General features: G+C 74.2%; 55 protein-coding genes and 1 riboswitch (1 of these 56 only partly in view). Of the genes, 24 read left to right on the top strand and 31 right to left on the bottom strand.

Going from position 1 to position 56,691, the window contains the following annotated elements; all coding sequences use genetic code 11:
• On the top strand, nt 1–50 hold the final stretch of the coding sequence (locus IN07_RS00935) for a lysophospholipid acyltransferase family protein (RefSeq protein ID WP_036332651.1). Its footprint begins 817 nt before the window's first position; only the last 50 of its 867 coding nucleotides appear in the window; its start codon lies beyond the left edge, outside the window; the stop codon is at nt 48–50.
• Between the two features lie 3 nt (nt 51–53).
• Here IN07_RS00935 and IN07_RS00930 read toward each other — a convergent pair whose 3' ends face one another.
• From IN07_RS00930 to IN07_RS00920, 3 genes are all read right to left on the bottom strand, one after another.
• A complete protein-coding gene (locus IN07_RS00930) occupies nt 54–1,490 on the bottom strand; it encodes a lipase maturation factor family protein (protein ID WP_036332649.1) in 1,437 nt (478 codons plus the stop codon).
• A 12-nt stretch (nt 1,491–1,502) separates the two neighbouring features.
• Nucleotides 1,503–2,015 (bottom strand): GNAT family N-acetyltransferase, encoded by a 513-nt coding sequence (locus tag IN07_RS00925; RefSeq protein WP_036332647.1) that lies wholly within the window; start codon nt 2,013–2,015, stop codon nt 1,503–1,505.
• A gap of 172 nt (nt 2,016–2,187) precedes the next feature.
• Nucleotides 2,188–3,555 (bottom strand): KamA family radical SAM protein, encoded by a 1,368-nt coding sequence (locus IN07_RS00920; protein WP_036332645.1) that lies wholly within the window; start codon nt 3,553–3,555, stop codon nt 2,188–2,190.
• Between the two features lie 130 nt (nt 3,556–3,685).
• On the opposite strand from IN07_RS00920, the gene kdd reads away from it, so the two are divergent.
• The 8 genes from kdd to IN07_RS00880 all read left to right on the top strand — a co-directional run bounded on the left by kdd (nt 3,686) and on the right by IN07_RS00880 (nt 12,607).
• Nucleotides 3,686–4,717 (top strand): L-erythro-3,5-diaminohexanoate dehydrogenase, encoded by a 1,032-nt coding sequence (gene kdd / locus IN07_RS00915; RefSeq protein WP_036332640.1) that lies wholly within the window; start codon nt 3,686–3,688, stop codon nt 4,715–4,717.
• Nucleotides 4,714–6,219, top strand: a complete 1,506-nt coding sequence (locus IN07_RS00910) for an amidohydrolase (RefSeq protein ID WP_036332638.1) — start codon at nt 4,714–4,716, stop codon at nt 6,217–6,219. Before kdd ends, IN07_RS00910 begins: the two co-directional genes overlap by 4 nt.
• A gap of 100 nt (nt 6,220–6,319) precedes the next feature.
• A complete protein-coding gene (kamD, locus tag IN07_RS00905) occupies nt 6,320–7,897 on the top strand; it encodes a lysine 5,6-aminomutase subunit alpha (protein WP_036332635.1) in 1,578 nt (525 codons plus the stop codon).
• Nucleotides 7,890–8,699 carry a lysine 5,6-aminomutase subunit beta gene (gene kamE, locus IN07_RS00900; RefSeq protein ID WP_081975086.1) on the top strand — a complete coding sequence of 270 codons (810 nt, stop codon included), beginning with the start codon at nt 7,890–7,892 and terminating at the stop codon, nt 8,697–8,699. Before kamD ends, kamE begins: the two co-directional genes overlap by 8 nt.
• Complete coding sequence (kal, locus tag IN07_RS00895) at nt 8,696–9,106, top strand: 3-aminobutyryl-CoA ammonia lyase (RefSeq protein WP_231557924.1); 411 nt, start codon at nt 8,696–8,698, stop codon at nt 9,104–9,106. Before kamE ends, kal begins: the two co-directional genes overlap by 4 nt.
• 511 nt (nt 9,107–9,617) lie before the next feature.
• Nucleotides 9,618–11,243 (top strand): apolipoprotein N-acyltransferase, encoded by a 1,626-nt coding sequence (lnt, locus tag IN07_RS00890; RefSeq protein ID WP_036332633.1) that lies wholly within the window; start codon nt 9,618–9,620, stop codon nt 11,241–11,243.
• A complete protein-coding gene (locus IN07_RS00885) occupies nt 11,240–12,043 on the top strand; it encodes a polyprenol monophosphomannose synthase (protein WP_036332632.1) in 804 nt (267 codons plus the stop codon). Before lnt ends, IN07_RS00885 begins: the two co-directional genes overlap by 4 nt.
• A 36-nt stretch (nt 12,044–12,079) precedes the next feature.
• Nucleotides 12,080–12,607 carry an FxsA family protein gene (locus IN07_RS00880; RefSeq protein ID WP_036332630.1) on the top strand — a complete coding sequence of 176 codons (528 nt, stop codon included), beginning with the start codon at nt 12,080–12,082 and terminating at the stop codon, nt 12,605–12,607.
• 90 nt (nt 12,608–12,697) lie between these two features.
• Here the strand turns inward: IN07_RS00880 and IN07_RS00875 are convergent, their stop codons facing one another.
• The 4 genes from IN07_RS00875 to IN07_RS00860 form a co-directional block, all read right to left on the bottom strand.
• The gene (locus IN07_RS00875) at nt 12,698–13,042 is read right to left on the bottom strand and encodes an RNA polymerase-binding protein RbpA (protein ID WP_036332628.1); all 345 of its coding nucleotides are present in this window, start codon (nt 13,040–13,042) and stop codon (nt 12,698–12,700) included.
• A 195-nt stretch (nt 13,043–13,237) separates the two neighbouring features.
• The gene (locus IN07_RS00870; RefSeq protein WP_036332626.1) at nt 13,238–14,005 is read right to left on the bottom strand and encodes a thymidine kinase; all 768 of its coding nucleotides are present in this window, start codon (nt 14,003–14,005) and stop codon (nt 13,238–13,240) included.
• A complete protein-coding gene (locus tag IN07_RS00865) occupies nt 14,002–15,372 on the bottom strand; it encodes an MFS transporter (RefSeq protein WP_036332624.1) in 1,371 nt (456 codons plus the stop codon). Before IN07_RS00865 ends, IN07_RS00870 begins: the two co-directional genes overlap by 4 nt.
• A 103-nt stretch (nt 15,373–15,475) precedes the next feature.
• Entirely contained in the window at nt 15,476–16,252 is a 777-nt protein-coding gene (locus IN07_RS00860) for a glycerophosphodiester phosphodiesterase (protein ID WP_036332622.1), read from the bottom strand.
• 128 nt (nt 16,253–16,380) lie between these two features.
• Between IN07_RS00860 and IN07_RS00855 the strand changes: the two genes are divergently transcribed.
• Nucleotides 16,381–16,779: a hypothetical protein gene (locus IN07_RS00855; RefSeq protein ID WP_231557923.1), complete on the top strand. Its 399-nt coding sequence runs from the start codon at nt 16,381–16,383 to the stop codon at nt 16,777–16,779.
• Between the two features lie 670 nt (nt 16,780–17,449).
• On the opposite strand, the gene IN07_RS00845 is transcribed toward IN07_RS00855, so the two are convergent.
• The 3 genes from IN07_RS00845 to IN07_RS00835 are packed head-to-tail and all read right to left on the bottom strand — an operon-like array spanning nt 17,450 to nt 19,532.
• Complete coding sequence (locus IN07_RS00845) at nt 17,450–18,055, bottom strand: maleylpyruvate isomerase family mycothiol-dependent enzyme (protein ID WP_036332618.1); 606 nt, start codon at nt 18,053–18,055, stop codon at nt 17,450–17,452.
• An 8-nt stretch (nt 18,056–18,063) separates the two neighbouring features.
• Nucleotides 18,064–18,921 carry an ArsR/SmtB family transcription factor gene (locus IN07_RS00840; protein ID WP_231557922.1) on the bottom strand — a complete coding sequence of 286 codons (858 nt, stop codon included), beginning with the start codon at nt 18,919–18,921 and terminating at the stop codon, nt 18,064–18,066.
• Nucleotides 18,922–18,977: 56 nt separating this feature from the next.
• The gene (locus IN07_RS00835) at nt 18,978–19,532 is read right to left on the bottom strand and encodes an isochorismatase family protein (protein ID WP_036332616.1); all 555 of its coding nucleotides are present in this window, start codon (nt 19,530–19,532) and stop codon (nt 18,978–18,980) included.
• A 282-nt stretch (nt 19,533–19,814) separates the two neighbouring features.
• Here IN07_RS00835 and IN07_RS00830 point away from each other — a divergent pair, with 282 nt between their 5' ends.
• Nucleotides 19,815–21,605, top strand: a complete 1,791-nt coding sequence (locus IN07_RS00830) for a glycoside hydrolase family 15 protein (protein WP_036332614.1) — start codon at nt 19,815–19,817, stop codon at nt 21,603–21,605.
• A gap of 41 nt (nt 21,606–21,646) precedes the next feature.
• Here IN07_RS00830 and IN07_RS00825 read toward each other — a convergent pair whose 3' ends face one another.
• Together IN07_RS00825 and IN07_RS00820 are read right to left on the bottom strand one after the other, a co-directional pair.
• A complete protein-coding gene (locus IN07_RS00825; protein ID WP_036332612.1) occupies nt 21,647–22,432 on the bottom strand; it encodes an ABC transporter permease in 786 nt (261 codons plus the stop codon).
• The gene (locus tag IN07_RS00820) at nt 22,429–23,334 is read right to left on the bottom strand and encodes an ABC transporter ATP-binding protein (RefSeq protein WP_036332610.1); all 906 of its coding nucleotides are present in this window, start codon (nt 23,332–23,334) and stop codon (nt 22,429–22,431) included. Before IN07_RS00820 ends, IN07_RS00825 begins: the two co-directional genes overlap by 4 nt.
• Nucleotides 23,335–23,472: 138 nt before the next feature.
• Between IN07_RS00820 and IN07_RS00815 the strand changes: the two genes are divergently transcribed.
• Entirely contained in the window at nt 23,473–24,768 is a 1,296-nt protein-coding gene (locus IN07_RS00815; RefSeq protein WP_081975085.1) for a sensor histidine kinase, read from the top strand.
• Entirely contained in the window at nt 24,765–25,436 is a 672-nt protein-coding gene (locus tag IN07_RS00810; RefSeq protein ID WP_036332608.1) for a response regulator, read from the top strand. Before IN07_RS00815 ends, IN07_RS00810 begins: the two co-directional genes overlap by 4 nt.
• Before the next feature lie 46 nt (nt 25,437–25,482).
• Here IN07_RS00810 and IN07_RS00805 read toward each other — a convergent pair whose 3' ends face one another.
• Nucleotides 25,483–26,139 carry an antibiotic biosynthesis monooxygenase gene (locus tag IN07_RS00805; protein WP_064972340.1) on the bottom strand — a complete coding sequence of 219 codons (657 nt, stop codon included), beginning with the start codon at nt 26,137–26,139 and terminating at the stop codon, nt 25,483–25,485.
• 108 nt (nt 26,140–26,247) lie between these two features.
• On the opposite strand from IN07_RS00805, the gene IN07_RS00800 reads away from it, so the two are divergent.
• Nucleotides 26,248–26,967, top strand: a complete 720-nt coding sequence (locus IN07_RS00800; protein ID WP_036332606.1) for a M50 family metallopeptidase — start codon at nt 26,248–26,250, stop codon at nt 26,965–26,967.
• 50 nt (nt 26,968–27,017) lie between these two features.
• Here IN07_RS00800 and IN07_RS00795 read toward each other — a convergent pair whose 3' ends face one another.
• Together IN07_RS00795 and IN07_RS00790 are read right to left on the bottom strand one after the other, a co-directional pair.
• Nucleotides 27,018–29,390 (bottom strand): glycoside hydrolase family 65 protein, encoded by a 2,373-nt coding sequence (locus IN07_RS00795; protein ID WP_036332604.1) that lies wholly within the window; start codon nt 29,388–29,390, stop codon nt 27,018–27,020.
• A complete protein-coding gene (locus IN07_RS00790) occupies nt 29,387–30,118 on the bottom strand; it encodes an HAD family hydrolase (RefSeq protein WP_036332602.1) in 732 nt (243 codons plus the stop codon). The genes IN07_RS00795 and IN07_RS00790 overlap by 4 nt, the downstream gene beginning before the upstream one ends.
• A 259-nt stretch (nt 30,119–30,377) precedes the next feature.
• On the opposite strand from IN07_RS00790, the gene IN07_RS00785 reads away from it, so the two are divergent.
• Nucleotides 30,378–30,917 carry a YbhB/YbcL family Raf kinase inhibitor-like protein gene (locus IN07_RS00785; RefSeq protein ID WP_036332600.1) on the top strand — a complete coding sequence of 180 codons (540 nt, stop codon included), beginning with the start codon at nt 30,378–30,380 and terminating at the stop codon, nt 30,915–30,917.
• A 61-nt stretch (nt 30,918–30,978) separates the two neighbouring features.
• On the opposite strand, the gene IN07_RS00780 is transcribed toward IN07_RS00785, so the two are convergent.
• Nucleotides 30,979–31,809: a GNAT family N-acetyltransferase gene (locus tag IN07_RS00780; RefSeq protein ID WP_036332598.1), complete on the bottom strand. Its 831-nt coding sequence runs from the start codon at nt 31,807–31,809 to the stop codon at nt 30,979–30,981.
• A gap of 92 nt (nt 31,810–31,901) precedes the next feature.
• Here IN07_RS00780 and coaA point away from each other — a divergent pair, with 92 nt between their 5' ends.
• Nucleotides 31,902–32,864, top strand: coding sequence for a type I pantothenate kinase (coaA, locus tag IN07_RS00775; protein ID WP_036332596.1), 963 nt, complete (start codon nt 31,902–31,904; stop codon nt 32,862–32,864).
• 142 nt (nt 32,865–33,006) lie between these two features.
• Nucleotides 33,007–33,207 carry a DUF5999 family protein gene (locus tag IN07_RS00770; protein WP_036332594.1) on the top strand — a complete coding sequence of 67 codons (201 nt, stop codon included), beginning with the start codon at nt 33,007–33,009 and terminating at the stop codon, nt 33,205–33,207.
• 10 nt (nt 33,208–33,217) lie between these two features.
• Here the strand turns inward: IN07_RS00770 and IN07_RS25565 are convergent, their stop codons facing one another.
• The 11 genes from IN07_RS25565 to IN07_RS00715 form a co-directional block, all read right to left on the bottom strand.
• Entirely contained in the window at nt 33,218–34,093 is an 876-nt protein-coding gene (locus tag IN07_RS25565) for a hypothetical protein (RefSeq protein ID WP_197058297.1), read from the bottom strand.
• A 52-nt stretch (nt 34,094–34,145) separates the two neighbouring features.
• Complete coding sequence (gene gcvP / locus IN07_RS00760) at nt 34,146–37,160, bottom strand: aminomethyl-transferring glycine dehydrogenase (protein WP_036332590.1); 3,015 nt, start codon at nt 37,158–37,160, stop codon at nt 34,146–34,148.
• 184 nt (nt 37,161–37,344) lie between these two features.
• Nucleotides 37,345–37,917, bottom strand: a complete 573-nt coding sequence (locus IN07_RS00755; RefSeq protein WP_063124211.1) for a MerR family transcriptional regulator — start codon at nt 37,915–37,917, stop codon at nt 37,345–37,347.
• A 272-nt stretch (nt 37,918–38,189) separates the two neighbouring features.
• Nucleotides 38,190–38,675, bottom strand: a complete 486-nt coding sequence (locus IN07_RS00750) for a bifunctional nuclease family protein (RefSeq protein WP_036332790.1) — start codon at nt 38,673–38,675, stop codon at nt 38,190–38,192.
• A 118-nt stretch (nt 38,676–38,793) separates the two neighbouring features.
• Nucleotides 38,794–39,570 carry a transcriptional regulator FtsR gene (ftsR, locus tag IN07_RS00745; protein ID WP_081975084.1) on the bottom strand — a complete coding sequence of 259 codons (777 nt, stop codon included), beginning with the start codon at nt 39,568–39,570 and terminating at the stop codon, nt 38,794–38,796.
• A 43-nt stretch (nt 39,571–39,613) separates the two neighbouring features.
• Nucleotides 39,614–40,132 (bottom strand): oxoglutarate dehydrogenase inhibitor Odhl, encoded by a 519-nt coding sequence (gene odhI / locus IN07_RS00740; protein ID WP_036332588.1) that lies wholly within the window; start codon nt 40,130–40,132, stop codon nt 39,614–39,616.
• Between the two features lie 302 nt (nt 40,133–40,434).
• Nucleotides 40,435–40,839 (bottom strand): glycine cleavage system protein GcvH, encoded by a 405-nt coding sequence (gcvH, locus tag IN07_RS00735; protein WP_036332586.1) that lies wholly within the window; start codon nt 40,837–40,839, stop codon nt 40,435–40,437.
• A 114-nt stretch (nt 40,840–40,953) separates the two neighbouring features.
• Entirely contained in the window at nt 40,954–41,847 is an 894-nt protein-coding gene (locus IN07_RS00730; protein WP_231557920.1) for a DUF881 domain-containing protein, read from the bottom strand.
• The gene (locus IN07_RS00725; protein WP_036332584.1) at nt 41,844–42,176 is read right to left on the bottom strand and encodes a small basic family protein; all 333 of its coding nucleotides are present in this window, start codon (nt 42,174–42,176) and stop codon (nt 41,844–41,846) included. Before IN07_RS00725 ends, IN07_RS00730 begins: the two co-directional genes overlap by 4 nt.
• Before the next feature lie 3 nt (nt 42,177–42,179).
• Entirely contained in the window at nt 42,180–43,154 is a 975-nt protein-coding gene (locus IN07_RS00720) for a DUF881 domain-containing protein (protein WP_081975083.1), read from the bottom strand.
• Complete coding sequence (locus tag IN07_RS00715; protein WP_081975082.1) at nt 43,151–43,804, bottom strand: CDP-alcohol phosphatidyltransferase family protein; 654 nt, start codon at nt 43,802–43,804, stop codon at nt 43,151–43,153. The genes IN07_RS00720 and IN07_RS00715 overlap by 4 nt, the downstream gene beginning before the upstream one ends.
• Nucleotides 43,805–43,943: 139 nt before the next feature.
• On the opposite strand from IN07_RS00715, the gene IN07_RS00710 reads away from it, so the two are divergent.
• The 6 genes from IN07_RS00710 to IN07_RS00685 all read left to right on the top strand — a co-directional run bounded on the left by IN07_RS00710 (nt 43,944) and on the right by IN07_RS00685 (nt 50,526).
• Nucleotides 43,944–45,095 (top strand): CaiB/BaiF CoA transferase family protein, encoded by a 1,152-nt coding sequence (locus IN07_RS00710; RefSeq protein ID WP_036332582.1) that lies wholly within the window; start codon nt 43,944–43,946, stop codon nt 45,093–45,095.
• A gap of 101 nt (nt 45,096–45,196) precedes the next feature.
• Nucleotides 45,197–46,162, top strand: a complete 966-nt coding sequence (locus IN07_RS23660; RefSeq protein ID WP_052090453.1) for an AraC-like ligand-binding domain-containing protein — start codon at nt 45,197–45,199, stop codon at nt 46,160–46,162.
• Nucleotides 46,163–46,364: 202 nt separating this feature from the next.
• Complete coding sequence (locus tag IN07_RS00700) at nt 46,365–48,041, top strand: amidohydrolase (protein WP_036332580.1); 1,677 nt, start codon at nt 46,365–46,367, stop codon at nt 48,039–48,041.
• 53 nt (nt 48,042–48,094) lie between these two features.
• Nucleotides 48,095–48,913 carry a MoaF C-terminal domain-containing protein gene (locus tag IN07_RS00695; protein WP_052090449.1) on the top strand — a complete coding sequence of 273 codons (819 nt, stop codon included), beginning with the start codon at nt 48,095–48,097 and terminating at the stop codon, nt 48,911–48,913.
• The gene (locus IN07_RS00690) at nt 48,910–49,728 is read left to right on the top strand and encodes an SDR family NAD(P)-dependent oxidoreductase (RefSeq protein WP_036332579.1); all 819 of its coding nucleotides are present in this window, start codon (nt 48,910–48,912) and stop codon (nt 49,726–49,728) included. Before IN07_RS00695 ends, IN07_RS00690 begins: the two co-directional genes overlap by 4 nt.
• A gap of 18 nt (nt 49,729–49,746) precedes the next feature.
• Nucleotides 49,747–50,526 (top strand): SDR family NAD(P)-dependent oxidoreductase, encoded by a 780-nt coding sequence (locus tag IN07_RS00685; RefSeq protein ID WP_036332577.1) that lies wholly within the window; start codon nt 49,747–49,749, stop codon nt 50,524–50,526.
• Between the two features lie 42 nt (nt 50,527–50,568).
• Here the strand turns inward: IN07_RS00685 and IN07_RS00680 are convergent, their stop codons facing one another.
• From IN07_RS00680 to IN07_RS00665, 4 genes are all read right to left on the bottom strand, one after another.
• Entirely contained in the window at nt 50,569–51,642 is a 1,074-nt protein-coding gene (locus tag IN07_RS00680) for an ABC transporter permease (protein ID WP_081975080.1), read from the bottom strand.
• The gene (locus IN07_RS00675) at nt 51,642–53,141 is read right to left on the bottom strand and encodes a sugar ABC transporter ATP-binding protein (protein WP_036332575.1); all 1,500 of its coding nucleotides are present in this window, start codon (nt 53,139–53,141) and stop codon (nt 51,642–51,644) included. Before IN07_RS00675 ends, IN07_RS00680 begins: the two co-directional genes overlap by 1 nt.
• A 1-nt stretch (nt 53,142) precedes the next feature.
• Entirely contained in the window at nt 53,143–54,144 is a 1,002-nt protein-coding gene (locus IN07_RS00670; RefSeq protein WP_036332573.1) for a sugar ABC transporter substrate-binding protein, read from the bottom strand.
• A 247-nt stretch (nt 54,145–54,391) separates the two neighbouring features.
• Nucleotides 54,392–55,795, bottom strand: a complete 1,404-nt coding sequence (locus tag IN07_RS00665) for a threonine/serine exporter family protein (RefSeq protein ID WP_231557919.1) — start codon at nt 55,793–55,795, stop codon at nt 54,392–54,394.
• Between the two features lie 269 nt (nt 55,796–56,064).
• A riboswitch (cyclic di-AMP (ydaO/yuaA leader) is annotated at nt 56,065–56,223 on the top strand.
• 1 nt (nt 56,224) lies between these two features.
• Here IN07_RS00665 and IN07_RS25015 point away from each other — a divergent pair.
• The coding region (locus IN07_RS25015) for a hypothetical protein (RefSeq protein WP_231557918.1) at nt 56,225–56,691 on the top strand (467 nt) is incomplete at its 3' end.

Below are 56,691 nucleotides of genomic sequence, written 5' to 3'. Positions count from 1 at the left end.
CGCACCCGCTGGCCCGGGCCAAGGCGCTGCTGGGTCGCGTCCGCCGCTGACCCTCAGCGCACCCGCACGCCGACGTCGTCGGCGGTGAGCGGGGCGACCATCTCCCGTTCATAGTTGCGGTGCCACCACGCACCGGTCTCCCGCCGTTCCTGGCGGGTGGTGAACCGGTAGCGGTAGACGAGCACCCGGACCGCGGCGGGGCGGTCGGTGCCGAAGGGCGCCGACCGCAGCAGCCGCAGGGTGGCCGGGTCGGCGTCCAGCAGCTTGCCGAGGAAGGGCAGCAGCCAGGCCCGGCCATAGGCCGGCGAGAGGGCCACGAACCACATCAGCCAGTCCAGCCGCAGATGGTAGGGCGCCCACTGGGGCGGACGGCGGTGGACGTCGCCGGGCTTGCCGCGGAACTCGTACTCCCGCCACACAGCGTCCGGCCCGGTGCCGTCGGTGGCCTCGACCACCAGCTCCCGGCGCACCTTGGTCACCGAGCCGAAGGCGCCGTAGCTGTTCACCAGCCGCAGCGGGTCGAAGCTGGTGTTCATCCGCTGCCCCGGGGACAGCATGTTCCGCACCGGCGCCACGCTGAGGACGGCGACCAGCAGCGCCAGCCCGATCCCCACGCCGACGAACCAGGTGGGGGAGGAGAGCTCGTCGGGGCGGTCGACAGGGAGCGCGGCGGCCAGCCAGCGCCCGTCGACCACCGACAGGGCCAGCACCAGGGTCAGCGCGTTCAGCCAGGCGAAGTTGCCGCTGATCAGCAGGTACCCCTGGGTGACCACGATGACCAGGGCCGCCGCGCCGGCGATCGGCTGTGGCGCCAGCAGACCGAACACGACGACCAGCTGGGTGACGTGGTTGGCCAGCGTCTCCACCCGGTGCAGCCCGGGGCTGAGCCGGTGGAACCACCAGCTCAGCGGGTTGGGCATCGGCTGGGTCTCGTGGTGCCAGTTCAGGCAGGTCAGCTCCCGCCAGCAACGGTCACCGCGCATCTTGATCAACCCGGCGCCGAGCTCCAGCCGGAAGAGCAGCCAGCGCAGCAGCCACATGCCCAGCACGGGTGGTGCGACGTGCGCCGGGCCGAGGAAGACGGCGAGGAACCCGGCCTCCAGCAGCAGCGACTCCCAGCCGAAGCCGTACCAGATCTGCCCGACGTTCACGATCGACAGGTAGAGCGCCCAGAGCACCGCCCACAGCGCCATCCAGCCGGCCAGCGGCAGCCGGTCGGCCAGCCCGCCGAGAGCGGCGGCGGAGAGCGCGATGCCGGTCCAGCAGCAGCCGGCGAAGAACCGGTCGGACCAGTGCAGGTGGAACAGGCTCGGCGCGCGCTTCCAGGAGGCCCGCTCCAGGTACCGGGGGGCCGGCGTCAGGCCGTGGGTGCCGAGCAGTGCCCGTCCCTGCCGCAGCGCGGCGACGAACGCGATCAGGTAGACCAGCGCGAGTCCCCGGGTGAACACCCAGCGGCCCATCCAGGCGCCCGGGTCGGCGAACCAGTCCACGGTGGCCTCCGCTCACTCCGCCGGGGCCTCGAGCCGGAACGCCTCCAGCTCGGTGCCGTACCAGCGGGTGGTGCGGCCCAGCGCCTGCATGCCCAGCTTCTGGCAGACCCGCAGCGAGGCCTCGTTGCCCGGCCGGACGACGGCGTAGACCTCCAGCAGCCCGTCGTCGAACGCCCGGTCGACGACCGCCCGGGCCGCCTCGGTGGCGTAGCCGAGCCGCCAGCTGTCCGGGTGCAGGTGCCAGCCGACCTCGACCTCACCGACGCCGTGGGGGAGGGGCTTGAGCAGCACCGTGCCCGCCGGTGGGCCGCCGCTGCGCGGCTCGATCGCCCAGCACCCGTGCGCCGGGTCCAGCTGGTGCACCAGCCGCCAGCGCTCGACGAGCTCAGCGGGCGACACCGTGGGTGCACCGCCCAGCCAGCGGGTCACCTCGTCCCGGCTGTACAGGTCGGCGAGGCGGGCGAGGTCGGCGTCGTCCGTCGTCCAGGCCCGCAGCCGCAGCCGGTCGGTGCACAGCAGTTCCACCCGGAGGTGCCTACCGCCGTCCGCCCGGTCGAAACCCCGCCGCCCTCCCAGCAGTGATCAGGTCCCCTGATCGAGAACTGTCCCCCCGCACCAACGCTGGTGAGGGAGGAAAGCCGGTGATCAGGTCACCTGATCACCGTCGGTGGAGCGGGAGGGGGCGGTGACCGGGGCGTCAGCCGCCGGCGGGGGTGAGCTGGCGGTCGCGCTGGGCGGCCCACCAGGCGCGGCCCTCGGCGGGAAGGCCGGCGATCGGGTCGTAGTAGGCGTAGCGGCGGTCGAGGGCGTCGGCGTCGGTGCGCTCGATGCCGGTGCGGTAGTTCTTCGTCCAGTAGGAGATGCCGCGCTCGCGGTCGTACTCGGCGACCTGGTGCACCCAGCGCTTGCCGACGTAGGGCACGTCGCACACGATCCGCGGCGTCGCGAAGCCCGGCAGGTAGCCCATGACGTCGTGCTGCAGGGTCTGCGCGGTGCCCAGCGAGACCCGCCAGTGCTCGGCGCTGGGGATCATGTCGCACATGTAGAAGTAGTAGGGCGTGATCGAGGCGCCGTCGAGCAGCGCGAAGCACAGGTCCAGCAGCTGCCCGGCGGTGGCGTTCACCCCGGCCAGCAATACGCCCTGGTTCCGCACGTCGCGCACGCCGGCCGCCAGCAGCGCCCGGGTGGCCTCGGCGACCAGCGGGGTCACCGACTGGGCGGCGTTGACGTGGGTGTGCACCGCCAGCGAGACGCCGCGTGCCCGCGCGATGGCCGCCAGCCGGCCCATCCCGTCGACCACCTCGGGCTGCAGCCAGTGCTGGGGGAGGCCCATCAGCGCCTTGGAGGCGAGCCGGACGTCGCGGATCGAGTCGATCTCGAGCAGCCCCTCGACGAACGCGGCCAGGTTCTTGAACGGCAGGTTGGCCACGTCGCCACCGGAGACGACGACGTCCCGGACGCCAGGGGTACGGCGCAGGTAGGCGAGCATCTCGGCCTGCCGGTCGACCGGCTTCAGGTCGAAGCGGAGCTTGTCCACCGCCGGGGTGGAGTTGCCGACCAGGTCCATCCGGGTGCAGTGCCCGCAGTACTGCGGGCAGGTGGACAGCAGCTCGGCCAGCACCTTGGTCGGGTAGCGGTGGGTGAGGCCCTCGACGGCCCACATCTCGTGCTCGTGCAGCGAGTCGCGGGCCGCGTGCGGGTGGCTCGCCTCGTCGCCGGGCAGCCGGTCGGAGGCGACCGGGAGCATGTAGCGACGCACCGGGTCGGCGAGCATCGCGGCGGTCGAGGGCAGCGCCGCGGGCACCATCGTGTTGAGCATCTGCGGCGGCAGCAGCAGCGACATCGTCGCCCGCCCGGCCTGGTCGGCCTCGACGTCGGCGTAGAACGACTCGTCCAGCAGGTCGCCGTACACACCGCGCAGCTGGCGCACGTTCTTCACGCAGTGCGCGCGCTGCCACTGTGCGCTGCGCCAGTCCTCGTCGGTGACCTCGGCGAAGCCGGGCAACCGCCGCCAGTCGGGCTCGATGAGCTCACGGGCGGTGTACTCGTAGGGCTGCTCCAGCACCGGAACTCCTGTCCGCGCGACGTCTTCGACTACGACACCGCGACCCTACGGGAAGAAGTGCGGCATCAGGGGCAGATCACGATAGGTTCTCCGGTGTCGAGCCGGAGACGACGAAGGGACGACGGTGGCGATGAACGCGCTGCACCGCAGCCTCGGAGTGCACCGGGTGCTCGAACCGGCCGGCGTGCTGCCCCAGGCGGCCGCCCGGCTGGACCCCGACCCGCGGATCGGCCCCGACGAGGTCCGCATCGCCGTGCACCGGCTCAACCTCGATGCCGCCTCCTACCGGCAGCTGGCCGAGGAACACGGCGGGGACGGCGACCGGGTGCGCGCCGCCGTCCTCGGGATCGTCGGGAGCCGGGGCAAGATGCACAACCCGGTCACCGGCTCGGGCGGGATGCTCATCGGCGTCGTCGACGAGGTGGGCGACGACTCCCCGCTGGGCCTGGAACCCGGCCAGCGGGTGGCCACCCTGGTCTCCCTCACGCTCACCCCGCTGCGGATCACCGACGGACTGGCGCAGTGGGACGGGCGCAGCGAGCAGGTGCCGGCCGCCGGGACGGCGGTCCTCTTCGCCCGCTCCATCGCCGCCGTCCTCCCCGACGACCTGCCCCAGGAGGTGGCGCTGGCGGTGCTCGACGTCTGTGGCGCCCCGGCGGCCACCGAACGGGTCGTGCACCGCTCGGGTCACCGGCCCTCGGTCGCCGTCCTGGGTGCGGCCGGCAAGTCCGGCTGCCTGAGCCTGGCCGCCGCCCGGGACGCCCGCGCCGGCCGGCTGGTCGGCGTGGTCCGCGACGAGCGGGAGGCCACGGCGCTGCGGGCGGCGCGGCTGGCCGACGAGGTGGTCGTGGCCGACGCCACCGATCCGTTCGCCGTCGCCGCAGCGGTCGGCCAGCCGGTCGACGTCACCGTCGTGTGCGTCGACACCCCCGGCGCCGAGCACGGGGCGGTCCTCGCGACGGCCGACGGCGGCACCGTGGTCTTCTTCTCCATGGCCACGTCCTTCTCGGCGGCGGCCCTGGGAGCTGAGGGGATGGCGGCGGACGTGACGATGCTCGTGGGCAACGGCTACACGCCGGGGCACGCAGCCCTGGCGATGGACCTCTACCGGCACTCGCCGGGTGTGCGGTCGCTGATCGAGCCGCGGGTCCGCGCCTCGTGAGCGGGCTGCTCATCCGGGACGTGACGGTCGGCGACCGGCCCGGCCGTGCCGTGCACGTCGTCGACGGGCGGATCGCCTGGCTGGGCGCCGCGGCCGACGCACCCACGGCAGCCCGGGTGCTGGACGGCGGGGGAGCGCTGCTGACCCCCGCGTTCGTCGACGCCCACGTCCACGCCACCGCCACCGGCCTGGCGCTGACCGGGCTGGACCTGCACGGCGCCGACAGCCTGCGGTCCGCGCTGACCGGCGTCACCGCCCAGACCACCGCCGCCCCCACCGGCACGGTGCTCGGCACCGGCTGGGACGAGACGGCCTGGCCCGAGGGCCGCGGGCTCACCCGGCACGACCTGGACGCGGTGGTGGGGGAGCGGCCGGCCTACCTGGCCCGGGTCGACGTGCACTCGGCCACCGTCTCCACCGCCCTGCTGGACCGGGTGCCCGGCATCACCGAGCTGCCCGGGTACAGCCCCGACGGCCGGCTCCGGCTCGACGCCCACCACGCCGCCCGGCAGGCCGCCTACGGGTCGGTGCCGCCGGACCAGCGCCGCAGCGCCCAGCGGGCCACCCTGGACGCCGCGGCCGCACTGGGCATCGGCAGCGTGCACGAGATGGCCGGCCCGGAGGTGTCCAGCGCCGAGGACCTCGCCGCGCTGCTCACGCTGGCCGCCGAGGCGCCCGGGCCGCGGGTGGTCGGGTACTGGGGCGAGTTGTCCGAGCGTGGCGGGCTGGACGTCGTCCGGGAGCTCCGGCTGGCCGGCGCCGGCGGTGACCTGTTCTGCGACGGCGCGTTCGGCTCGCACACCGCGGCACTGAGCAGCCCCTACGCCGATCGGCCGGAGACCACCGGCGCACTGCGCTTCGACACCGCGGCCCTCGTCGAGCACGTCCGCGCCTGCACCGTCACCGGGCTGCAGGCCGGGTTCCACTGCATCGGGGACGCCGCCGTCGACCAGGTGCTGGCCGCGGTCGGCGCGGTCGTCGCGGAGCTGGGCCGGGACGCCGTCCGGGCCTGCCGGCACCGCCTGGAGCACGTGGAGATGGTCGGCGACGCCGCGATCGACCAGCTGCGCCGGTGGGGGATGGTCGCCAGCGTCCAGCCCGCCTTCGACGCCGCCTGGGGAGGGCCGGCCGGCATGTACGCCGAGCGGCTGGGGGTCGAGCGGGCCGCCGGCTGCAACCCGCTGGCCGACCTCGTCGACGCCGGGGTGGCCGTGGCCATCGGCAGCGACGCCCCGGTCACCCCGTTGGACCCGTGGGGCGGGGTGCACGCGGCGGTCGACCACACCACCCCCGGCTCCGGCATGCGCCCGTTCGACGCCTTCGACGCGGCGACCCACGGCGGCTGGGTCGCCACCCGCGGGGAGCACCCGGAGGGGCCGCTGGCGGTCGGTGCGCCGGCGGACCTGGCGCTGTGGGCGACCGAGCTGACGCTCTCCGCCGTCCTCGCCGCCCGTGCCCGCCCCACCTGCCGCCAGCTGATCGTCGCCGGGGAGCCGTGTTGACCCGCCAGGGCACACCGCAGCCGGCGCGGAGCCGCGTCGTCGTCCCCGGCAGGAGGCCTCTGCCTCCTGCACCGGAGCCGACCCGACACAGGGGAGTGCGATGAGCCGACTGCAACTGGACCAGGCGTTGGTGGCGCGGGCGCGGGAGCTCGCCGCCCGGGCGGCAGCGCCGGTGGTGGACCTGGCCGCGACCTACACGACCGTCTCGGTGGAACGGGCCACGCTGCGGCTCGCCGGGTTGACCGGCACCGACCCGGTGGACGGCGACGGCGAGGTGCCGTGGGTGAACCGCGTGGTGGACGCGGTCCGCGACCAGGTCGGGCTGGAGCACGGCGTCGCCCTGCCGGCCTGGCACGCGCTGGGCTCCGGCGGCACGCTGCAGGACCTCGCCGAGCAGGTCGGCGCCGGCACCGCCCGGTTCACCGTGCCCGAGGGCGCCGCCGCCGACCGGGCCCGGGAGGCCAGCCGCGCGGCCGTCGGTGCCGGGATCGCCCGGATCGACGCCAACCGGGCCCGCCGGGAGGAGCTGGTGGCCACCCACGGCGACCCGCCGCGCCGTCCGTGGATCTACCTGATCGTGGCCACCGGTGACATCTACGAGGACATCCCGCAGGCGCAGGCCGCCGCCCGCGCCGGGGCCGACGTCATCGCCGTCATCCGCTCCACCGGGCAGTCGCTGCTGGACTACGTGCCCGAAGGCGCCACCCGCACCGGCTACGCCGGCACGTACGCCACCCAGGAGAACTTCCGGCTGATGCGGGCCGCGCTGGACGACGTCAGCGCCGAACTGGGCCGCTACGTCCGGCTGACCAACTACGCCTCCGGGCTGTGCATGCCGGAGATCGCCGTCCTGGCCGGGCTGGAGCGGCTGGACATGATGCTCAACGACGCGATGTACGGGATCCTCTTCCGCGACATCAACCCGCACCGGACCTTCGTCGACCAGCGGTTCAGCCGGATGGTGCACGCCCGCGCCGGGATCATCATCAACACCGGCGAGGACAACTACCTCACCACCGCCGACGCCGTCGACGAGGCGCACACCGTCACCGTCAGCCAGCTGCTGAACGAGCGGCTCGCACACGAGGCCGGGCTCGAGGACTGGCAGCTGGGCCTCGGGCACGCCTTCGAGATCGACCCGGCCGTCCCCGAGTCCTTCCGGCTGGAGCTGGCGCACGCACTGCTGGCCCGCGGGCTGTTCCCGGACGCGCCGCTCAAGTGGATGCCGCCGACCAAGCACATGACCGGCGACGTCTTCCGCGGCTACCTGCTGGACGGGTTCTTCAACCTGGCCGGGGCGCTGACCGGCCAGGGCATCCTGCTGGTCGGGATGATGACCGAGGCCGTGGTCACCCCCTGGCTGTCCGACCGCGACCTGGCGCTGCGCAACGTCCGCTACGTGCTCGAGGCCGCCGGGAACCTGCACGAGGACTTCGCCCCGCAGCCCGGCGGGTTCATCGACCGCCGGGCGCACACCGTGCTGACCGAGGCGGTCGAGCTGCTGGAGCGGATCGCCGCCCATCCACAGGGCCTGATCCAGGCGATCGCCGACGGCACCTTCGGCATCACCAAACGGTCCCCGGACGGCGGCAAGGGCCTGGACGGCGTCGTCCGCAAGGCCCCCGACCACCACGACCCGGCCACCGAACTGCTCACCCGCGAGGTGTCCCGTGCCTGAGCAGGGCCAAGATCGCGACTTCGGCCCCTCAACGGGTGGGAGCGTCGTCCGGCCGTACGGGGACACCACCGGCGACGGGATGGTGCAGACGTCGTTCACGCTGCCCGTCCCGCCCGGGCCCAAGGCCGACGGCGCGGCGCTGCAGCTGGCGCAGAAGATGGGCATCGAGCCGGCGATGGTGGTGCACTCGCACGGCATCGGATCCGGGGGTGGGGCGGCGGGCGACAGCGCCGCCTTCACGTTCTTCGTGGTCTACGGCAGTGTGCGGCACCTGGTCGACCTGGACGCCGTCCACGTCGAGGAGCGCCCCTACCCGCTGCTGTCACCGGGCGAGGTCAACGCCGCGGTGAAGACCCGGCTGCGGCGCAGCCTCGTCGTCCTCGGGGCCTGCATCGGCACCGACGCGCACACCGTGGGCATCGACGCGATCCTCAACCTGAAGGGCTTCGCCGGGGAGAAGGGCCTGGAGTACTACCGGGAGCTGCAGGTGGCCAACCTCGGCGCCCAGGTCAGCGTGCCGGAGCTGGTGCACGCCGCCCGGGCCCGGAAGGCCGACGCCGTCCTGGTCTCCCAGGTGGTCACCCAGCGGGACGCGCACCTGCGCAACACCCGCGAGCTGGCCGGGGCGTTCCGCGAGGCGATGGGGGAGTCCCGGCCGCTGCTGGTCGTCGGCGGCCCCCGCTTCGACCCGGCGATGGCCGCCGACCTGGGCGTCGACAAGGTCTTCGGCCGGGGGACGACGCCCGGCGAGGTCGCCAGCTACCTGGTGCACGCGCTCGTCCCCGAGGAGGCATCCGCATGACCGACCCGCGTGTGACCGACCCCCGCCTGGGGCTGGTCGTCACCCACCGCCGCTACGTGCCGTACGCGCACGCCCACTACGGGGGCTCGCTCGTCGACGGGGCCTACACGCTCGGCCTGTTCGGCGACGTCGCGACCGAGGTGGCGATCCGCACCGACGGCGACGAGGGGCTGCTCGCCGGCTACTCGGAGGTCTCCTTCCTCGCCGCGGTGCAGGCCGGCGACGTGCTGGAGGCGTCCTGCGAGGTGGTGCGGGTCGGCCGCCGCAGCCGGGAGCTGCGCTGCTGGGCCGACGTGGTCACCCGCGCCGACCCCTCCCGCAGCGCCTCGGCCGCCCAGGTGCTCGACCCGCCGCTGCGGGTGGTGGAGGCGGTGGCGACGCTCGTCGTCCCCGGCGGCCCCGCCTGACCCCGCCGGGACATCTGCACGCCACCCGGTGTCCCACTGCGGTGACGCTCCGAACCACTGGCGCTGAGGGGGTTCCCCGACGTCGGGTCGGTGCCTAGGGTCGGGGTCGCCCCATCCCGGGAGACCGGGGTGTGCTTCCCCCTCGGCACAGTCGCGCGCTCGTCCCTCGGTGACGCAGTCCGGTGACGCACCTCGCGTCGCCGGCTGCGTGTCCCCACCAGGCCGAGGGGGAGCCGCGGACCCGAGGGTGCACGTCCCACTCCCGACGTCCGCTCCGGCGGGGCCCCGCGTCACCAGACAACGGAGCAGCGGCCGCAGCCAGCGGCCGGTGTCCCGGCCCGAAGGCGCGGGGTGCCCCGGGGACGGACGCCGGGCGGAGAGAGCTGCGGCGGTCGCCCCGCCGGGAGTGGGATGCTGGACGTGGTCGTGGCGTCCGTGCCACGACCGGGTCCGCGCGGCACGCCGGGTCCGAGGCGTCCCGGGTTCGACCCGGGCCAGCGCGAAGGCGGCGGTGCCGGCAGTGGTGGCGACCGGCACGGTGGAGTCAGCCACCTCGAACACCCCGGCGGAGCCCCCGGCCCCCCGTCGCCGATGGCCCTGGCGCACCGGCGTGGCAGCAGCCGGTGGCCTGGCGATGTACCTCGCCTTCCCCGGGCACGACCTGTCCGGGCTGGCCGTGCTCGGGCCGGCCGCCCTCACCCTCGCCGTCCGCGGCGAACGGGCGCGCAGCGGGGCGTGGCTGGGTCTGGTGCTGGGCCTGGTCTTCCTGGTGCCCCTGCTGTCCTGGACCGGCATCTACGTCGGCGCCTTCCCCTGGCTGGTGCTGGCGGTGTTCGAGGCGCTGTACTTCGCGCTCCTCGGCGGCGCCCTGGCCGCCACTTCCCGGTTGCCGGCCTGGCCGCTGTGGGCGGCTGCGCTGTGGGTGGGCGCCGAGGCGCTACGCGGCCGGCAGCCGCTGGGCGGGTTCCCGTGGGGACGGCTCGGGTTCAGTCAGGCCGACGGGCCGTTCACGGCGCTGGCGGCCTACGGCGGTGTCCCACTGGTGAGCTTCGCGGTCGCGCTGACCGGCACGCTGCTGGCCGCCGGCCTGGTCGGCCTGCACCGGGCCACGCGCCGGCCCGGCGAGCGGCGAGCCGGACGGCGTGGAGCGGCCCTGGCGCTCGTCGGTGCGCTCGCCGTCCCCCTGGTCGCGGTGCTGGCCGAGCTGCCGCTGGCGGGGTCGTCGCTGACCGCGGGCGGGCCCGACCGCACGGTGGCGGTCATCCAGGGCAACGTGCCGCGGGCCGGGCTGGACTTCAACGCCCAGCGGCGGGCGGTGCTGGACAACCACGCGGACCAGACGCTCGAGCTGGCCGCAGCCGTCGCGCGCGGTGAGGCCGCGCAGCCCGACCTGGTCATCTGGCCGGAGAACAGCTCCGACATCGACCCGTACACCAACGCCGACGCCGCCCGGGTCATCACCCGCGCCGCGGTCGCCATCGACGCGCCCATCCTGGTGGGCGCGGTGGTGCAGCTGCCGGGGGAGTACGTGGCGAACACGGCCATCGTCTGGGACCCGGTGACCGGGCCGGGGGACACCTACGTCAAGCGGCACCCCGTGCCGCTGGCGGAGTACGTGCCGGCCCGGCCGTTCTTCCGGTTCTTCAGCCCGCTCGTGGACCGGGTCACCGACTTCGTGCACGGCACCGAGGTCGGCATCCTGGACGTCGGCGGGGCGCGGGTCGGCGACGTCATCTGCTTCGAGGTCGCCTACGACGGGCTGGTCTCCGACGTCGTCGACGCCGGCGCCGGGATGCTGGTCGTGCAGACCAACAACGCGACCTTCGGCTACACCGACGAGAGCGCGCAGCAGCTGGCGATGAGCCGGCTGCGGGCCGTCGAGTACGGCCGCACGGTCGTGGTCGCGGCGACCAGCGGGATCAGCGCCGTCGTCGCCCCGGACGGCTCCCTCGTGCAGCGCTCCGAGCTGTTCACCGCCGACACCTTCGTCGAGGAGATCGCCCAGCGGGACTCCTCGACCGTCGCCGAACGGCTGGGCGCGGCCCCGGAGTGGGTGCTGACGGCGCTGGGCGTGGGCGCCGTCCTGGCGGTGGCGTTCCCGGCCCTGGCCCGGCGCCGGGCCGAGCGCGGCCGGTGACCGGCCCGGCGGCCCCCGGGCCGGTGCTCGTGGTGGTCCCGACCTACGAGGAGGTCGGGAACCTGGCGGCGGTCCTGGACCGGCTGCACGCGGCGGTGCCGACCGCGCACGCCCTCGTCGTCGACGACGCCTCGCCCGACGGCACCGGCGAGCTGGCCGACGCCCGGGCCGCGGCCGACGAGCGGGTGCACGTGCTGCACCGCACCGCCAAGGCGGGACTGGGCCCGGCCTACGTCGCCGGCTTCCGCTGGGCCGAGCAGCACGGCTACGGCGTGGTGGTCGAGATGGACGCCGACGGCTCGCACCCGCCCGAGCGGCTCCCGGCGCTGCTGGCCGCCCTCGCCGACGCCGACCTGGTGCTGGGATCCCGGTACGTGCCCGGGGGAGAGGTGCTCGACTGGCCGCCGCACCGGCTGGCGCTGTCCCGGCTGGGCAACCTCTACACCCGGTGGGCGCTGCGGCTGCCGCTGGCCGACGCGACCGGCGGGTTCCGGGCGGCCCGGATGGAGCTGGTCCGCCGGTTGCCCTTCGACACGGTCGCCAGTCAGGGCTACTGCTTCCAGGTCGACTGGGCCTGGCGGGCGGTCCGGGCCGGTGCCCGGGTGGTCGAGGTGCCGATCGCCTTCAGCGAACGCACGGTCGGGCGGAGCAAGATGAGCGGTTCGATCGTTGGAGAAGCACTGGTACGGGTGACCTGGTGGGGCATCCTGGACCGGCTGGCCGATCGGCTGCCGGGCCGGGTGACCCGGCCCGTGCCAGCACGAGCCCGGGACGGGCGGCGGCCCAGGGTCCTCCGGTAGGGAGGACCCACCGCCCCGCGGGCGGAGGGAGAACGCATGGCCACCAGCCACACCGCCCCACGACGCAGGTCGTCGGGGCTGCGGACGGCGATCGGGCTGGGCGCCCTGGCCGAGGTCGTCGTCTACGTCCTGGTCGCCTCCTGGATCGGGCTGGGCTGGACGATCCTCGCCACCCTGGCCACCAGCGCACTGGGCTGGGCGCTGCTGGCCCGGCAGGGCACCAAGGCCCTCGGGGAGCTGCGGCTGCGCGCCGAGGAGCACCGGGCCCCCGGTCGGGCCCTCGGCGACGCCGGCCTGGTCGCCCTGGGCGGGCTGCTGATGGTGCTGCCCGGCTTCCTGGGTGACCTGCTGGGCCTGCTGTGCCTGCTGCCGGCCACCCGTGCCCTGCCCCGCGCGCTGATCACCCGCGGCCTGCTGCGGCGACTGCCGGACCGGCTGCGCGGCCCGGTGTACGTGCGCTCGACCCGCACCGAGCCGGTCGCCGGCCCCGACCAGCCGTTCCGCGCGGGGCCGGCCAGCCGCGTGATCGAGGGCGAGGTCGCCCCGGAGCGCACGGACCCCTGACCGTCCGCCCCCGGACACAGCACGGCCCCGGTGGGGACTCCCACCGGGGCCGTGCCGTGCTCAGCTCAGCGCGAGCTCAGTCGAAGACGCTCAGGACGCCCGGGTCCGGCGACCACGGAGCACCTCGAGCCGCTCGGCGAGGACCTCCTCCAGGTCGTCGACCGAACGACGCTCCAGGAGCATGTCCCAGTGCGTACGCGGCGGCTTGACCTTCTTGGGAGCCGGCTCCGCGCCGCCGACCAGCTTGGCGGCCGAACCGTCGTACTTGCACTCCCAGGTGTCGGGGAGCTCGGCGTCATCGGCGAAGGGCACCGTGACGAGGTGCCCCTGGGCACACCGGTACTCGGCGTACTGCCGCTCGATGGGCGCGGTGTTGCGCTCGGTCTCATAGCTCACGCTGCCCAGTCGGCTTCCGCGTAGCGAACGCTCGCCCATGGCACACCGTCCTCTCGTGCTGATGTCGGTCAGATCTGGACTGCCCGGGCAGCCGCATGCTCACGCATCCGGTGCGGGGTGTCGCAGGGGTCAACGACAGATGAAGGAAAGAGATTCCGTGTCGTCAGTCGTACATCATCGCACGGGGTGATGTATCAGCGCTCAACCACCCCGACGGGTGAGCAACCGACCGGCTCAGCGCAGGGCCAGCTGCCCCGCCACGGTCGGCGTCGGACCCAGCTGGCCGCGGTAGTAGTGCCGCCGGCACAACACCTGGTAGCGGACGGCGGCGTCCCCGCCGGACGCGACCTCGGGGACGTCCGCCGGCGGCTGCGACGCCGGAGCGGTGTCGGCGACCACCACGGTGGCCCCCTCGCGCACCACGGCGCCACCGACCACCCGGGCGTTGAGCAGGCCGGGCAGGCCGCACCAGCAGAGCACCTCGACCTGCACCCGCTGCACGTCGTCGGCCAGCTCGAACAGCCGCTGGGTGCCCGGGAACAGCCGGGTGCGGAAGTCGGTGGTCAGCCCGAACGCGTAGACGTCGACGTGGGACTCGTCGACCAGCTCGGCCAGCTGCTCGGCCTGCGCGCCGGTGAGGAACTGCGCCTCATCGACGATCAGGTAGTCGACCCGCTGCCCGGCGGCCCAGCGGTCGCGCACCAGCAGCCGGACGTCGGTGTCGGCGTGCAGCTCGATCGCCGCCCGCTGCAGCCCGACCCGGGAGCTGATCTGCGGGGTTCCGGAGCGGTCGCCCTGGGTCAGCAGCAGCCCGTGCCGGCCCTGCCGACTCTGGTTGTGGTCGACCTGGAGGGCGAGGGTGGACTTCCCGCAGTCCATCGGCCCGTGGAAGAAGACCAGATGGGCGGGCGCCGGGTGCCGACGACGGTCGCCGGCGGCCGGGACGACGTCCAGCGAGGCGTCGAGGGCGGCGAGCTGACCGGCGGGGGGAGTGGGGGTCACAGACGCTCCGGAGGGGTGTTGCCGGCTTCGACGATCGCGCGGCGCATGTCCAGCCGGGCCAGCAGCCAGCCGCCGGCGACGAAGAAGAAGACGAGGCTGAAGATCGCGTACCGGTAGGACTCGGTGAGCTGGTAGGTCAGGGCGAACAGGAACGGGCCGAGCCAACTGGTCCCACGGTCGCTGATCTCGTAGAAGCCGAAGTACTCGGCCTCCTTGCCCGGCGGGATGAGCTGGCTGAACAGCGAGCGGGACAACGCCTGGGTGCCACCGAGCACGAAGCCGATGCAGACGGCGAGCAGGTAGAACTGGACGACGGCGCCCGACTGCACGAAGTACGCCGCCACCAGGACGCCGACCCACAGCACCAGGCTGCCCAGCACCGTGCGCTTGGCACCGACCACCATGGCGATCCGGCCCATCCCGATCGCCCCGAAGAAGGCCACCACCTGCACCAGCAGGATCGCCGAGATCAGCGTCGACTGGTCGAGGTCGAGCTCCTCGGCGCCGTACTGCGCCGACACCCCGATGATCGTCTGCACGCCGTCGTTGAACAGCAGGTAGGCGCCGAGGAACCACAGGGTGAGCCGGTACCGCCGCAGGTCGCGCAGCGTCGCGGCGAGCTGCCGGAAGCCACCGGAGAGCGCCCCCTGCCCGGGTGGCACCGCCACGGCGGACTCGCGCGGCTGCCGGTTGCGCAGCAGCGAGACGCTGACCACGGTGAACCCGGCCCACCAGATCCCGGCCGAGGCCAGGCAGATCCGCACCGCCTCGCCCTCGGTCATGCCCAGCGCCTCGTACTGGGAGAACAGCGCCAGGTTGCCGGCCAGCAGCAGCGCCCCGCCCAGGTAGCCGCAGGCCCAGCCGCGACTGGAGACGACGTCCCGCTCGTCCGGCCCGGCGAGGTCCGGCAGCCAGGAGTAGTAGACGACGGTCGCCGCGCCGAAGGAGAGGTTGGCCGCGATGAACAGCGCAGCGCCCAGGAGGTAGCGCTCACCGGCGACGAAGAACAGCGACATGGTGCACAGCGAGCCGACGGCGGCGAACGTGGCCAGCAGCTGGCGCTTGGCGCCGCTGCGGTCGGCGATGGCCCCGGTGATCGGCAGCACGAGCACCTGCAGCACGACCGACAGCGACAGCACGTACCCGAACCAGCTGCCCGGCGGGACGCTGATGCCCAGCGGGTGGATCCGGCCCTCGGCGTCGGCGGCCGCCTCGGCGATCGAGGTGAGGTAGGGCGCGAGGAAGACGGTCGTCACCGAGGTGTTGAAGACCGACATCGCCCAGTCGTAGGAGTACCAACCGGCGCGCTCGCGGCGCAGCGCCTGGTCCGGCGGCGGTGCGGGGTCGACCTGCGGGGCGGCGCTCACCGGCGCAGGGTGCCAGGCGCGGGGACGGCGGTCCAGCACCGGCCCGACTGCCGGTGCGTGCCGTGCCCGACCGGTCGGTGCGCAGCCGCCTGGCGGACGACGCTCACGCGCCGGTCCACTGCCCCCGGGACACCAGCAGGTCGCGGAGCATGGCCGGCCGGTCGGTCATCACGCCGTCGACGCCCAGGTCGAGCATCTCGGTGGCCTCCGCCTCGCTGTCGACCGTCCAGACGTGCACCTGCAGGCTCCGGGCGTGTGCCGCGGCGATGAACCGCTCGTCCACCAGCGGGCGGCCCCCCAGGGCCAGCGGCACCTGCGCGCACCCGGCCTGGATCCGGACCAGCCCCGCGGCGCGCGGGGAGTAGGAGGACAGCCGGAGCGCGGCGACGCCCTTGGGCCCCAGGGAGGTGCAGACGTCCGGGCCGAAGAGGCGTCGCGCCGCGGCGATGCGGGCGTCGGAGAAGGAACCGAGGCAGATCCGGTCCTCGACCTTCAGCCGCCGGACGCTGTGCACCAGCGGCGCCAGCACGCCGGCGGCCTTGATGTCGAGGTTGAACCGGACGTCGGGCCAGGCACCCATCAGGTCCTCCAGCCGCATGATCGGCTCACGGCCACCGATCAGCGCCGTGCGCATCTCCCGCCAGGGCAGGCTGTCGACCCGGCCGGTGCGGTCGGTGACCCGGTCCAGCGTGGGGTCGTGGAAGACCACGAGCTCGCCGTCGTAGGTGACCCGGACGTCGGTCTCGATGTACCGGTAGCCCAGCTCCACGCACGCCTCGAAGGCCGGCTGGGTGTTCTCCAGGTGCTCGATCGCCCCACCGCGGTGGGCCATCGCCACCGGGGTCGGGCCGTCGAGGAAGGCGTAACGCGAGCCCGGCACGCCCCCACGCTAGTGCGGTGGTCCGCAGCGTCTCGGAGGTGGTCCAGGTGGCGACGCGCCCACCCGCCGGGAGCGGCCTCGGGCGTGTCCGCGGCGGACGGGCGGGCCGGGCGTCTACCGTCCCAGCCGTGACGGTAGAGCAGGGCGTCGAGGCCCGTCTGGTCCCTCGGACGCGGCGTCCCGAGGGCGAAGAGCGACGGTGCGGCTGGTGCCGCAACGTCCTGCCGGCGCAGGAGTCGGTCGGCCGGCCCCGGCTCTACTGCGGCCAGGCGTGCCGGCAGCGGGCGTACGAGCAGCGGTCGGCGACGGCGAAGGCCGGACTGTCCGCGGACGTCGTCCTGGTGACCCGGGCAGAGCTGGACGGCCTCCAGGACCGGCTGTACCAACTGCGCTGCGCCATCGAGGACGTCCAGACGCTGCTCACCGAGAAGCCCACCAAGGCCGAGCTCGAGCGGTCCCTGGCCGAGCTGGTGCGGTCGACCGGTCGGCTGGACCGGCTCTGGCTGAACGGCAAGGCCGCCGGCTGAGCCACCGGCGGTCGACCGAGGAGTTGGCTGCCGATGCGTCACTGTGACGTTTGTCACCTGGGCACACTCGGTCCAGGGGGAGTGGCACCCAGGTCCTCGATCGGCGCCGCGACGGGTGCGCGTCGAACCGCCGGGACAACCTCCTTGGGTCAGCGCCGGAGAGGGCGAGGGCGACCGAGCCGGCACTCGGGTGCCGCGGCCCACCGCGCGACCATGCGGAGCGCATGATCATGGTCGACCGAGACCCTGCAGCGCGGTCATTCCGTCAGAGTGACGTATTGGAGCCTGATAAGCAGGACCAGGGGACCTGGGCCTGCAGGGGGTCGCGGCCGCCGATGACGACGAACAACGTCCGCCATGTCCAGATCCGGAGACCCATCACGATCGTCCGATCTGTCAGCGGGCTCGAGATGATCAACATGGCATTCCGGCCCTCGGCGCCGGACCCGTGCAGCACGCCACGGGATGCTCACCGGGTCCGACGACCGGACGTGGACCCTGGGGACTCGACACCGATCACCTGGTCGGGGCCGAGGCGATCACACGCCGCCGCATGTTGCGTCTCGGACCAGCCAACAAGCTCAGGAAGCCCCTCCGACCAGCCTCTTCCAGTGCGCCGATAATCGACATTATGTCAAGTAGTGGAGACGGCAGACCCCGATCGGTCTCCTCACGCGCCGGCGGTCAACGACCGGGTCCACCGCGCCGTGTCTCGGCCCATGAAGGCGACCAGGCGCTCGACAGGTGACTCGTCCGGTCCGGAGGTCACCCGGGCGGCGAACGACGCCCCGCGGGCCGAGTCGTCGAGCAGTCGACCAGCCAGGGCCAGGACGTCCCCAGCGAGGTCTGCCGGCATCTGGTGTGCCCGGCCTCGTGCAGCGGCGACGTCCCAGCCGTGGACGGTGAACTCGATCGCGGCACCGTGGGCCGCCTCGGCCGCCCACGGTGCCGGGTGTCCGTCGCTCCCCTGCTCACCGGCTGCCTGCAACTGGTCGAGCAACTGCTGGACCCGCCGCTGAGCGCCGGCCACCGGGTCGTCGGCGGGCCGCGCCGGCGACCCGGGCATGGTCAGCCGACCGGTGGCGAGCAGGCCGGCGAGGGCATCGGCGACGTCCGCCAGGTGCGCCACGACGGACCGGACGTCCCAGTCGGCGCAGGGCGTCGGCCGGTCCAGGTCGCCGATGGTCAGCGCCCCGACCTCGTCCAGGGCGTAGCGACCGGCTCGGGCCGCCAGCGCGACGTCCGCTCCGAGTGGGCTCTGGCTCAGCTCGGTCACGACGTCGCTCAGGCGTCCGCGTGTGCACGAGCGCCGCGCACCGGCGTCATCTGCCACGGCTCGGCCGGCAGCACCTCGCCCGTCTCCAAGAGCGACTTGAGGTTCGCCAGCACCGCGGGCCACCCGTGCGAGACACCGTCGTGGCTGGCCTGGTCCGCGAGGCGCTCGTGGGTGACGGTGAGCCGGACGATGCCCTCGTGCGGTTCGACCGCGAAGGTCACGACCGACGGCTCCCCCACCGGGTCCTCGTCGCCGTCCGCCGCCGACTCCTGGAACGTGATGACCAGGCGGGTCGGGGGCACCGACTCGAGCACCCGCCCGGCGACGTCCACCTCCTCCGACCCGTCGGTGCGTCGGTGCTCCCACGTCGACCCGGTCTGCCAGTCGGACACGTTGGCGTGCCCCCAGTACCGGGCGGTCAGGTCGGCGTCGGTCAACGCGCGCCACACCTGCTCGGCGCTCGCGCGGATGTAGGTGACGTAGACGTAGTCGGGAACTCCGGACGTGCTCGTGCTGGTGGCCATGGCCTGCTCCTCTGCCTGCTGCGTGATCGCGCTGATGGCGGAAAGCCGGGGCTGGTCGAACGCCGAGATCCAACGCTCCTGGACCTGGTGGATCGGCACCGGGTTGAGGTGGTGCAGCCGTTCCCGACCCCGCCGGACGACGGTGACGAGGTTGGCTCGCTGCAGGACGTCGAGGTGCTGGGTCGCCGACTGCCGGGCCATGCCCAGGTGCGCACAGAGCTCACCGAGGGTCTGGCCGTTCCGTTCCCGCAACCGGTCGAGCAACAGCCGCCGAGTCGGGTCGGCGAGCGCCTTGAAGACGGCGTCCATCCCGCTCGCCTCGGCGTCCATGAACAGGATCATGCAGGTGTTCACCTGCATGTGTCAACGGGTCGTGGCAGCGGTCGTTCACCACCCGGTCAACCGCAGAAGGTCACGTCCCGCGTCTCCACCACCCCGGCCGTGCGACCGGGCGCCGCCTGGAACTGCCAGTAGAGGTTCGTGTGCGCGATGACCTGCTCCGCGGGCGGCGCGCCCCAGGCGCTCTTGTCGCCGGCGGTGTGGGCATCGCCGACGAGGGTGACGTCGTAGCCCCGGGTGAAGGCCCCGTGGATCGTCGACCGGATGCAGGCATCGGACTCTGCCCCCGCCACGACCAGGCGGCCCACGCGGAGGTCGGCCAGCACGTCCTCGAGGTCGGTGCCCTCGAACGAGTCGCCGTAGGACTTGTGCACCAACGGCTCGGACTGCGCCCGCACCAGCTCGGGGACGTACTGCCACTCGTCACTCCCCCGCACCAGCTCCTCGTCGGAGTGCTGCACCCAGACGACCGGCACCCCGTCGCCGCGCGCCTTCTCGACCAGAGCGTCGATGTTGCCGACGACCTCGTCCCGGCGGGGCGCCTCGGCCACCACGCCCTGCTGGACGTCGATGACGATGAGTGCGGTGTGCGGTCGGTCGGGCAGCGTGCTCATGACGGTCTCCCCTGCTGGTCAGCGGCTCGTGCGACAGCGGGAACGCTAGACCGGACCACCGACAGGAGGCCCCGCTTCGACACCGACCGGCGGCAGGGCCACCCCCTCCCCTGCTGGAGCTGGTCCTTCCCTTGTCCAGTGCCGCGTTTGTGTTGGGGATAACGGTCGAACGAACGGGTGGAGGGGTTTGCGGCGAGAGGCTGGTCGGTAGGGGGCGCAGGGCGCCTCCCGCGTGCCACCCGCGGCTGACCCGCGGGCCGACCCACTCGAGAGGAACCACCCGTGCCGAGCAGGATCGAGGACTACGGACTGATCGGGGACCTGCAGACCGCTGCGCTGGTCGGCAAGGACGGCTCGATCGACTGGCTGTGCCTGCCGTCCTTCGACTCCGCTGCCTGCTTCGCCGCGCTGCTGGGCGACGAGCGCAACGGCCGGTGGCAGCTCGCGCCGGCTGGAGCGGGCACCTGCACCAGCCGGCGGTACCGAGGTGACTCACTGGTGCTGGAGACCGAGTGGGAGACCCCGACCGGGACGGTACGGGTCATCGACTTCATGCCGCCGCGGGGCGAGAGCCCCGATGTCGTCCGCATCGTCGAGGGCGTGTCCGGCCGGGTGCCGATGCGGCTTGACCTGGTGCTCCGGTTCGACTACGGCCACCTGGTGCCCTGGGTGCGTTCGGTGGACGGCGACCTGGTCGCCGTCGCCGGCCCGGACGCCGTCTCCCTCGCCACGCCGGTCCAGCTGCACGGGCAGGACCACACCACCGCAGCCGAGTTCGAGGTCGCTGCCGGTGAGCGGGTCCCGTTCGTGCTCACCCACCACGCCTCGCACCTGCCGCGGCCCGAGGCGGTCGACGCCGAGGAGGCACTGACGAGCACCGAGGCGTTCTGGGCCGAGTGGATCGGCCAGTGCAGCTACGACGGGGAGTGGGGGCCGGCGGTCCGTCGCTCGCTGATCACCCTCAAGGCGCTGACCTACCGGCCCACCGGCGGGATCGTCGCCGCCGCGACCACCTCCCTGCCCGAGGAGCTCGGCGGCAGCCGCAACTGGGACTACCGCTACTGCTGGCTGCGCGACGCGGCGTTCACCCTGCAGGCGCTGCTCGGCACGGGCTACCTCGAGGAGGCGCGGGCCTGGCGGGAGTGGCTGCTCCGCGCCGTCGCCGGTGACCCCGCCGACCTGCGGATCATGTACGCGCTGGACGGGTCCCGGCGGATCCCGGAGTACGAGCTGCCGTGGCTGCCCGGGTACGAGGGCTCGGCCCCGGTGCGGGTGGGCAACGCCGCCGCCGGTCAGTTCCAGCTCGACGTCTGGGGTGAGCTGCTCGACGGGCTCCACCTGGCCCGCGAGTCCGGGCTGTCCCCACTGGAGGACGCCTGGGCGGTCCAGAAGGAGCTGGTGGCCTTCCTGGAGGGCGTGTGGGACACCCCGGACAGCAGCCTGTGGGAGGTCCGGGGCGAGCCGCGCCACTTCGTGCACTCCAAGGTGCTGGCCTGGGCCGGCGTCAACGGCGCGATCGAGGCCGTGGAGCGGCACGGGCTGGACGGGCCGGTCGAGCGCTGGCGGGACCTGCGTCAGCGGATCCACGACGACGTCTGCGCCCGGGGCTATGACGCCGAGCGCCGGACGTTCACCCAGTTCTACGGTTCCGAGGGCCTGGACGCGGCCCTGCTGCTCATCCCCCAGGTCGGCTTCCTGCCCTGGGACGACGATCGGGTCGTGGGCACGGTGGAGGCGGTGCAGCGCGAGCTCACCTCCGACGGCTTCCTGCTCCGCTACCACACCCACGCCGACGGCCGGGTCGACGGACTGCCGGGTGAGGAGGCGCCGTTCCTGCTGTGCAGCTTCTGGCTCGCCGACGCGCTCAACGGCATCGGCCGCACGACCGAGGCCCGGGAGCTGTTCGAGCGGCTCCTGGGCCTGGGCAACGACCTCGGGCTGATGAGCGAGGAGTACGACCCGCGGACCGGCCGGCACCTGGGCAACACCCCCCAGGCCTTCAGCCACGTCGGCCTGGTCAACACCGCCCGGCACCTCAGCGGGGCGCTGCGAGTCCCCGGCGAGCACGCCTGAGCCGGTCGGCGGCGGGACGACGCCCGCCGCCGACCGTCGGGTCAGGCGACCTCGGTCCGCAGGATGCGCAACCAGCCGAGCAGCATCGGCAACGCCACCCACAGCCCCACCGAGGTGCCGAACTGCAGCCACCCCTGCGCATCCACTCCGTCCTCGAACAGCGGCATCGAGGTGGTCGACAGGTCCAGCCAGTCGCGCACCCAGTCCAGCGCCGCCACCAGGCTGACCAGGATGGTGAAGACCGTAGGCAGCACGAAGTACAGGACGATCGCCAGGGGCGAGCTGAGCAGCAGCATGCCGAACGCGACACCGGCCAGCACGGTCACCACCTGGACGACGAGCACTTGGCCCACCAGCGCGGCGCTGAGGCTCCAGTCCCTCTCCGCGTCGGAGAAGACCGGGGTCAGCACGGTCGCGAGCACGGAGGCCAGCGCCGCGACGACGACCCCGAGCACCGCCAGCAGCGTGGCCGCGAGCACCTTGGCGACGAGCACCCGGGAGCGGCGCGGCACCAGCGTGAACGTCGTCATGGCGGTGCGCTGCGACCACTCGCTCGTCACCAGCAGGATGCCGAGCACCGGCAGCAGGATGCTGATCGGCAGCTGGGTGAAGCCGAAGTGGTCGGTGAACGTCTTGGGCACGTCCTCGACGAACAGCGAGAGCGCCACCACCGCGAGCACAGCCAGGCCGATGACGATCAGCAGCCACCGTCCGGCGCGGGTGTCGTAGGACTTGCGCAGCTCCACCCGCACCAGCTGGAGCAGGGACGGCGCCGGGTGGTCCGCCAGCGTGCGCGGCTGTTCCGGTGTGAGGGTCGCGGTGCTCATGCCTGCACCTCCTGGACCTCGTGCGAGGAACCGGTGAGGGAGCGGAAGAGGTCCTCCAGCCCCGCTCCCCCGGCGGCCCGCAGCTCGGTGAGCACGACGCCCGCCGCGGCCACCGCCTGACCGACGGCGAGGGCCTCGGCGTCGGCCACGAGGGCGTCGTCCGGTCCGGCTGAGATGCCGATGCCGGCCACCTCCAGCGCCTTGGCCAGCAGGGCCCGGTCCGGACCGCGCACCAAGGTGCCGCCGGTGCCGGCCAGCAGCTCGGACTTGCTGCCCTGCGCGACGATCCGCCCGCCGGAGATGACCACCAGCTGGTCGGCGACCGCCTCGACCTCGTGCAGCAGGTGGGAGGAGAGGAGCACGGTGCCGCCGCGGTCGGCGAAGTCGCGCAGCAGCCCGCGCATCCAGAAGATGCCCTCCGGGTCCAGCCCGTTCGCCGGCTCGTCGAGCACCAGCACCTGCGGGTCGCCGAGCAGCGCGGTCGCCAGGCCCAGCCGCTGCCGCATCCCGAGGGAGTACTGGCCGACGCGCTTGCCGGCCGGCCGCCCGGCCAGGCCCACCCGCTCCAGCGCCTCGTCCACCCGGCGACGGTCGACGCCGAGGACCCGGGAGGCCAGGGTGAGCACCTCCCGCCCGGTGCGCCCACCGTGCTGGGCACCGGCGTCGAGGAGCACGCCCACCGAGCGACCGGCGTTGGGCAGGTCGCGGTACCGGCGCCCGCCGACGGTCGCGGTGCCGCTGGTCGGCTCGGCCAACCCGACCAGTGCGCGCATCGTCGTGGACTTGCCGGCACCGTTGGGGCCGAGGAAGCCGGTGACGGTGCCCGGCGGACAGGAGAAGGAGACGTCGGCGACGGCGAGCTGCCCGCCGTACGCCTTCGTCAGGTGTTCGATCGTGATCATGGTGCAGACCCTGCTCTGTCCGACCGGCTCCGCGCATCGGCCAGAAGTAGGTGATCACCCGCTCCCCCCGGCTACCGACGCCGCAGACGTAGACCTTGGTCTGTTCCGGCGACCGACGGGCGTCCGTAGCCTCCTCCTGTGAGCGTGGCGACGGGACCGGGGTCCGCCCCCGGCGTGGAACACCCCTCGCTGGTGCCGGCCCAGCTCCTGGGTGACCCGGGTGCTGTGCCCGAGCGGAGCCCGGACACCACGTCCGGCACGGGCCGACGCCGCCGGGTCCGCCGCTCGGTCCGCGACTGGGCGGTCGACGTCGCGGCGTTCCTCTTCGCGATCGCCTTCGGCATGGTCATCGTGGGCATCACCCTGAGCGAACCGGGCCCGCACCCGGATGCGCTGATCGCTGCCGACGTCCTGGCCGGGTCCATCGGTTGCCTGCTGTTGTGGTGGCGGCGCCGGTGGCCGGTCGGCGTGGCCGTGGTGCTGGCGCTGATCGGCAGCTTCTCCGACATGAGCGGCGCGGCGGTGCTGATCGCGCTGTTCACCGTCGCGGTGCACCGCCGGCTCCCGCCGGTGCTGGCCGTGACGGGGCTCAACCTCGCATCGGTCGTCACCTACAGCCTGCTGCGCCCGACCGAGGACATGCCGTGGCCGCTGTTGCTCGGCTTCGGCGTCGTGCTCACCGCCGCCGTCGTGGCCTCGGGCCTGTTCGTCCGTGCCCGCCGTCAGCTGGTGGTGTCGTTGCGGGAACGGGCGGTGCGGGCCGAGGACGAGCAGCAGCTGCGGGTCGAACAGGCCCGGCACCTCGAGCGCACCCGGATCGCCCGGGAGATGCACGACGTGCTGGCCCACCGGCTGTCCCTGCTGAGCATGCACGCCGGGGCGCTGGAGTTCCGCCCCGACGCCCCCGCGGCCGAGGTGGCCCGGGCCGCCGGCGTGGTCCGGGCCAGTGCCCGCCAGGCGCTGGAGGACCTCCGGGAGGTGATCGGGGTGCTCCGCGACGGTGGGGACGGCGACCCGAGCACCCGCCCGCAGCCGAGGCTGGCCGACCTGCCCGCGCTCATCGAGGAGTGCCGGCGGGCCGGGGTCCGGGTGCGGGCGGAGTACCGGGTGCCCGAGCTCGGCTCGGCCCCGGCAGCCACCGGGCGCAACGCCTACCGCGTCGTCCAGGAGGGCCTGACCAACGTGCGCAAGCACGCGCCGGGCACGGTGGCCGCCGTCGTCGTGGCCGGGGGCCCGGGCAGGGGCCTCACCGTGGAGGTGCGCAACCCGCCGCCGGCCGGCGGGGAGCACTCCGCGCCGCTGCCCAGCGCCGGCACCGGACTGGTGGGTCTGCTGGAGCGGGTCAGCCTGGGCGGTGGGCACCTGGAGCACGGCTGGACGCCCGACGGGGAGTTCCGGCTGCGCGCCGAGCTGCCCTGGCCGGAGACGGCGTGAGGGAACCCGTCCGGGTCCTCGTCGTGGACGACGACCCGCTGGTGCGCGCGGCGCTGGCGATGGTGCTCGGCGGGGCGGTGGACCTGGAGCTCGTCGGCGAGGCCACCGACGGCGACGAGGTGCCGGCCGCCGTGGCGGCGAGCGCCCCGGACGTCGTCCTGATGGACATCCGGATGCCGCGCACCGACGGCCTGACGGCCACCGAGCTGCTGCAGGCGACGCCGGATGCCCCCGAGGTCATCGTGCTGACCACCTTCGACGCCGACGACCAGGTGCTCCGGGCGCTGCGCGCGGGGGCCAGCGGGTTCCTGCTCAAGGACACCCCACCGGTCGCGATCCTGGAGGCCGTGCGCCGGGTGGCGGCCGGCGAGCCGATGCTCTCCCCCACCGTGACCCGTCAGCTCATCGCGCACGTCTCGGCGGTGCGGCCGGCCGGCCCGGCCGAGGACCGGCAGACGCGCGCGCGGACACGGCTCGACCTGCTGAGCGACCGGGAGCGCGAGGTGGCGCTCGCCGTCGGGCGTGGGCTGTCCAACGCCCAGATCGGCGCCGAGCTGTACCTCAGCGTGGCCACCGTGAAGGCACACGTCTCCCGGCTGCTGGTCAAGCTGGACGTCGCCAACCGGGTCCAGATCGCCCTGCTCACCCACGACGCCGACCTCGTCTGACCTCGGCCCCTCCTGCCCTCCGTCGGTGGACGTCGGTCGACCGGGCTCAGCGGTCGCGCCAGTTCGGCCCCGTCCGGAGGCTCGCCCCGAGCTTGCGAGGGGTGAGGGGGACGGGGTCCTTCCGGAGCCACCACCCCAGCCGCCGGGTCATCCAGGGCAGCAGCAGGTAGGTCATCACCGGGGTGAGGGTCAGCGTCATCACCGCCACCCGGAGGACGACGTGGGCCTCGGTCAGCAGCGCACCCAGGGTGACCGTGGCCAGCAGGTTGAGCGGGAAGAAGACCAGCCAGATGGTGACCGCCTGCTTCCACCGCGGGGGTGCGGTGGACGCGGGCAGCTCCGTCGCCGCGTCGGCCGGCGCGTCGAACCAGCCCTCGATGCCGGTGCGCCGCTCGGTGCGGGTGACCTCGGCCAGCCCCTGCGCCGACCCGAGCCACCAGCGTCGCTCCGGGCTGGCCTCCCAGGCCGTCATCGTCGCCGGTGAGTCGAAGCGGCACAGCATGTGCCACTCGTCGGCGTCGTGGCGTGGGCGGACCCAGCCACCGCCGAGGAACCCGGGGAAGTTCTCGGCCATCGTCAGTCCCGCCCGGATCCAGGCGGTCATCTCCACCGTGTGGGCCGGGTCGGCCCGCCGGGTGAAGGAGACGGTCACCGGCAGCTGCGGGGTCTCCGCGAGCGCCGGCACCGGGACAGTGCTCTCCATGGCCCCAGCATCCCTGGCGCGGATGTCGCGGAGATGTCGGGTCGGTCACCGGGCGTCCAGCGGCGTGGCGCTGACCTCACGCACAGGTCCACTGGCGACGATGCCCGGGTGGACGTCGTCAGCTCGCTCTGGGAGCAGGTCTCCGCGACCTCTCCCCCGCTGCCGCTCTGGCTGCTCGTCCTGACCGCGGCGCTCGCCGCTGCCCTGGTCCTCTCCCCCACCCTGTGGCAGCGGGCCCGGCACTCGGTGACGATCGCGCACGAGGGCGCGCACGGCCTGGCCGCCCTGGTCACCGGCCGGCGACTGGCCGGCATCCGCCTGCACTCCGACACCTCCGGTGTGACGGTGTCGGCCGGCCGGCCCACCGGCCCCGGCATGGTGCTGACCGCAGCCGCGGGCTACACCGGCCCGGCCCTGTTCGGGCTGGGCGCGGCGGCGCTGCTGGCCGCCGGGTTCGCGATCGGCCTGCTGTGGGCGCTGTTGCTGCTGCTGGCCCTGCTGCTGGTGCAGATCCGCAACTGGTACGGCCTGTGGTCGGTGCTCGTCACCGGCACCCTGGTCTTCGCCGCCACCTGGTGGCTGCCCGCGGTGGGACAGTCGGCGTTCGCGGCCGGCGTCACCTGGTTCCTGCTGCTGGCCGCGCCGAAGACCGTCCTGGAGCTCCAGGCCAAGCGCCGCTCGGGCACGGCCCGGGACTCCGACGCCGACCAGCTGGCCCGGCTCACCGGGCTGCCGGGGATCGTGTGGGTAGCCGTCTTCCTGCTCGTCGACGGTGGTGCCCTGCTCCTCGGCGGCTGGTGGCTCCTCCGCGACACCGCCCCCCTCTGACCCCCTTCACCACCAAGATGGCCATTTTGGTGGTGAAGGGGGGGCCTCCTTCAGTCGCTGGTGGGGCGGTTGCGGCGGCGGGGGGCGGCGTGCGGCGGCTGGCGCACCGGGTCGACGTCGGGAGGCGGCGGGATCTCCCGCTCCACCGTCTCGGCGGTGACCACGATCGGCTCCCCGTGGTGCGCGGTCTCCAGCGGTCCGTCGCCGTAGACCAGCCGGTAGCTGGCCTTCTCCGGGGTCACCGTGACCGACAGGCAGTTCCCCTGGAACACCACCCGGAAGCGCAGCCGGCGGATCCGGCTGGGCAACCGCGGGGCGAAGGTCAGGCGGCCACCGTGGTCGCGCATCCCGCCGAACCCGCCGACCGCGACCATCCAGCCCCCGGCCAGCGAGGCGATGTGCAGCCCGTGCCCGCTGTTGCCGTGCAGGTTCTGCAGGTCGGTCAGGGCCGCCTCGCCCCAGTAGTCGTGCGCGAGGTCGAGGTGCCCCGTCTCGGCGGCGATCACCGCCTGCACCGCGGCCGACAGGGAGGAGTCCCGCACCGTCCGCGCCTCGTAGTAGGCGAAGTCGGCGATCTTCTCCTCGAGCGTGAAGGCGTCCCCCCGCAGGTGCAGCGCCATCACCAGGTCGGCCTGCTTCACGACCTGCTTGCGGTAGATGTCGAAGTAGGGGAAGTGCAGCAGCAGCGGGTACTGGTCGGGCCGGGTGCCCTCGTAGTCCCACTCCTCGTGGTGGGTGAACCCCTCGGACTGCTCGTGCACCCCGAGGTCGGCGTTGAACGGCACCCGCATGCCGTCCGCGGCGCGGGCCCACAGCTCCAGCTCGTCCTCGCCCACCTGCAGCCGCGCCGCGGTGTCGGGCTGGCGGTGGGCGGCCGCGACCGCCTCCCGCAGGTTCCGCTGCGCCATCAGGTTCGTGTAGACGTTGTTGTCCACGACGGCGGTGTACTCGTCGGGCCCGGTGACACCGTCGATCCGGAAGCCCCGACCGTCGTCGAAGTGGCCGAGCGAGGCCCACAGCCGGGCCGTCTCGACCAGCAGCTCGGTGCCGTGGTCGCGGTCGAACTCGTCGTCCAGGGTGGCCGCGGTGTAGCGGGCGACGGCGTCGGCGATGTCGGCGTTGATGTGGAAGGCCGCCGTCCCGGCCGGCCAGTAGCCCGACGTCTCCTCCCCGCGGATGGTCCGCCACGGGAACGCGGCGCCGGTGTGGCCGAGCACGCGGGCCCGCTCGCGGGCCAGGTCCAGGGTCGAGTGCCGCCACAGCAGCGCATCGCGCACGGCTCCGGGCGCGGTGTAGGTGAGCACGGGCAGCACGTAGGTCTCGGTGTCCCAGAACGTGTGGCCGTCGTAGCCGTCACCGGTCAGCCCCTTGGCCGGGATCGGCTGCCGCTCGGCGCGCAGGCCCGCCTGCAGGACGTGGAACATGCCGACCCGCACCGCCTGCTGGAGCTCGTCGTCGCCCTCCACCTCGACGTCGGCCTCGTCCCAGTGCCGGTCCAGCAGCTCCCGCTGTTCCCGCACCAGCCGGTTCCAGCCGGCCAGCTTCGCCGTGGCCAGCGCCCCCTCCACCTGGTCCCGGACGGCGGCCGACGAGCGGCGGCTGGACCAGCCGTAGGCGAGGTACTTCACCAGCCGCAGCTTCGAGCCGGCCGGCAGCCGGGCGGCCAGGGTGTAGCGGGCCAGGTCCGGGGAGACCTCCAGGTCCTCGGTGGCCGAGTCGGGGACGTCGACCTCGTGGTCCATCCCGGCGGCCATCCGCAGCCGGCTGCGGGCGGTCTGGTGCACCAGGACGGCGTGCCGGCCGCGACCCACGTGCAGCTCCGACTCCAGCGGCCGGGTCATCGCCGAGGCGGCGCGGGGGTCGCCGGACTGGGATGTGGTCACGAACTCGTTGGCCAGCAGGTCCGACTGCAGGGCGATGTAGAGGTCGCCCTGGTCGTCGGTGCACTCGACGGTGTACTCGATGGCGGCGATCGACCGCCGGGTCAGCGAGACGAGCCGGGTGCTGGTGACCCGCACCTGACGTCCGCTGGGCCCGCGCCACTCGGTGTTGCGGCGCAGCAGCCCGTTGCGCAGGTCCAGCGTCCGGCGGTGGTCGATGACGTCGCCGTACTGCAGGTCCAGCGGGGTGTCCCCGACCAGCAGCCGGATCAGCTTGCCGTCGGTCACGTTGACCACGGTCTGGCCCTGCTCCGGGAAGCCGTAGCCGGCCTCGGCGTAGGGCATCGGCCGCTCCTCGAAGAAGCCGTTGAGGTAGGTGCCGGGGACGATGACCGGTTCACCCTCGTCGAGCGTGCCGCGCATCCCGATGTGCCCGTTGGCCAGGGCGAACACCGACTCGTGGACCCCCAGGGAGGCCAGGTCGACGCCGACCTCGGTCAGCGACCACGGCTCGACCAGGAAGTGCGCGCGCCCCTCCGTCACGGGGTCTCCCCCAGGAGCTGGTCCAGGTCGGTGACGACGACGTCGGCGCCGCGCTCGCGCAGCCCGTCGGCCTGGCCCACCCGGTCGACCCCGACGACGTAGCCGAACCCACCGGCCCGCCCGGCGGCGACCCCGGAGAGGGCGTCCTCGAAGACCGCGGCCTGCGCCGGCTCGACGCCGAGGGCCCGTGCGCCGGCCAGGAAGGTGTCCGGGGCCGGCTTGCCGCGCAGCCCCTCGGTGGCGGCGACCACGCCGTCGACCCGGGCGTCGATGAGGTCGGCGAACCCGGCGACCGCGACCACGTGCTCCCCGTTGGCCGACGCCGTGACGACGGCGGTGGCCAGGCCGGCGTCCCGCGCCGCCCGCAGGTACCGCATCGAGCCCTCGTAGACCTGCACGCCGTGCTCGTCCAGCTCGGCCATGATCAGCTCGTTCTTCCGCGTCGCGACGCCGGCCACGGTGGGCGCGTCGGCGAGGTCGTCGTCGCTGCCCTCGGGCAGGGTGATCCCCCGGCTGGTCAGGAAGTCACGGACGCCGTCCTTGCGCGGCTTGCCGTCGACGTACTGGTTGTAGTCGTCGGCGCTGAACTCCGCCGCCCCCGGGTCGCGGCTGCGCAGGAACTCGTCGAAGGTCCGTTTCCAGGCAGCCTGGTGGACCTTGGCCGTCTGCGTCAGGACCCCGTCGAGGTCGAACAGGCAGGCCCGGATGTCGTCAGGGAGTCCCAGCACGCCCGACACGCTACGGCGAGATGATCGACAGGACCTCTCGGGCGGCCCACCTCCCTTGCTGAGCCGTGCCCGGAGGGAACGGTGGCCGGGGACGCGAGCTGGTCTTGTGGCGCCGTTGTTGGGGATAACGGTCCACCGTCGGAGTCGCGGAGCTCGCTGGGCGCCGGCGGGCGCGGCTGCCTAGGGTCGGCGGCGGGCACCACGCCCCCGCTCGCCGGCGGGACTGCCGGGGAGCCCGACGACCCGAGGAGGACCCGGCATGGCCGGTCGACCGACCCCGCCCGACCCCTACGAGTTCCTGCCCCCCGTGCCCGCCTTCCAGGTGACCAGCGCCGACCTCACCGACGGCGAGCCGATGCCCCAGCCGCACGTCAGCGGGAAGATGGGCGTGCCCGGAGGCGGGGACCGGTCACCGCAGCTGAGCTGGTCCGGGTTCCCGGCCGAGACCCGCGGCTTCGCGGTCACCGTCTACGACCCCGACGCCCCGACCGCCAGCGGCTTCTGGCACTGGGTGGTGGCCGGCCTCCCGGCCTCGGTGACCGAGCTCCCCAGCGGTGCCGCGGACGGCGGGCTGCCGGACGGCGCGGTGCAGCTGCGCAACGACGCCGGGTTCCCCGGCTACGTCGGAGCGGCCCCGCCGGCCGGGCACGGTCGGCACCGGTACTTCGTCGTCGTCCACGCGCTGGACACCGACGACCTGGGCGTGCCGGCCGAGGCGAGCCCAGCCTACCTGGGGTTCAACCTGTTCAGCCACACCCTCGCCCGGGCCACCCTGGTGGCGACCTACGAGGTGCAGTGACCCGTCGTCCGGCTGGGGCGGCGGGGCTCCGGCCGCCCCAGCCGGACAGCCGCTCTGCGGCTCAGCCGGACGGACGCTCCGCGACGCAGCTGGTGGCCACCCGGGCGAAGCCCGCTCGCTCGTAGACCCGGGCCACGTCGTCGTCGCCGGCGGAGAGGAAGACCAGGTCGGCCGTCTGCCGGGCGTGCTCGACCAGGGCCGAGGTGAGCCCGGCCCCCAGCCCGCGGCCACGGAACCGGGGCAGGGTGGCCACGCCGACGACCTCGCTGATCTCGGTGCCGTCGACCTGCACCGGCTGGTGCGAGCCGATGGCGACCGGCTCGCCGTCTTCGACGGCCACCATCATCACCGTCGAGCCCGACGCGACGCGGTCGCGCAGCACCTCGGTCGGCGGGACGGCGGCCGGGCCGGGGTCGTCCCGGGCCACCTCCGGGGTGTCCCGGGGGGCGTCGTCCGCCGGTGCGCCGGCGGGCGTGGCGAACGCCAGCGCGGCCAGCCGCTGGTACAGGCCCAGCCGCGGGTCGTCGGCGCCCACCAGGTAGAGCCGCACCTCGCTGGGCAGCAGCACCTCGACCGGGTCGTCGGCCACCAGCAGCGGCAGCTCGTCGACCACCAGCCCCGCTGCCCGCGCCACCGTGGCCAGGCCGCGGCAGCGGTCGCCGAGCCACTCCAGCGACGCCGGCAGGCCGGCCCGCTCCTGCAGGGCGATCGCGGCCCGGACGTCGTCCACCGCGACCTCGCCCTCGAAGCCGGGCCGCGGCCGGGCGGAGTGCGGCCACTCCGGCGGACCGATCGGCACCTGCAGCGCACCCACGGAGTGCACCCGGGCCTCCGTCAGCGGGGCGAGGGCGAAGTAGCGCTCGATCCGGTCGAGCAGCCCGGGCGACGACACGCCCCGGACCCTAGCGGCCCCGCGGTGGAGGACGGGCCGGCAGCCGTCCCCGACCCACCCGGTCGGGGGGCGCTCGGCAGGCAGACGGCACCATGGGCGCCGTGACGGCCGGAACGCGTGCGCAGGTCTCGCCCTTCACCGCGTTCGACCGACAGTCGTGGCGGGCGCTGGCTGCCGGCGGTGAGCTGCCCCTGGACGACGCCGACGTCCGGCAGCTGGCCACGCTCGGCGACCGGATCGACCTGGACGAGGTCTCCACCGTCTACCTGCCCCTGGCCCGGCTGCTGCACCTGCACGTCACCGCGAGCCGGCGGCTGTGGGCCGCCCAGACCCAGTTCCTCGGTGCGCGCACCGCGAAGGTCCCGTTCGTCATCGCCGTGGCCGGCAGCGTGGCCGTCGGCAAGAGCACCACCGCGCGGCTGCTGCAGGCGCTGCTGGCCGCCGCCCCGGACACCCCGCGGGTCGACCTGGTCACCACCGACGGCTTCCTGCTGCCCAACGCCGTCCTGGAGTCCCGCGGCCTGCTCGGCCGCAAGGGCTTCCCGGAGAGCTACGACCGGCGGGCGCTGCTGCGTTTCCTGGCCGACGTGAAGTCCGGCAAGCCGGCGGTCAGCGCCCCGCTCTACTCCCACCAGTACTACGACGTGCTCCCCGACGAGCGGCAGGTCGTCGACTCCCCCGACGTGCTGGTGCTGGAGGGGCTCAACGTGCTGCAGGCCGGCGCGCGCAACGACGGCCGGGTGCCCGAGGTCTTCCTCTCGGACTTCTTCGACTTCTCCGTCTACGTCGACGCCACCGAGCACGACATCTCCCAGTGGTACGTGGAGCGCTTCCTCGCGCTGCGCCGCACGGCGTTCCAGGACTCCGGCGCGTACTTCCACCGCTTCGCCGACCTCACCGACGAGCAGGCCACGACGACGGCGCGGGGGATCTGGGAGGCGGTCAACGAGCCGAACCTCCGCCTCAACATCGCCCCCACCCGGTCCCGGGCGCGCCTGGTGCTGCAGAAGGCCGCCGACCACTCCGTGCGACGGGTGCTGCTGCGCAAGCTCTGAGCGTCCGCTGGCAGGAAGTGCCGAGCACGCCCGCCGACGTCGTGAGGTCGCGTCCCCGCCCGCCGAGAGTGACGCGGCGCACACTCGGCTCACCGCAGCGCCGCGGCCGCACCCTGCCTCGCTTCCCCTGGAGTGGACCCCGATGTGCTCGCACCCCTCGACCTGTCCCCCGCCCACGGCAGACGGCCGCGTGCTGGCCGTGCCGCTGCACCGCCGTCCCGAACAGGGGTGGACGCTGCTGTGCAACGGCGTGGTCGTGTTCGACGACGACGGCGAACTGCTCCCGGACGGTCAGGTCGTGCTGACCCGCCCCTGGGCCCTGGCCGGCGCCTCCGCCGGCTGATCGGGTCGGCTCAGCCCACGCCTGCGGCGTCGGCGGCCTGGGTGAGCAGCGTGACGAACGCGGCCTGGTCCAGCGCAGCGTCCGCGGTGCCGGTCTGGCTCAGCATGACCGCGCGCGGGCCGTCGGTGACCACAGCGACCAGCATCGAGACCGTGCCGACCGGGTGGGTCATCGTGACCGCCAGCCCGGCAGCGGAGTCCCCGCGCTCCGGGACGTCCAGCGCCGACAGGCCGATCCCGACCTGCATCCCCCAGGGCACGTCGACGGTCGCGTCCGCGCAGGCCTGGACGAGCTGGTCGGCCGGCAGCTCCAGCCCCTCGACGGCCGGCCCCTCGGCGACCACCTGGAAGGTCCGCTGCTGATCGGTGGCGGCCACCTGGGCCGCGACCGCCGGCATCTCCTCGTCCTCGAGCGTCGGGAGGGCGGCCAGCGCGTCAGCGCAGGCGGCCGGTTCGACCGACGGCTCCGCTGCCGTGCCGTCCTCGACGGTGCCGTCCGCATCGGTGCCGTCCGCATCGCCCCACCAGTGGTGGCCGCCCCACCAGTGGTGGCCGCCCCAGCCGTGGTGGCCGCCCCAGCCGCGGTGGCCGCCCCAGGACCCGTCACCCGACCACGGCCCGGCCCAGGACCCCGACCAGGGGCCGACCCACTCCGACGGGAGCTGCAGCACCGTGGCGTCCGGGCCGAACGCGGACTCCGGCAGCAGCGCGCCGGCCAGCTCCTCCGCGGCGGCCTCGTCGGCGGCCGGCGCGACGCTGCCGGAGGCGGCCGCCTCGCTGACCGCGGTGGGACCGGCGGCGCCCAGCTGGCTCGCACAGGAGGTCAGGACCGCCGTCCCGACGAGCGCTACCACACCGACCGACGACCGACGTACCAGGGTCCCCATGCACGGGGATCGTGCACCTTCCGGGCCGCGCCGTCGACCCCTTCCCGGCGTGTCAGGACCGGGCGCCCACCACGTCCTGCGCCGTCCCCAGGTCATCGGGTGCCCCCTCGGCGCGGCCAGGCTCGGTCGCCACCGGCGGGCGCGGCTCCGCGGGCTCCTCGAACGCCTCCGGCGACGGGCAGGAGCAGACCAGGTTGCGGTCGCCGTAGGCCCCGTCGATGCGCCGCACCGGCGCCAGGTAGCCGCGCCCGACCAGCCCCGGGACGGGGTACACGGCCGCCTCGCGGGAGTACGGGCGGTCCCACTCCCCCGCCAGCATCTTCAGCGTGTGCGGGGCGTTGCGCAGCGGGTTGTCCTGGCGGTCGTACTCGCCGGTGGCGACCCGCTCGATCTCCCCGCGGATGTGCACCATCGCCTCGACGAACCGGTCCAGCTCGGCCTTGTCCTCGCTCTCGGTCGGCTCGACCATCAACGTGCCGGCCACCGGGAAGCTCATCGTCGGCGCGTGGAAGCCCAGGTCGATCAGCCGCTTGGCGATGTCGTCGTTGGTCACGCCGGTGGCCTTGGTGAGCGGCCGGATGTCCAGGATGCACTCGTGCGCCACCAGGCCGGTCGCACCGGTGTAGAGCACCGGGTAGTGCGGCCGCAGCCGCTCGGCGACGTAGTTGGCCGCCAGGATCGCCTGCTCGGTGGCCTGGAGCAGCCCGTCGGGGCCCATCAGCCGCAGGTAGGCCCAGGAGATCGGCAGGATCCCCGCCGAGCCCCACGGGGCACCGGAGATCGCCGGGCCGCTGCCCCCGGTCTCCACCAGCGGGTGGCCGGGCAGGAAGGGCACGAGGTGCTCCCGGACGCCGATCGGCCCCACGCCGGGGCCACCCCCGCCGTGCGGGATGCAGAAGGTCTTGTGCAGGTTGAGGTGGCTGACGTCGGAGCCGAACCGGCCGGGCTTGGCCAGCCCGACCAGGGCGTTGAGGTTCGCGCCGTCGACGTAGACCTGACCGCCGGCGTCGTGCACCGCGGCGCAGATCTGCTGCACCTCCACCTCGAACACCCCGTGGGTCGAGGGGTAGGTGATCATGATCGCGGCGAGCCGCTCGGCGTGGGCGTCGACCTTGGCCCGCAGGTCGGCGAGGTCGACGTTGCCGGCCTCGTCGCAGGCCACCACGACCACCCGCATGCCGGCCATGACGGCGCTGGCCGCGTTGGTGCCGTGCGCGGAGGACGGGATGAGGCACACGTCGCGCTCGACGTCGCCGCGGCTGTGGTGGTAGGCGCGGATGGCCATCAGGCCGGCGAACTCACCCTGCGACCCGGCGTTGGGCTGCACGCTGACCGCGGCGTACCCGGTGACCTCGGCGAGCCCGTCGCACAGCTCCTGAATCAGCTGGGCGTACCCGCGGGCCTGCTCGACCGGCGCGAAGGGGTGCAGGCCGGCGAACTCCGGCCAGGTGATCGCAGCCATCTCGGTGGCGGCGTTCAGCTTCATGGTGCACGAGCCCAGCGGGATCATCGTGCGGTCCAGCGCGAGGTCCTTGTCCGACAGCCGGCGCAGGTAGCGCAGCATCGCCGTCTCCGAACGGTGCTCGGCGAAGACCGGGTGGGTGAGGAACGGGGTGCGCCGGCGGAGCGCTGCCGGGAGCGCCGCGTCCCCGGCGTCGTCCAGGCCCGCGTCGTCCGTGCCGGCCCCGAACGCCTCGGCGACCAGCCGCAGGACGGCGGGCGTCGTCGTCTCGTCGCAGGCGATCGCCACGGCGTCGTCGTCGACCATGCGCAGGTTCACCCGGCGGGCGGCCGCGGCGGCCACCACCTCGGCGGCCCGGCCGGGCACCGCGACGACGACGGTGTCGAAGAAGTGCTCGTGCACCACGGTGAGGCCACCGGCGCGCAGCCAGCCGGCCAGCACCTGGGCGGTGCGGTGCACCCGGGCGGCGATCGCGGTGAGCCCCTCGGCTCCGTGGTAGACGGCGTAGGCGCCGGCCATGACGGCGAGCAGCACCTGGGCGGTGCAGATGTTGCTGGTGGCCTTCTCCCGGCGGATGTGCTGCTCCCGGGTCTGCAGCGCCAGCCGGTAGGCCACGTCGCCGTCGGCGTCGACCGAGACCCCCACCAGGCGGCCGGGGAGCTGGCGGGCCAGGCCCTCGCGCACCGACAGGTACCCGGCGTGCGGGCCCCCGTAGCCCATCGGGACGCCGAAGCGCTGGGTGGTGCCGCAGGCGACGTCGGCGCCCCACTCCCCCGGCGCCTCCAGCAGGGTGAGGGCGAGCAGGTCGGCGGCGACCACGACGGCGGCACCGGCCGCGTGCGCGGCCGCGGCCAGCTCGCGGTGGTCCCGGACCGCGCCGCTGGCGCCCGGGTAGGCCAGCAGCACGCCGAACGCCCCTGCCTCCGGGAGGTCGGTGGGCCAGCCGGCGGAGAGGTCGGCCACGTGCAGGCCGATGCCCAGCGGCTCGGCCCGGGTGCGCAGCACGGCCACGGTCTGCGGCAGCGTGTCGGCGTCGACGACGAAGACGGCGTCGCCCTTCGCCCGCCCGGCCCGGCGCACCAGCGTCATCGCCTCCGCCGCGGCGGTGGCCTCGTCCAGCATCGAGGCGCCGGCGACCGGCAGCCCGGTGAGGTCGGCGACCATCGTCTGGAAGTTGATCAGCGCCTCGAGGCGGCCCTGGCTGATCTCCGGCTGGTAGGGCGTGTAGGCGGTGTACCAGGCGGGGTTCTCCAGGATGTTCCGCTGGATGACCGCCGGGGTGATCGTGTCGCTGTAGCCCAGCCCGATCATCGAGGTGAACACCTCGTTGGCCGCTGCCCGCTCCCGCAGCTGCGCCAGCACCGTCGCCTCGTCGGCGGCCGCCGGGAGGTCCAACGGGGTGCGGTCGCGCACGCCCTCCGGCACACAGGCATCGGCCAGCGAGGCGAGCGAGGCGTGGCCGAGGACCTCGAGCATCGCGGCGGTGTCCGCCGGGCGGGGGCCGATGTGCCGGGCCGCGAACGACCCGCTCGTCGACAGCGCGGAGAGCGCGGGGAGCGACCCGGTCAGGGGTGCGGGATCAGAACCAGGAGTCCGGTCGGCCACTGCTGGGACGGTACCAGCGCGAGGTCAGCGGCTCGGGCCGTCCAGGCCGAGGTGGCTCGACCGCGGCCGCGCCGGGTCGACCTCGACGCCGGAGCCGGCCTGCCCGAGGGTCGAGCCGCACACGGCAGGGTCGAGCCGCCTGCGGACGGGAGCTGAGAGCGGGCCGAGGCCGGCGGGGTGTGGCCTAGGCCGAGGCGGCGCGCCGGCGGCGGCGGGCGGACAGCTCGTCGTCGGCGACGGAGCCGCCCCCGTCCAGCCGCTCGGCCGGCAGCTCCGCGAGCTCCCCGGAGAGCTCCCGGAGGGCCCCGGAGACCGCGATGCCGAAGACGCCCTGGCCGCCGGCGAGCAGGTCGACGACCTCCTCGGCCGAGGTGCACTCGTAGACGGTGGCGCCGTCGGAGAGCAGCGTGATGTTGGCGAGGTCCTTGACCCCGCGGGTGCGCAGGTGGTCGACGGCCTTGCGGATGTTCTGCAGCGAGACGCCGGTGTCCAGCAGCCGTTTCACGACCTTGAGCACCAGGATGTCGCGGAAGGAGTAGAGCCGCTGCGTGCCCGACCCGGTGGCGGTCCGCACGGACGGTGCGACCAGCCCGGTGCGCGCCCAGTAGTCCAGCTGCCGGTAGGTGATGCCGGCGGCGGCGCACGCCGTCGGGCCGCGGTAGCCGACGACGTCGGTGTCGACCTCGTCGTAGGAGGGGACGCCCACCGCTGCGTCGCTGAACAGCTGACCCTGTGAACCGTTGTCCTGGTCGCTCACGGGCACTCCTCGCTGGCGCTCATCTGCCGCGGTCGCGGCGCTGCTGGGTTCGTGCCGTCGATCGCGGGCCCGCTCACTCCAGCGCCTCCTCGACTCCGACACCCAGCACCTGGGCCGTTCCCGTGCTGTCGCTGGGAACGGTCACGGGCGCGACTCAGGGACTTCCACGCACGTGATTCGCTGACCGTAGGCGGGGGCCGGGGCACGGTCAACCGAGGGACGCGGCGTGTCGCTGGACTCACCCGCGCGGGTGGCTCCGGGGAGCCGGCGGCTCAGCTGCCGCCGGAGCCCGACCCGGCGCCGAAGTCCTCGGGGCTGATGTTGTCCAGGAACTCGCGGAACTTCTCCACCTCGTCCTCCTGCTCGTCGGGGATCTCGATCCCGACCTCGTCGAGCAGGGCCTCGGCGCCGTAGATGGGCGCACCGGTGCGGACGGCGAGGGCGACGGCGTCGGACGGGCGGGCGCTCACCGTGCGCTCGTCGCCGAACTGCAGCTCCGCGAGGTAGATGCCGTCGCGCATCTCGGTGATGTGGACGGCCTCCAGCGTGGCGCCGAGGGCCGTGACGACCTCGCGCAGCAGGTCGTGGGTCATCGGCCGGGCCGGCCGGACGCCCTGCTGTTCGAAGGCGATCGCCGCGGCCTCGGTCGCGCCGATCCAGATCGGCAGGTACCGCTCCCCCTGGGTCTCCTTGAGCAGCAGGATGGGCTGGTTGCCGGGCAGCTCCACCCGGACGCCGACGACTCTGAGCTCCTGCACGTCTGGCTCCCCTCCGCTGACTTCCCCGTCGTCACCCGCCGGCTCCCCGACCGTCCACCGCGCGGCGGCCGGCCGGTGCGCCAGGGGTGCCCGCACCCCCGCAACGGTACGCCAGGGGTCAGCCGCCGAGGACCTCGCGCAGGCGCGACTCCAGCAGCCCGCCGTGCAGTTGTGCCGACAGCGCGGCCAGCTCCTGGAGCTGCTCACCGGCCCGGGCGCGAGCCTCCTCGGAGCGCGCCAGCAGCACCGGGGCCACCAGCTGCTCGAGCAGGGCGGCCTCCCGCTCCGCCGCCGTCCGGTACACCCGCAGGTGCCGCGGTTCGATGCCGTGCCGGGCCAGGCCGGCAACGGCGCGGCCCACGGGCAGGTCGGTGACGCGGTGCCGGCCCTGGGAGTCGGCGTTGAGCAGCCCGAACTGGACGCAGTCGGCCAGCTGGGCCTCCGTCAGGCCGGCGGCCGCCGCGAACTCGGGGCCGGGCAGGGGGGCGGTCCCGACCGGTTGGCCGGCCACCCCGCCGGCGGTCCCGCCGCCGGGCACCGGCTCCCCCCGGTCCAGGGCGTCCAGGTGCTCCTTGATGACCCGCAACGGCAGGTACTGGTCCCGCTGGGCGGCCAGCACGTAGCGGAGTCGGGCCACGTCGGAGACGGAGAACTTCCGGTAGCCCGACGGCGTCCGCTGCGGGTGGACCAGCTCCTCGGACTCCAGGTAGCGGATCTTGCTGATCGTCACGTCCGGGAAGTCGCCGCGCAGGGCGGACAGCACCTCGCCGATGGTGAACCGGGGCCTGGTGTCAGCAGTGTCCCTGGCGTCCGCGGCGTCTCCGCGGTCAGCGGCGTCCCGGGCGTCGGCGGTGTCCCGGTCAGCGCTGGGGCTGGGCTGGGGCACCGCCGTCATGACCGGAGTCCGCTCTCGGCCCGCTCCGTGCACGACATGGCGGTCATGCGCCGGCCGGCTCGCCCGTCCGCGGCCCGGTCAGGTAGACCAGGCGGAACTTGCCGATCTGGACCTCGTCGCCGCCGGCGAGGGAGGCCACGTCGACCGGCTCCCGGTTGACGTAGGTGCCGTTGAGGCTGCCCACGTCGTGGACGGTGAACCCGCCGCCCTCGCGGTGGAACTCCACGTGCCGGCGGCTGACCGTCACGTCGTCGAGGAAGATGTCGCTGTCGGGGTGCCGGCCTGCGGTGGTGACCTCCTGGTCGAGCAGGAAGCGGCTGCCCGCGTTGGGGCCACGCTTCACCACGAGCAGCGCGGACCCGGCCGGCAGCGACTCGACCGCGCCGGCGTGCGCGTCCGCGGTCGACTCGGCGACCTCGGCCTGCTCGCCGGAGTCCTCACCGCCGACCTTGGGGATGATGCTGGTCGACTCGCCGACCCGCTCGGGGCTCAGCGCCGCCCCGCACTGCGCGCAGAAGCGGCTGCCCTCTGGGTTCTGGTGGCCACATCGAGTGCAGAGCACGTCTGTCTCCTCCGGTGCAGGCGGCACCGCCGCGGGCCTGGTGGTACGGGCCGCGGTCGGCCGGCGGACGACGGACCGGACGGCCCGTCGTAGGTCGGCCGACCGCAGGATCACGGTCGGGCCGGGGGTCATGGAACCAGCGGCCGACCCGAGGGTCAACCGCACGTACAGGGTGAGGGTCGGACGCCGTGGAGCGCACGGCCGACCGTCGCAGTGATGATAGTGATCGCCGACCACCCCGACCGGACGGCGGGGGGCCAGCACGGTGACGGGCCGATCCGGCCGGCCCGGTCAGGGCAGACTCAGGAGCCCTGGACGACCGCCTGGTACGCCGCCGCGTCCAGCAGCGACGCGGTCGGGTCGCCGTCCTGCCCGGTCACCTGCACCTCGACCAGCCAGCCGGCACCGTAGGGATCGCTGTTGACCGTCTCCGGCGCGTCGGTCAGGGCCTCGTTCACCGCCGACACGACGCCGGCCACCGGCGAGTAGACGTCGGAGACGGACTTGGTGGACTCCACCTCACCGATCGGGTTGCCGGGGGCCACCTCCGCACCCACCTCGGGCAGCTGGACGAACACGATGTCCCCCAGCGCGTCCTGGGCGTGGTCGGTGATCCCGACCCGGACCACCGTCGCGGCACCCTCGGTGCCCTGGACCAGCGCCCACTCGTGCTGGTCGGTGTAACGGCGGTCATCGGGTGTGGTCATGCGGCATCTCCAGTGTCGGGATCAGGGCCGGGTCGCTGGCTGCAGTGCTGGCACCGGCCTCGGTGCAGGGGCCCGGCCGAGCAGAGCGAGGTCTGGGAGGACCGAGGTCCTTCCTCAGTCCCCCTCGGCCGGCTCAGCGTATTGAGGCGTGTCCAGTGGCCGCAACGCGTCCACCACGACGTCCTGGGAGGGGGTGATGGCCACGTCGCCGCGGCGCTGGTTGACCATCGCGGAGACCCCGCCGGGGATGCTGAGGGCGGTGGCCATGTCCTCGGGTGACCCGATGACCCGGATCGTGTAGGGCGCCTCCACCGGCTCCCCGTCGATCTCCAGGGCACCGGGTTCGCCGGTGATGGCGCTGCTCACGCCGATCCGGACGCCGTCGATCTGCATCGTCTCCGCGCCGGCGCCGCGCAGCTCCTGGATGGCGTTGAGCACGACGCCGGCGGTGACCCGGTCGGCGGGATCACGGATGACCACCTCGAGCCCGGGACCGCGGGCGGCGACGGTGCCGTTGAGGATGCCGAGCGCCTCGGCCCGCTCCTCGGCCTCCGCCAGCGCGGCGGCCGCGGCGCTGTCGGAGCTGCCCAGCTGGGCCAGCGCCGCCCGTTGGTCGTTGATCTCCTGACGGAGCCGGTCCTCCCGGGAGGAGAGGTCGTCGAGGATGCGGACGAGGTCCTCCTCGCGCAGGCCGGCCAGCTGCTGGTCGGTGTCGGTGCTGCGGACCTGCACCGCGAAGGCGAAGCCCAGCAGCAGGGTGAGCACGCCGATGAGGAAGGCCGCCAGCGGATCGCGGCGCCGTCGTCCGGCCACCGGCGTGGCCCCGGCGCCGTCCGCACCGTCCGGCGGGCCGACCGCCTCCCGCTCCCCCATCCCGTCGGCACCGGGGGTGCCAGCCTCCGGGGTGCCAGCCTCGGGGGTCGCTGCCGCCGAGGAGCCCGTCCCGGGGTCGTCGGCACCGGCAGACGCGGCATCGGACCGGCGATCGGCGGTCGGCTCCTCGCTCATGCGCGGAACAGGTGCCGGCGGATCGCCGCGGCGTTGCCGAAGATGCGGATGCCGAGCACCACCACCACGGCGGTGGACAGCTGCGCGCCGACCCCGAGCTGGTCACCGAGGAAGACGATCAGCGCTGCGACGACGACGTTGGAGACGAAGGAGACGACGAAGACCTTGGCGTCGAAGATCCGGTCGAAGCGCGCCCGCACCCCGCCGAACACCGCGTCCAGCGCTGCGACCACCGCGATCGGCAGGTAGGGCTGCAGCCAGAGCGGGACGCTGGGGTCGAGCAGCAGCCCCAGCACCACGCCGACTGCGAGTCCGAGGATCGGGATCACGCGTCAGCCTCCGTCGGTGGGCGGGTCGGGGGTGGCGGGCGCCGCTGCCTCACCCTGTCCCTCGGGTGCGAGGAGCGGCTCGGCGAACAGCAGCTCCGCGCTGCTGCCGGCCGGCAGCTCGAGGTCGTCGGCCCGGGCGAAGTCGAAGACCACACCGAAGTCCTTCGTCAGCGTCGCCAGCTCGTTGGCCTCCGGGGTGGCCAGGAAGGCGCGGGCCAGGTCGTCGGGGTCGCCGACCGCGGAGATCTCGTAGGGGTTCATCACCGGTCGGAAGTCGACCAGGATGGCGTCTCCGGCCTGGCGGATGGCGGTGGTCGGGCCCACCCGCTGACCGTTGATGCTGACCGCCTCGGCACCGGAGGCCCACAGCGCGTTCACCGCCAGCTGGAGGTCGCCGTCCTGGACCCGGCCGGCCAGTGCGATCTGGTCGGACCCGCCGACCGGGTCGCTGTCCGCCGCCGGCGGGGCGTTGCCGACCGTCACGCGGAGCCCGGGCCCGGAGACCGCCACCGCGGCGGCGCCCTGCTGCGCCGCCGCGAGCCGGCTCAGCGCGCGCTGCCCGACCACGCTGGTGTCCAGCGCCTGCTGCCGGGTCCGGGCGACCTCTGCGGTGAGCTCCTGCAGCTGGGCGGCCAGCTCGTCGCCGGTCGCGGACTCCTGGACGATGTCGTCGCGCAGCGCCTCCCGGGCCGCCTCACGCCCCTGCGCGCCGGCCGCCGCCTCCTGGTAGGTCACCGCGGCCAGCAGGCCGGCCAGGAGCATCGCGGCGGCGACGAGCAGCTGCCCCCGGTTGCGCTGCAGCCAGGAGGGGCGGGGAGCCGGACCGGGCTGGGCCGTCGGTCCGGTCGCCTCCTCCGCGGCCCGGGCCGCCCGGGCCGCAGCGACCTGGGCGTAGGCCGGGTCCAGGGTGTCGGCCAGCACCTGGTCCAGCAGGGAGGCACCCAGCGAACGTGGCCGCCCGGGTGCGGGCGCGTTCACGCCTCCACTCCGGCCGGGCGACGCCCGGACAGCAGCTGGACGGCCTGGACCACGTAGAAGACCCCTGCGAGCAGGTAGAGCGCCGCCCCCCACACGGTGAGCGCGTAGGCGACCGGCTGGACCACCGCGGCCACCGACCCCTCGCCGTCGGCCAGCAGCAGGAGGGGGAAGGCGTACAGCAGCAGGAAGGTCGCGGCCTTGCCGAGGTAGTGCACCTGCAGCGGCGGCCAGCCCGCGCGCCGGAGCACCAGCAGGGTCGTGGCCAGCACGACCTCGCGCAGCAGCAGCACGACGACCACCCACAGCGGCACGACGTCCCGGATGACGAAGGCGACCAGCGTCGCGACGATGTAGAGGCGGTCGGCGGCCGGGTCCAGGAACGCGCCGAGTCGGCTGGCCTGTCCCAGCGCGCGGGCGAGCTTCCCGTCGAGCCAGTCGGTGGCGCCGGAGACCGCGAGCACGACGATGGCCCAGCCGTCGGCGTGCGGGCCCAGCAGCAGCCAGAGGAACAGGGGCACGCCCAGCAGCCGGACGACCGACAGCACGTTCGGCAGCGTCAGCACCCGGTCGCCCAGCTCGTCCCGGTTCCGCGGCACCACGCGCCGACGGTCGGCCGGACCGTCGGCCGCCCGGTCGCCCGCCGTCGTCATCGCAGCTCCACCTCGCCGTCCACCGCGGGTCAGGCTAGTGCCCGACGTCCATGGTCCCCCCGCCGACCGGCCGGTCGCCCGGGGCACCCTCGGCACCCGCCCCTTGACGACCGGCGTCACGGTGCCGTCAGGTTCTCCGATGACCACCGGACCCCTCGCCGGGCTGCGCGTCGTCGAGCTCACCGGTCTCGGCCCCGCCCCGTTCGCGGCGATGCTCCTCGCCGACCTCGGCGCCGACGTGCTGCGGATCGACCGTCCCGGCGCCCGGCCGCCCACGCCGTCCGCTGAGCACGACCTGCTGGCCCGCGGACGGCGGTCGGTGGCCGTCGACCTCAAGGACCCGGACGGCGCGGAGCTGGTCCGGCGCCTCGCCGAGCGCGCGGACGTGCTGCTCGAGGGCTTCCGGCCCGGGGTCACCGAACGGCTGGGCATCGGGCCGCAGGAGTGCCTGGCCCGCAACCCCCGCCTGGTCTACGGCCGGATGACCGGCTGGGGTCAGGACGGCCCACTGGCGACCACGGCCGGGCACGACCTCGGCTACATCGCGGTCACCGGCGTCCTGCACGCGATCGGACGGGCGGGCGGGCCGCCGCAGGTCCCGCTGAACCTGGTCGGCGACTTCGGCGGCGGGGCGATGTACCTGGTGGTGGGGGTGCTCGCCGCGCTGCTGGAGGCCCGCGGCAGTGGCCGGGGCCAGGTGGTGGACGCCGCCATCGTCGACGGCAGCGCGCACCTGGCGACCATGATCGTCGGCATGCTGGCCGGCGGGGTGTGGCAGGACACCCGCGGCGTGAACCTGCTGGACTCCGGCGTCCCCTGGTACGACGTCTACGAGACCGCCGACGGCCGGCACCTGGCGGTCGGCGCCCTGGAGCCGCAGTTCTACGCCGAGCTCGTCGACCGGCTCGGCCTGGCCGGCCGCGTGCCGGACCGGGCCGGGGCGGACCCGGAGGTGCTGCGCGGCCTGTTCGCCGACGCGATCGGCCGGCGGACCCGCGACGAGTGGGCCGAGGTGTTCGCCGGCAGCGACGCCTGCGTGGCCCCGGTGCTCTCCTTCGCCGAGGCCCGCGACCACCCGCAGCTGGCGGCGCGGCAGACCTACGTCGAGCGGGACGGCGTCGTGCAGCCGGCACCCGCGCCGCGGTTCTCCCGCACCCCGGCCACGCTGGACCGGTCGCCGTCCCGCGCCGGGGAGCACACCCGGGCGGCACTGTCGGACTGGGGCATCACCGACGTCGACGCACTGCTGGCCGCCGGCACGGTGGTCCAGGCCCCGACTCCCACTGACTGACCGTCCGTGGACGGTCAATCGTTGTGCAGCAGGTCACACATGACCTAGCGTTCCCTCTTAACGGACATGTCGTTCGCTTTCCGAGTGGAACGAGGCAGCCTGTGGTCACGACGCCCCGCAGCCCCGCAGCCGAGCCGCTGGACGCCGAGGCAGCCCTCGGCACCTTCGAGGCGGCGGTGTCCTCCGCCTGCGCACCGGTGCGGGTGCGGCCGGTCGAGGGCGTCGCCTTCCACGGCCGGCTGCGCAGTGCCACCGCCGACGGGCTGCTCGTCACCGCGCTGCGCACCAGCCCCAACTCGGTCTCCCGTACCGGGCGCCTGCTCAGCTCCACCGACCCGGAGTTCCTCAAGCTGATCTGGCAGCGCTCCGGCGTCAGCCGGCTGAGCCAGGACGGGCGTCGGGGGGAGGCCAGGCCCGGGGACCTGGTGGCCTACGAGACGACCCGGCCGTACCACCTGGACAGCGCAGGTACGAACTGGGAGGCGGTCGTCGTCGCGGTGCCGCGGGACCGGCTGCAACCGCACCTCCGACCATTCAGCGAGCGGACCGCGGTCCCCGTCCCGGCGACGAGCGGCCCCGCTCGCGCGCTCTCCTCGATGCTGGAGGAACTGTCGAGGTGCGAGGACGCCGGTTCGGGCGACTCCCCCGCGGCCTGCCACCTCGGTGACGCCCTCGTGTCGATGGTGCTCGCCGTCTACGCCGGACTCCCCCAGGTGCCCGGGGGCAGCGGGCCCACCCTGGCCGACCGGGTGCGCACGTACGCGCTGGCCCACCTCGGGGACCCCGACCTCGGCGTCGAGTCGATCGCGGTTGCCCTCGGCGTCTCGGTGCGCCAGGTGCACAAGATGTGCGCCCAGGAGGGGTTCACCACCGCCGCGTGGATACGGCGCCGCCGCCTGGAGCGCATCCGCCGCGACCTGCTCGACCCGACGCTCGCCGGCCGGAGCACGCCGTCGATCGCCGCCCGCTGGGGGATCCTCGACGTCACCCATCTCGCGCGACAGTTCCGCACGGCCTTCGGCGAGTCCCCGGCACAGCTCCGTCGTCGGCAGAGCACGGCCGCCTGACCGGGTGCCGACCAGTCCCGTGCACGAGATGGCGACAGGCCGTGCACGGGATGGCTCAGCCCCTCCCCCGCGGTGCCGTGGACTCACCGGCGTCGGTGCAGCCCGTCGCCGGCCGGCCGGCCCCGCTCGGCGAGCCGACCGCCCCGCCGGTGGCTCCGGGCACCGCGCGTCCCCCGCCCGCCCACGTCCACCCGGAGGCCCGATGTCCCCCACCCCGCTCGCCGCTGACCTCGTCGTGACCGGAGGACGCGTCTGGACGTCGGACCCGGCGCGCCCGTGGGCCGAGGCGCTGGCGGTCCGGGACGGGCTGCTGCTGGACGTCGGGACGGTCGACGAGGTCGCCCGGCACCGTGGCCCGGACACGGAGGTGCACGACCTGGCCGGCGCGCTGGTGCTCCCGGGGCTGGTCGACGGGCACGTGCACCTGAACCTGGCCGGCGCCCAGGCGGCGTTCGAGCTGCCCCTGCTGCCGAGCGACTCGCTGGACGACGTGCTGGCGAAGGTGCGGGCGTGGGCCGGCCGGCTGGAGCCGGACGCCTGGGTCGTCGGCGGCATCCTCGGCAGCACGCTCCTCGGTCAGCTGGCCGAGGAGCGCCACCGGTTGGCCCTCGACGAGGCCAGCGGCGGGCGGCCGGTGCTGCTGCGCGACGACACCATGCACAACCGCTGGGTCAGCTCGCGGGCGTTGGAGCTCATGGAGGTGGGCCCGGACAGCCCGGACGTGGAGGGCGGCCGCTACGTCCGGGACGACGCCGGCCGGCTCACCGGCGTGCTGCACGAGCTGGCCTCCGCCCGGGCCGAGTCGGCCTTCGCGGCGTCGGTCGCCGATCCGCAGGCGCGGATGCGGGAAGCGGTGGCCACCGCGATCCGGGTGCTGAACTCCTACGGCATCACCAGCGTGCAGGAGGCCGCGACCATGGGCGCACCCCTGGCCACGCTGCGCGAGCTCGAGGCGGCGGGTGAGCTGACGCTGCGGGTGGTCGCCTCCCTCCCGGTGCGCCCGTTCCTCGAGGACGGCGCGGTCGGCGGGGAGCTCATCGCGGAGGCCCGGGCCCAGCGCAGCGAGCTGGTGCGCCCGGACTTCGTGAAGATCGTGCTGGACGGCGTCCCGATGACCCGGACGACGGCACTGCTGGAGCCCTACCAGTGCCGGCACGGCGAGCCCGCCACGACCGGTGACCTGTACTACGACCTGCCCGACCTGGTCGCCGAGGTGGAGCGGTGCCACGACCTCGGCCTGGGCGCGAAGTTCCACGCGACCGGGGACGCCTCGGTGCGGCTCGTGCTCGATGCCGTGGAGCAGGTGCGCGCCCGCCGCGGGACCGGGCCGCGCTTCCAGATCGCCCACGCCGAGTACGTGCACCCCGACGACCTGCCCCGGTTCGCCGCGCTCGACGTGGTCGCCGACGCCTCCCCCTACATCTGGTTCCCCGGCGTGATCCAGGACAGCATCGCCGCCCACGTGCCCGCGGAGGTGGTCGCGGCGTCCTGGCCGTTCCGCGACCTCCTCGACTCGGGTGCGGTGGTCGCCGCCGGGTCGGACTGGCCGTGTGCCGCACCCACCCCCGACCCGTGGACCGGGCTGGAGGCCATGGTCACCCGCCGCAACCCCGACCCCGCGGTGCCCGGGACGCTCAACCCCGGGCAGGCGCTGACCGTGCAGGAGGCGGTCACCGCCTTCACCACGCACCCGGCCGAGGCGATGGGGCTCGGCGACGTGACCGGACGGCTCACCCCCGGCCGGTCCGCGGACTTCATCGTCCTGGACCGCGACGTCTTCGCGGTGGACCCGACGCAGGTGCACGCCACCCAGGTGCTGCGCACCTGGTTCGCCGGCCGACTGGTGCACACCGCCGACGAGCCGACCACCCGCCCGTGACCCCACTCGGCTGGGCCGAGACCGACCTGACCAGCACGACGACGAGGAGAACCGTGAGCGGCAGAGGCGACTTCGCCTGGGACGCGCAGTCCTGGACCCCCTTGACCGAGATGGCCGAGGGCTTCGACGAGTTCCGCCCGCCGGTGTCCGGCGCCCTGGTCGGCCGGACCGTGACCCTGACCGGCGCCCTGACCGACGGCGGCGAGGGGTTCTCACTCGAGCAGCGGTTCACCGACGACCGCCGGCTCGACTGGGTGCTGCGCGTCGGCGACCGCCCGGAGCGCAGCGGCACCGCCGGCTACCAGGCCTTCGAGCTGGCCGACCAGCTGTTCTACGTGCACCAGCTGTGGCAGGGCCTCCCCCAGCCCGAGGCAGCGTCCATGGCGCTGGACCTCCGCAACGGCGCAGCGACCGGGGCCCTGGCCCAGCTCGGTCTGGAGCCGCACCCGCACCGCGCCCGGCAGCAGTGGTTCCAGGCGACCGTCGACGGAGGGCGGACGGACCCGCACCCCCACCAGCCGACCACCGAACTGGTCGGCCGGCGGATCCGCTACCGCTACAGCAGCGACGACGTCTACGACCACGTCTACCTCACCGACCGCCTGTTCACCTGGGTCTGCATGGGCGGTGCCGAGCAGGGCGAGGCGGACACCGAGCGGTGCGTGCACTGGAAGATCCGCGAAGGGGTGTACCTCTTCTCCTGGTTGGAGAAGCTGCTGGGCGTCGAGGGCATGGTGCTGGTCGACCTGACCCAGCTGCGCTCGGTGGGCATCCAGTTCGCGCTCGACCAGTTCAGCGGTGAGCTGGTCGACCTCACGATGGGCGCCTACGCACAGCCCCTGTCCGTGGCACCGCCGGTCACCACGCCGTGACCCCTCCCCGGGTCGCGTTGGTCACCGGCGGCGGCGCCGGCATCGGTGCGGCGACCGCCCGCACGCTGGCGCGCACCGGGACCCGGGTCGTCGTCTGCGGTCGCCGGCCGGAACCGCTGGAGCGGACGGCGCAGGAGACCGGCGGGCTCGCCGTGGCCGGCGACGTCGCAGACCCGGCGGACGCCGCCCGGGTCGTGCAGCGCACCGTCGACCACTTCGGTCGCCTCGACGGCCTGGTCCTCAATGCCGGGGTGATGCACCCCGGCGCGCTGCTGGACGTCTCCCCCGAGGCGTTCGAGGCGACGCTGCGGGTCAACGTCGGCGGCCTCTACCACGTGCTCCGGGCCGCGTTGCCGCACCTGCTGGCGTCACGCGGCGCCGTGGTCACCGTCGCCTCGGTGGCCGGCCTGCGGGCCAGCGCGGAGATGTCGGTCTACGCCGCCTCGAAGGCGGCCGCCACCGCGCTCACCCAGTCCCTCGCCGTCGACTACGGCCCCCAGGGACTCCGGGCCAACGTGGTGTGCCCCGGGTGGACGGCAACCGAGATGGCCGACGCGGAGATGGCGGAGTTCGGCGGTCCGCGCGGCCTCTCCCCCAGCGCCGCCTACGGGCTGGTGACCTCACTGGTCCCGGCGCGTCGGCCGGCCGGCGCCGACGAGGTCGCCGCGTGCATCGCCTGGCTGCTGTCGGACCAGGCCCGCTACGTCAACGCAGCGGTGGTCCCGGTCGACGGCGGGCAGGTGGCCGTGGACGTGGGCACGGTGCCCTTCGACCCCCGGGTGTCGGTCGACGGCCGCCCGGTCGACCGACCCTGAGGACAGGAGGACCGGATCATGGACCTGCAGCTGCGCGATCGGGTCGCGCTGATCACCGGTGGTGCTTCCGGCATCGGGCGGGCGTGTGCCGACGCGCTCGCCGAGGAGGGCGCGAAGACCGCCCTCCTCGACCGTGACCCGGCCGGCGAGGAGGTCGCCGCACTGCTGCGCGACCGGGGCCACGACGCCCTGTTCGTCCGGGCCGACGTGACGGTCGAGGCGGACGTGCGCACGGCCGTCGCCGCCGTCCTCCACCGGTTCGGCCGGCTGGACACCGTCCTCGGGTGTGCGGGCATCTCCGGCCCGGCCGGGACACCGGCCGCGGAGGTGAGCGTCGCCGACTGGGACCAGGTCATGGCGGTGAACGTCCGCGGCAACTTCCTGCTGGCCAAGCACACCGTCCCCGCGCTGCGCTCCAGCCCGGTCGCCACCATCGTGTTGATCGCCTCGGATGCGGCACTCGTGGCGTTCGAGGGGATGAGCGCCTACAACACCTCCAAGGGCGCGGTGCTGATGCTCACCCGCTCCCTGTCGGTCGACCACCCCGAGGTGCGCGTCAACTGCCTGTGCCCGGGGGTCGTCGACACCCCGATGTCGCGGGCCGACCTGGGCCGCCCCGACGGGTTCGCCGGCAGCGACCTGCCCGTCATGCAGCCGGCGGACCTGGCCCGGCACGCCGCGTTCCTCGCCTCACCGGTGAGCTCCCCGATCAACGGCACCTCGGTCGTCTCCGACTTCGGCTACCTGGCCCGGCCCGCCGTCCCGCCGTACGAGTTCGCCACCGACCCCACCCCGTAGCCCGGGCCCGGCCGAGGGCAGTCGCCCCCGGCCGGGTGCGCTTCAGCCGGTGGGGGCCGCGTCGTCGAGCCGGTGGGCCTCCCGGGCCCGCATCTTCCCGCGGACGACGTGGGTGGCTGCGGCGATGGCGATCGCCGCCACCAGCGCCAGGCCGCTGGCGACGTTCTGCCAGAAGGTGGTGACGCCCAGCAGGGTGAGGCCGTTGCGGAGCAGCCCCATGAACAGCACCCCGACCAGGACGTCGACCATGCTGCCCTCGCCGCCGGTGAGCGCGACGCCGCCGAGCAGCACCGCGGTGATCACCGCCAGTTCGAAGCCGCCGCCGAGCTGGCCGGCCGGGGCGCTGTTGAGCCGGGCGACGGTGATCGCGCCGGCCAGCCCGGCCGCGGCGCCGCTGGTGACGAACAGCAGGAACGGGATCCGCCGGGTGTCCACCCCGGACAGGTAGGCGGCCTCCCGGTTCACCCCGATCGCGTAGAGGTGCCGCCCGGCCGGCGTGCGGGTGAGGAACACCCCGGCGGTCAGCAGCACGGCGACGGCCAGCAGCGCCGGGAGCGGGATCCCGGCGATGTTGCCGATGCCCAGGAAGCCGAAGGCCTCCCCGAAGTTGCTCAGCGGCAGCGGGCTGACCAGCTGGGCGACGCCCCGGACGGCGGTGAGCATGCCCAGGGTCACGATGAAGGAGGACAGCCCGAACACCGTCGCCAGCACCGCGTTGACCACCCCGACTGCGGCGCCGGCGAGCAGCGCCGCCCCGACGGCGACCAGCGGGGACCCACCGGACTGCGCCACCTTGCCGGCCACCACCCCGCCCAGGGCCAGGGTCGACCCGACCGAGAGGTCGATGTAGCCGGCGATCACCAGCATCGCGACCGGGGCGGCGACGATCGCGATGACCGCCGCGTCCAGGAAGACGCCCCGCAGGTTGCCCCAGCCCAGTTGCGCCCCGGTGGCCAGCTGCACGCCGGCCACCATCACCACGAGCAGCACCAGCAGCGGGTTCTGGACCAGCCAGCCCGCGGCGGCGGCCACCGGGGACGGTGCCGCGGCGGCGTGACCGGTGGACGGGGGACGACGGTCGGCGCCGTCGACGGTGGGAGGTGGGGCGGTCGTCATCAGGAGGGCTCCAGCTCGCTGTGGATGAGGTCGAGCAGCTGCTCTTCGTCGGTGTCGCGCATGTCGAGGTCGTCGACGACCCGGCCCTGGCGCATCACCAGGCAGCGGTGTGCCAGCGCGACGACCTCGTCGGGGTCGTTGCTGGCGAACAGCACCGCCAGCCCCTGGTCGGCGGCGACCTGCCGCAGGACGTCGTAGATCTCGGCCCGGGCGCCGACGTCGACGCCCTGGGTCGGGTCGTCCAGCAGGAGGACCCGGGTACCGGCCCGGTCGTTGACCCAGCGGGCGATGAGCACCTTCTGCTGGTTGCCGCCGGACAGCCGGGAGACCGGCACCGCCGGGTCGGCCGGGCGCAGGCCGAACGCGGCGGCGGTGCTCCGGAAGACCTCCTGTTCCGCCCGGGGCCGACGCCACCCCGCACGTGCGGTGAGCGACATGACCCGCAGCACGGTGTTCTCCCCCGACGAGAGGGAGCCGAAGAGCCCCTGCCGGAGCCGGTCACCAGGGACGAGTGCGAGGCCGGCACGGAGGGCGTCGTCGGGACGGCGGACGCGCACCGGGCGCCCGTCCACGGCGACCGTCCCGGAGGTGGCCGGCCGGCGACCGAAGAGGGTCTCCAGCAGCCGCGACCGGCCGGACCCCACCAGCCCGTAGAGGCCGACGATCTCCCCGGGCCGGACCACCAGGGAGACGTCGTGCAGGCCCGGTGCCCGCAGGTGCTCGATGGCCAGCGCCGGGGGCGTGTCCGGGTCCACCGGCCGCGGCGCCACGGCCGCCCCGTGCGCGCGGCCGCTCACCGCGGTCACCAGGTCGGTCTTGCTCACCCCGGCCATCGGCTGGGACCACACGACCCGCCCGTCCCGCATGACCGTGGTGCGGTCAGCGAGCTCGACCACCTCGTTGAGCAGGTGGGTCACGTACAGGACGGCGATCCCGTCGGCCTTGAGCAGCCGCACCAGGTCGGCCAGCCGGCGTGACTCCACCGGGGACAGCGCGGCGCTCGGTTCGTCCAGGACGAGCAACCGCGCGTCCCGGCTCAGCGCCTTCGCGATCTCGACCAGCTGCCGCTGGCCGATGGTCAGCTGCCGGACCGGGGTGCCCGGGGAGACGTCCAGGCCCACCCGCTCGAGCAGGCGCACCGCACGCGCCCGCTGGTCGGCCCGGCGCAGGAAGACCCCCGCCGTCGTCGTCTCCTGACCGAGGTGGAGGTTCTCGGTGACGTCCAGCCGGTCGATGAGGCTCAGGTGCTGGTAGATCACCGCGATCCCCGCGGCGATGGAGGACCGGGGGTCCAGTGCGTCGTGCGTCGTCCCACCGATCGTGATCGAGCCGGCGCTGGGCGCGGTGCCCCCGCCCAGGCACTTGATCACCGTGGACTTGCCGGCGCCGTTGTGCCCGAGCAGGGCGTGCACCTCACCGGCGGCGACGTCCAGGTCGACGTCGTCGAGCGCCAGGGTCGGGCCGTACCTCTTGGTGAGGCCACGGACGGAGACGGTCATGTCAGCCGCCGAAGGCGGTGACGTACTCCTGCAGGTCGGGGCTGTCCGGGGTGACCAGGTACACCGGGACGTCGGTCTCCGGCTCCTCCCCGCGGCCCAGGGCCAGCGGGATGTCGATGGTCGCCTTCACGATGTCCTCGGACTTGACGGTCACCACGCCGCGCACGAAGTCGCCCTCCTGCATCGCCTGGAACAGGGAGAGGTTGCCGTCGAGCCCGCCGACGTAGGTCTCCGGGTCGTCCGCCGCCCGGCCGGAGGACAGCAGCGCCTGGTAGGCGCCCTGGGCGGCGTCACCGACGGCCGCCAGCACCATGTCCACGTCGGGGTTCGCGGCCAGCACCGAGTTGGTGACCGTCAGCGCTTCCTGCGGGGTCACCGCCTGCTGCTGGGCGACGATCTCGGCATCGGGAGCGGCGTTGCGCAGTCCCTCGAGGATCCCGTTGGTCCGCTCCTGCCCGATCTGGGTCAGCTGGTCCTCCAGCACCAGCACCGTGGGGGGCTCACCGAGGTCCTCCTGCGCCCACCGGCCGGCGTCCTCCCCGAGCATCCGCCCGGACTCGGTGAAGCTGAACTGCAGCGTGCTGCTCTGGTTCTCCAGGTCGCCGCCGTAGGTGACCCAGTACTTGCCGGCGTCCAGGTACTGCTGGGCGATCGAGTCGATGCTGGCCGGGTCCATCGGGAAGGACACCACCGCGTCCACGTCGCTGTTGAGGTAGGTGGTCAGGTTCGACACCTGGGTCGACAGGTCGCTGTTGTCGTTGGTGAACTCGACGGTGACGCCCTGCTCCTCGGCGTAGTCCTGCATCTGCTGGCTGAGCACCGAGTAGATGGGCAGCGAGGTGAAGGGGAAGTCGAAGAGGATCGTGTCGACCTCGGTGTCGCCGCCCGCAGGGGTGGCCGCGACGGTGCCGCTCTCACTCGTGGTGCTGCAACCGGTCAGCGCCAGGGTCACCGCGAGCGGCGCGACGACGGCGGCGGTGGCTCGATGACGGCGTGCGGACATGAGGGCCTCGTTCTCTGCAGAGGGGACGGCGTCAGGACCGGACGGAGCCCGGCCACCCCGGGACTGGTCCCGCGGGGATGGTGACCGGAGCGAGCTCCGCCGACGGCATCACCCGGCGGCGGTGAGCTGTTCGGTAGACCCTCGGTCCCATCCGCGGTGGCCGAGGACCACCGCGTGCACCCGATCTCGCCGTTTCGCGCACCCGTCCGGGCTGCCCGGCCCGGACCCCTCGGTCAGCAGGCCGATCTCAGTCGGAGCTGGTCGCGTGGCGCCGCACCCGCCGGTCGAACCGATCGCGGCTGCTGCCCAGTGGACGGCCGAAGTACCTGCCCAGCACGACGCCGGCGGCCAGGGCCAGTCCGATCGCCGCCGCCCCGACGAGCGCGTTCACGCCGCCTGCGACGTCGGCCTCCACGACGACCGCGAAGAGGCCCCGGTAGATCGTGAGCCCGGGCAGCAGCGGGACGATGCTGCAGACCGCGACGAGCAGGGGCGGGATCCGGAGCCGATCGGTCAGCGCCTCCCCGCAGAACCCAGCGACGATGGCCGCCGCCCCACTCGCCACCGCAGGACCGGCACCGAAGGCCGCGCTCGCCGACGCCGTCGTCCACGCCAGCGCGCCGGCCGCCGTGGCGACCCCGATGGCCGCCGGGCGGGCGTGCGAGGCCAGTGCCCATGCCCCGGCCATCCCGGCGGCCGCGGCCAGCGTCACGACGAACGGCACGCCGGCCGTTCCCGGGTCGAGCACGCGGAGCGGGACCTGCGCCCGCTGCGCCAGGTCCAGGACGGCGGCGATGCCGACGACGATCCCGGTGGTCAACGTCAGCACCTCGAAGGCCCGCGCCGCGGCCGTGACCGGGAAGCCGCTGATCGCGTCCTCGGCGGCGCCCACGAAGGAGAGGCCGGCCAGCAGGACGACGATCCCAGCGGCGACCACCAGCGAGGTGCGGACATCGACCTCCCAGACGACGAGGAGGACGGCCGCCCCGGTGGCCACCGCAGCGCCGGCCACCTGCTGGAAGAACATCGGGAGCCCGCGCCGGTCGAGGGCGCGGATCGTCTGCTCGATCGCGGCCGTGGTGACCGCCGCGACCAGGGCCACGAGCCAGCCACCACCGAGCAGGAAGGCGACACAGGCCGCCACGCCCGACCAGCCGAGCGCGTGGATCGATCGGCGGTAGGGGTGCGGCGCCGACAGCACGTCGTCCAGCTGACGGTGCGCCTCCTCCAGGCCCAGGCCGGCCGTCTTGATCTCCGCCGCCAGGTCGGTGATGCCCTGGAGCCGGGTGTAGTCCAGCCCCCGCGGGCGCACGATCCGCATCAGCATGAGCGGTGGGACGTCGTCCGGGTCGTAGCTGATGGTCAGCGACGTGAACGTGATGTCGACCTGGCAGTCGGTCAGCCCGTAGCCGGCAGCCACGCGCAGCACCGTGGCGGTCACGTCGGCCGCCGAGGCCCCGACCGCCATCATCGACTCCCCGATGCGGAGGGCCAGACCCAGCGCCGAGCGGGCGGTGCCCGCGTCGACCGGGCTGGGCCGGGCACGCAGCGCGAAGGGCGCCGTCGGCGGCCCGGATCCCGAGATCGCCTTCCGCGCGCGGTCCGGCAGGCGGGTCAGGTGCTGCCGGCGGCCGGGGCTCGTGGAGGGCACTCCGCCAGGCTACGGATCACCGACGGCACGCACCGCTGACAGCCAGGGGCCGGCTCGTGGCCTTCCCCACAGCGACCGGAGGCCACCGGCGACGGACTCGTCCGGACCGACTCGCCACCGGGCACGACTTCCGACCCCGGGTCGGCGTGCCGTCGGCGGCTCGCCGATGGCGTGAGATGCGTCACGAGGACAAGCCGGTCTCGTTTCCATAACGTGCCCGTCGCGCCGACTCAGTGGGCGTGACGCCGGCCCGCCCAACCCTGCCTGCCGACCGTCATCCGCAACTCGTCAAGGCAGGGGTGGGGGAACCACCGCACACGACGCGCCGACCACCAGTCGGCTCGTCTCGGGGTGAAGCCGGCATCGCCGGCCGGGCACCGATCGCCCGAACCCGACAGCTAACCCCTCAGGCGGTGATCGGAGATCACCATGCCCAAGCACTCTGCACCTCGTCTCGTCCGCCCCCTCGTCGTGGCCGGCGTCTCCGCCGTCACGCTCGGGCTCCTGGCCTTCCCGGCACAGGCCCACACCACCACCGCGCCACCCGCAGCAGCCGCTGCACCCGCCGCCGTCCCGGCAGACCAGGAGACCGTCGAGCGGCGCGCCGCGATCGCCGCGCTCCTGGAGGCCAACGGCGGGTCCTGGCGGGCGCTCTACGAGCGCAACCGCGACCTCCACGGCGGGGGTGCCGACTCCCGCTCCGAAGGGCAGCTGCGGTTCGCCCGCGGCCTGGAGGACGGCGCACCGGCACCCGAGGCGGCTGTGACACCCGCCCCGGAAGCCGCCCCGGCCCCGGCTCCCGCCCCGGCCCCGGCCCCGGCTCCGGCTCCCGAGGCCGCCCCGGCTCCGGCTCCGGCTCCCGAGGCCGCCCCGGCTCCGGCTCCCGCCCCCGCGCC

It is taken from the genome of Modestobacter caceresii (assembly GCF_000761485.1).
Classification (GTDB): Bacteria; Actinomycetota; Actinomycetes; order Mycobacteriales; family Geodermatophilaceae; genus Modestobacter; species Modestobacter caceresii.
This window is presented reverse-complemented; position numbering and strand designations above follow the sequence as displayed.

What these genes read in the sequence shown, in the direction of transcription:
- IN07_RS00820 (WP_036332610.1), bottom strand. Translation starts at nt 23,334, where the DNA reads ATGATCACGATCGAACACCTGACGAAGGCGTACGGCGGGCAGCTCGCC.
- kamD (WP_036332635.1), top strand. Translation starts at nt 6,320, where the DNA reads ATGAGCCGACTGCAACTGGACCAGGCGTTGGTGGCGCGGGCGCGGGAG.
- IN07_RS00770 (WP_036332594.1), top strand. Translation starts at nt 33,007, where the DNA reads ATGTGCTCGCACCCCTCGACCTGTCCCCCGCCCACGGCAGACGGCCGC.
- IN07_RS00680 (WP_081975080.1), bottom strand. Translation starts at nt 51,642, where the DNA reads ATGACGACCGCCCCACCTCCCACCGTCGACGGCGCCGACCGTCGTCCC.
- IN07_RS00675 (WP_036332575.1), bottom strand. Translation starts at nt 53,141, where the DNA reads ATGACCGTCTCCGTCCGTGGCCTCACCAAGAGGTACGGCCCGACCCTG.
- IN07_RS00805 (WP_064972340.1), bottom strand. Translation starts at nt 26,139, where the DNA reads ATGGAGAGCACTGTCCCGGTGCCGGCGCTCGCGGAGACCCCGCAGCTG.
- IN07_RS00715 (WP_081975082.1), bottom strand. Translation starts at nt 43,804, where the DNA reads ATGACGACGGCGGGCGACCGGGCGGCCGACGGTCCGGCCGACCGTCGG.
- IN07_RS00875 (WP_036332628.1), bottom strand. Translation starts at nt 13,042, where the DNA reads ATGGGCGAGCGTTCGCTACGCGGAAGCCGACTGGGCAGCGTGAGCTAT.
- gcvH (WP_036332586.1), bottom strand. Translation starts at nt 40,839, where the DNA reads ATGACCACACCCGATGACCGCCGTTACACCGACCAGCACGAGTGGGCG.
- IN07_RS00685 (WP_036332577.1), top strand. Translation starts at nt 49,747, where the DNA reads ATGGACCTGCAGCTGCGCGATCGGGTCGCGCTGATCACCGGTGGTGCT.
- IN07_RS25565 (WP_197058297.1), bottom strand. Translation starts at nt 34,093, where the DNA reads ATGGGGACCCTGGTACGTCGGTCGTCGGTCGGTGTGGTAGCGCTCGTC.
- IN07_RS00825 (WP_036332612.1), bottom strand. Translation starts at nt 22,432, where the DNA reads ATGAGCACCGCGACCCTCACACCGGAACAGCCGCGCACGCTGGCGGAC.
- IN07_RS00785 (WP_036332600.1), top strand. Translation starts at nt 30,378, where the DNA reads ATGGCCGGTCGACCGACCCCGCCCGACCCCTACGAGTTCCTGCCCCCC.
- IN07_RS00700 (WP_036332580.1), top strand. Translation starts at nt 46,365, where the DNA reads ATGTCCCCCACCCCGCTCGCCGCTGACCTCGTCGTGACCGGAGGACGC.
- coaA (WP_036332596.1), top strand. Translation starts at nt 31,902, where the DNA reads ATGGGCGCCGTGACGGCCGGAACGCGTGCGCAGGTCTCGCCCTTCACC.
- kal (WP_231557924.1), top strand. Translation starts at nt 8,696, where the DNA reads ATGACCGACCCGCGTGTGACCGACCCCCGCCTGGGGCTGGTCGTCACC.
- ftsR (WP_081975084.1), bottom strand. Translation starts at nt 39,570, where the DNA reads ATGACGGCGGTGCCCCAGCCCAGCCCCAGCGCTGACCGGGACACCGCC.
- IN07_RS00835 (WP_036332616.1), bottom strand. Translation starts at nt 19,532, where the DNA reads ATGAGCACGCTGCCCGACCGACCGCACACCGCACTCATCGTCATCGAC.
- kdd (WP_036332640.1), top strand. Translation starts at nt 3,686, where the DNA reads ATGAACGCGCTGCACCGCAGCCTCGGAGTGCACCGGGTGCTCGAACCG.
- IN07_RS00730 (WP_231557920.1), bottom strand. Translation starts at nt 41,847, where the DNA reads ATGAGCGAGGAGCCGACCGCCGATCGCCGGTCCGATGCCGCGTCTGCC.
- IN07_RS00880 (WP_036332630.1), top strand. Translation starts at nt 12,080, where the DNA reads ATGGCCACCAGCCACACCGCCCCACGACGCAGGTCGTCGGGGCTGCGG.
- IN07_RS00840 (WP_231557922.1), bottom strand. Translation starts at nt 18,921, where the DNA reads ATGATCCTGTTCATGGACGCCGAGGCGAGCGGGATGGACGCCGTCTTC.
- IN07_RS00710 (WP_036332582.1), top strand. Translation starts at nt 43,944, where the DNA reads ATGACCACCGGACCCCTCGCCGGGCTGCGCGTCGTCGAGCTCACCGGT.
- IN07_RS00670 (WP_036332573.1), bottom strand. Translation starts at nt 54,144, where the DNA reads ATGTCCGCACGCCGTCATCGAGCCACCGCCGCCGTCGTCGCGCCGCTC.